Annotated in this window: 42 protein-coding genes, 2 tRNA genes and 1 pseudogene; 13 read left to right on the top strand and 32 right to left on the bottom strand. The window is 40.8% G+C overall.

Annotated features, from left to right (window positions below; translation table 11 throughout):
* The coding region (locus Q0037_RS09490; RefSeq protein ID WP_297517525.1) for a T9SS type A sorting domain-containing protein at window positions 1–1,009 on the top strand (1,009 nt) is incomplete at its 5' end.
* 52 nt (window positions 1,010–1,061) lie between these two features.
* Here the strand turns inward: Q0037_RS09490 and pth are convergent.
* From pth to Q0037_RS09475, 3 genes are all read right to left on the bottom strand, one after another.
* Window positions 1,062–1,685, bottom strand: coding sequence for an aminoacyl-tRNA hydrolase (gene pth / locus Q0037_RS09485; protein ID WP_297517523.1), 624 nt, complete (start codon window positions 1,683–1,685; stop codon window positions 1,062–1,064).
* 87 nt (window positions 1,686–1,772) lie between these two features.
* Window positions 1,773–2,381 carry a 50S ribosomal protein L25/general stress protein Ctc gene (locus tag Q0037_RS09480; protein WP_297517521.1) on the bottom strand — a complete coding sequence of 203 codons (609 nt, stop codon included), beginning with the start codon at window positions 2,379–2,381 and terminating at the stop codon, window positions 1,773–1,775.
* Between the two features lie 20 nt (window positions 2,382–2,401).
* The gene (locus tag Q0037_RS09475) at window positions 2,402–3,343 is read right to left on the bottom strand and encodes a ribose-phosphate pyrophosphokinase (RefSeq protein ID WP_297517519.1); all 942 of its coding nucleotides are present in this window, start codon (window positions 3,341–3,343) and stop codon (window positions 2,402–2,404) included.
* A gap of 157 nt (window positions 3,344–3,500) precedes the next feature.
* On the opposite strand from Q0037_RS09475, the gene Q0037_RS09470 reads away from it, so the two are divergent.
* Window positions 3,501–3,580, top strand: a tRNA-Leu gene (locus tag Q0037_RS09470).
* 80 nt (window positions 3,581–3,660) lie between these two features.
* Here the strand turns inward: Q0037_RS09470 and Q0037_RS09465 are convergent.
* The 19 genes from Q0037_RS09465 to aspS all read right to left on the bottom strand — a co-directional run bounded on the left by Q0037_RS09465 (window position 3,661) and on the right by aspS (window position 21,534).
* Window positions 3,661–4,506 carry an endonuclease/exonuclease/phosphatase family protein gene (locus tag Q0037_RS09465; protein ID WP_297517517.1) on the bottom strand — a complete coding sequence of 282 codons (846 nt, stop codon included), beginning with the start codon at window positions 4,504–4,506 and terminating at the stop codon, window positions 3,661–3,663.
* A gap of 10 nt (window positions 4,507–4,516) precedes the next feature.
* Complete coding sequence (locus Q0037_RS09460; protein WP_297517515.1) at window positions 4,517–4,954, bottom strand: LexA family transcriptional regulator; 438 nt, start codon at window positions 4,952–4,954, stop codon at window positions 4,517–4,519.
* Window positions 4,945–6,294 carry a Y-family DNA polymerase gene (locus Q0037_RS09455; RefSeq protein WP_367274090.1) on the bottom strand — a complete coding sequence of 450 codons (1,350 nt, stop codon included), beginning with the start codon at window positions 6,292–6,294 and terminating at the stop codon, window positions 4,945–4,947. The genes Q0037_RS09460 and Q0037_RS09455 overlap by 10 nt, the downstream gene beginning before the upstream one ends.
* Window positions 6,295–6,331: 37 nt before the next feature.
* The gene (locus Q0037_RS09450; RefSeq protein WP_297517513.1) at window positions 6,332–7,702 is read right to left on the bottom strand and encodes an NADH-quinone oxidoreductase subunit N; all 1,371 of its coding nucleotides are present in this window, start codon (window positions 7,700–7,702) and stop codon (window positions 6,332–6,334) included.
* Between the two features lie 13 nt (window positions 7,703–7,715).
* On the bottom strand, window positions 7,716–9,155 hold the full coding sequence (locus Q0037_RS09445; RefSeq protein WP_297517511.1) for a NuoM family protein: 1,440 nt from the start codon (window positions 9,153–9,155) through the stop codon (window positions 7,716–7,718).
* A gap of 12 nt (window positions 9,156–9,167) precedes the next feature.
* On the bottom strand, window positions 9,168–11,045 hold the full coding sequence (gene nuoL, locus Q0037_RS09440) for an NADH-quinone oxidoreductase subunit L (protein WP_297517509.1): 1,878 nt from the start codon (window positions 11,043–11,045) through the stop codon (window positions 9,168–9,170).
* 6 nt (window positions 11,046–11,051) lie between these two features.
* Complete coding sequence (gene nuoK, locus Q0037_RS09435; protein WP_297517507.1) at window positions 11,052–11,372, bottom strand: NADH-quinone oxidoreductase subunit NuoK; 321 nt, start codon at window positions 11,370–11,372, stop codon at window positions 11,052–11,054.
* 3 nt (window positions 11,373–11,375) lie between these two features.
* Complete coding sequence (locus Q0037_RS09430; protein ID WP_073360733.1) at window positions 11,376–11,888, bottom strand: NADH-quinone oxidoreductase subunit J; 513 nt, start codon at window positions 11,886–11,888, stop codon at window positions 11,376–11,378.
* A gap of 2 nt (window positions 11,889–11,890) precedes the next feature.
* Entirely contained in the window at window positions 11,891–12,436 is a 546-nt protein-coding gene (locus tag Q0037_RS09425) for an NADH-quinone oxidoreductase subunit I (protein ID WP_073360736.1), read from the bottom strand.
* An 11-nt stretch (window positions 12,437–12,447) separates the two neighbouring features.
* Window positions 12,448–13,479, bottom strand: a complete 1,032-nt coding sequence (gene nuoH / locus Q0037_RS09420) for an NADH-quinone oxidoreductase subunit NuoH (protein ID WP_297517502.1) — start codon at window positions 13,477–13,479, stop codon at window positions 12,448–12,450.
* Window position 13,480: 1 nt separating this feature from the next.
* Window positions 13,481–14,524: a 2Fe-2S iron-sulfur cluster-binding protein gene (locus Q0037_RS09415; RefSeq protein ID WP_297517500.1), complete on the bottom strand. Its 1,044-nt coding sequence runs from the start codon at window positions 14,522–14,524 to the stop codon at window positions 13,481–13,483.
* A gap of 52 nt (window positions 14,525–14,576) precedes the next feature.
* Complete coding sequence (nuoF, locus tag Q0037_RS09410) at window positions 14,577–15,941, bottom strand: NADH-quinone oxidoreductase subunit NuoF (RefSeq protein WP_297517498.1); 1,365 nt, start codon at window positions 15,939–15,941, stop codon at window positions 14,577–14,579.
* Window positions 15,942–15,945: 4 nt separating this feature from the next.
* Complete coding sequence (locus tag Q0037_RS09405) at window positions 15,946–16,476, bottom strand: NAD(P)H-dependent oxidoreductase subunit E (protein WP_297517496.1); 531 nt, start codon at window positions 16,474–16,476, stop codon at window positions 15,946–15,948.
* Window positions 16,477–16,480: 4 nt separating this feature from the next.
* The gene (locus Q0037_RS09400) at window positions 16,481–17,716 is read right to left on the bottom strand and encodes an NADH-quinone oxidoreductase subunit D (protein ID WP_297517494.1); all 1,236 of its coding nucleotides are present in this window, start codon (window positions 17,714–17,716) and stop codon (window positions 16,481–16,483) included.
* Between the two features lie 18 nt (window positions 17,717–17,734).
* On the bottom strand, window positions 17,735–18,253 hold the full coding sequence (locus tag Q0037_RS09395; RefSeq protein ID WP_297517492.1) for an NADH-quinone oxidoreductase subunit C: 519 nt from the start codon (window positions 18,251–18,253) through the stop codon (window positions 17,735–17,737).
* Window positions 18,254–18,255: 2 nt separating this feature from the next.
* Window positions 18,256–18,801: an NADH-quinone oxidoreductase subunit B gene (locus Q0037_RS09390; protein WP_297517490.1), complete on the bottom strand. Its 546-nt coding sequence runs from the start codon at window positions 18,799–18,801 to the stop codon at window positions 18,256–18,258.
* Window positions 18,802–18,813: 12 nt separating this feature from the next.
* Window positions 18,814–19,179: an NADH-quinone oxidoreductase subunit A gene (locus Q0037_RS09385; RefSeq protein ID WP_297517488.1), complete on the bottom strand. Its 366-nt coding sequence runs from the start codon at window positions 19,177–19,179 to the stop codon at window positions 18,814–18,816.
* A 191-nt stretch (window positions 19,180–19,370) separates the two neighbouring features.
* A complete protein-coding gene (locus tag Q0037_RS09380) occupies window positions 19,371–19,571 on the bottom strand; it encodes a cold-shock protein (protein ID WP_073361190.1) in 201 nt (66 codons plus the stop codon).
* A gap of 217 nt (window positions 19,572–19,788) precedes the next feature.
* Complete coding sequence (gene aspS / locus Q0037_RS09375) at window positions 19,789–21,534, bottom strand: aspartate--tRNA ligase (RefSeq protein ID WP_297517485.1); 1,746 nt, start codon at window positions 21,532–21,534, stop codon at window positions 19,789–19,791.
* Between the two features lie 200 nt (window positions 21,535–21,734).
* Here aspS and Q0037_RS09370 point away from each other — a divergent pair, with 200 nt between their 5' ends.
* Both Q0037_RS09370 and Q0037_RS09365 read left to right on the top strand, forming a co-directional pair.
* Window positions 21,735–22,727, top strand: coding sequence for a TlpA disulfide reductase family protein (locus Q0037_RS09370; protein ID WP_297517483.1), 993 nt, complete (start codon window positions 21,735–21,737; stop codon window positions 22,725–22,727).
* A 176-nt stretch (window positions 22,728–22,903) separates the two neighbouring features.
* Window positions 22,904–23,251, top strand: a complete 348-nt coding sequence (locus tag Q0037_RS09365) for a membrane-binding protein (RefSeq protein WP_297517480.1) — start codon at window positions 22,904–22,906, stop codon at window positions 23,249–23,251.
* A 50-nt stretch (window positions 23,252–23,301) separates the two neighbouring features.
* Here the strand turns inward: Q0037_RS09365 and Q0037_RS09360 are convergent, their stop codons facing one another.
* From Q0037_RS09360 to Q0037_RS09335, 6 genes are all read right to left on the bottom strand, one after another.
* Window positions 23,302–26,769, bottom strand: coding sequence for an efflux RND transporter permease subunit (locus Q0037_RS09360; RefSeq protein WP_297517478.1), 3,468 nt, complete (start codon window positions 26,767–26,769; stop codon window positions 23,302–23,304).
* 30 nt (window positions 26,770–26,799) lie between these two features.
* Window positions 26,800–27,945, bottom strand: coding sequence for an efflux RND transporter periplasmic adaptor subunit (locus tag Q0037_RS09355; RefSeq protein ID WP_297517476.1), 1,146 nt, complete (start codon window positions 27,943–27,945; stop codon window positions 26,800–26,802).
* A gap of 15 nt (window positions 27,946–27,960) precedes the next feature.
* Window positions 27,961–29,301 (bottom strand): TolC family protein, encoded by a 1,341-nt coding sequence (locus Q0037_RS09350; protein WP_297517474.1) that lies wholly within the window; start codon window positions 29,299–29,301, stop codon window positions 27,961–27,963.
* An 11-nt stretch (window positions 29,302–29,312) separates the two neighbouring features.
* On the bottom strand, window positions 29,313–29,906 hold the full coding sequence (locus Q0037_RS09345) for a TetR/AcrR family transcriptional regulator (RefSeq protein WP_297517472.1): 594 nt from the start codon (window positions 29,904–29,906) through the stop codon (window positions 29,313–29,315).
* Between the two features lie 9 nt (window positions 29,907–29,915).
* Window positions 29,916–30,422 carry a YceI family protein gene (locus Q0037_RS09340; protein WP_297517470.1) on the bottom strand — a complete coding sequence of 169 codons (507 nt, stop codon included), beginning with the start codon at window positions 30,420–30,422 and terminating at the stop codon, window positions 29,916–29,918.
* An 85-nt stretch (window positions 30,423–30,507) separates the two neighbouring features.
* Window positions 30,508–31,782 (bottom strand): NAD(P)/FAD-dependent oxidoreductase, encoded by a 1,275-nt coding sequence (locus Q0037_RS09335; RefSeq protein ID WP_297517468.1) that lies wholly within the window; start codon window positions 31,780–31,782, stop codon window positions 30,508–30,510.
* 161 nt (window positions 31,783–31,943) lie between these two features.
* Between Q0037_RS09335 and Q0037_RS09330 the strand changes: the two genes are divergently transcribed.
* A complete protein-coding gene (locus Q0037_RS09330; RefSeq protein ID WP_297517466.1) occupies window positions 31,944–32,918 on the top strand; it encodes a polyprenyl synthetase family protein in 975 nt (324 codons plus the stop codon).
* 3 nt (window positions 32,919–32,921) lie between these two features.
* Window positions 32,922–33,275 carry a hypothetical protein gene (locus Q0037_RS09325; RefSeq protein ID WP_297517464.1) on the top strand — a complete coding sequence of 118 codons (354 nt, stop codon included), beginning with the start codon at window positions 32,922–32,924 and terminating at the stop codon, window positions 33,273–33,275.
* Here the strand turns inward: Q0037_RS09325 and Q0037_RS09320 are convergent.
* A complete protein-coding gene (locus Q0037_RS09320; protein WP_297517461.1) occupies window positions 33,272–33,799 on the bottom strand; it encodes a hypothetical protein in 528 nt (175 codons plus the stop codon). The genes Q0037_RS09325 and Q0037_RS09320 overlap by 4 nt on opposite strands.
* 117 nt (window positions 33,800–33,916) lie before the next feature.
* Between Q0037_RS09320 and Q0037_RS09315 the strand changes: the two genes are divergently transcribed.
* From Q0037_RS09315 to Q0037_RS09305, 3 genes are all read left to right on the top strand, one after another.
* Entirely contained in the window at window positions 33,917–36,694 is a 2,778-nt protein-coding gene (locus Q0037_RS09315; RefSeq protein ID WP_297517459.1) for a 2-oxoglutarate dehydrogenase E1 component, read from the top strand.
* A 154-nt stretch (window positions 36,695–36,848) separates the two neighbouring features.
* Complete coding sequence (gene odhB / locus Q0037_RS09310; protein ID WP_297517457.1) at window positions 36,849–38,075, top strand: 2-oxoglutarate dehydrogenase complex dihydrolipoyllysine-residue succinyltransferase; 1,227 nt, start codon at window positions 36,849–36,851, stop codon at window positions 38,073–38,075.
* A gap of 225 nt (window positions 38,076–38,300) precedes the next feature.
* Complete coding sequence (locus Q0037_RS09305) at window positions 38,301–39,566, top strand: TCR/Tet family MFS transporter (RefSeq protein ID WP_297517455.1); 1,266 nt, start codon at window positions 38,301–38,303, stop codon at window positions 39,564–39,566.
* Here Q0037_RS09305 and Q0037_RS09300 read toward each other — a convergent pair.
* A complete protein-coding gene (locus Q0037_RS09300) occupies window positions 39,563–40,000 on the bottom strand; it encodes a retropepsin-like aspartic protease (protein ID WP_297517453.1) in 438 nt (145 codons plus the stop codon). The genes Q0037_RS09305 and Q0037_RS09300 overlap by 4 nt on opposite strands.
* A 77-nt stretch (window positions 40,001–40,077) precedes the next feature.
* On the opposite strand from Q0037_RS09300, the gene Q0037_RS09295 reads away from it, so the two are divergent.
* From Q0037_RS09295 to Q0037_RS09280, 4 genes are all read left to right on the top strand, one after another.
* Entirely contained in the window at window positions 40,078–40,848 is a 771-nt protein-coding gene (locus tag Q0037_RS09295; RefSeq protein WP_297517451.1) for a TatD family hydrolase, read from the top strand.
* Window positions 40,849–40,912: 64 nt separating this feature from the next.
* A complete protein-coding gene (locus Q0037_RS09290; RefSeq protein WP_297517449.1) occupies window positions 40,913–42,055 on the top strand; it encodes a 1-acyl-sn-glycerol-3-phosphate acyltransferase in 1,143 nt (380 codons plus the stop codon).
* Complete coding sequence (locus Q0037_RS09285) at window positions 42,039–43,067, top strand: asparaginase (protein ID WP_297517447.1); 1,029 nt, start codon at window positions 42,039–42,041, stop codon at window positions 43,065–43,067. Before Q0037_RS09290 ends, Q0037_RS09285 begins: the two co-directional genes overlap by 17 nt.
* Window positions 43,068–43,114: 47 nt before the next feature.
* Window positions 43,115–43,201, top strand: a tRNA-Ser gene (locus tag Q0037_RS09280).
* Window positions 43,202–43,688: 487 nt separating this feature from the next.
* Here Q0037_RS09280 and Q0037_RS09275 read toward each other — a convergent pair.
* Both Q0037_RS09275 and Q0037_RS09270 read right to left on the bottom strand, forming a co-directional pair.
* Complete coding sequence (locus Q0037_RS09275; protein ID WP_297517445.1) at window positions 43,689–45,026, bottom strand: tetratricopeptide repeat protein; 1,338 nt, start codon at window positions 45,024–45,026, stop codon at window positions 43,689–43,691.
* 51 nt (window positions 45,027–45,077) lie between these two features.
* A pseudogene (locus tag Q0037_RS09270) lies at window positions 45,078–46,337 on the bottom strand (hypothetical protein); the annotation flags it as partial.

Below are 46,337 nucleotides of genomic sequence, written 5' to 3'. Positions count from 1 at the left end.
TGTAACATCACAAAATACAGCTGATATTTCCTATACTTTGGGATCTACACAATCAGTAACTTGGACCGTGAATAACACCAATACAATTACTGGTGGAGCCAACGTTGATATTTTGATTACAACGGATAATGGGGCCACTTGGACTACATTATTAGCGGGTACGACCAATGATGGTGCAGCAGATGTGATTATGCCCTCAACTCCCGCTTTAAGTTGCCGTTTAATGGTAAAAGCAAGCAACAATATTTTCTTTAATGTGAACAGTAATAATTTTTCTGTTGGATTTAGTGTTACTACTACTTGTAATACCTATACAGGAACCTCTTTACCTATTGTAACTGCTGCTGGTTTTCCAGCGAATCAAATAGGAACCGTTAATGTACCGATTACAGGTTCAATTAGTAGTGTGAATGTATTTAATAATATAACTCACACTTATTTGTCCGATGTAATCACAGACATTAGTAGTCCCGCAAACCCAACTACTTTTGTAAAAATGTTTAACAGAAGTTGTGGAAATACAAACGGTTCTTTGAATTTAAAATTTACTAATGGAGGTGCTGCTATAAACTGTACGGCTGGAGGAACTACCCTTCAAAATGTGGCGCCAGGAGAAAGTTTAACAGCATTTAATGGTCAAAATCCGCAAGGAACATGGACATTCCGTGTGTATGATACATTTACGGGTGATAATGGAACTTTGAACTCGTGGTCTATCGAAATCTGTACACAACAAGTTACGTTACTTACGGAAAGTTTTGGATTGGATTCGTTTACTATAGCGCCAAATCCAAACAATGGGGTTTTCAATGTAAACTTCAATCCTACGGTTAATGATGTTGAAATTAGTGTGTATGATATGCAAGGAAGATCCGTTTTCCAACGTCAATATACTGCTAATGGTGCATTTAATGAAACAGTTGATTTAGGCACTGTGCAAACAGGGGTATATTTAGTTACTGTGATGAATGGATCCAATAAAGAAGTACGTAAAATCGTAATTCGATAATTTATTTTCTTTAAAATATGAAAAGCTCCCTCGGGAGCTTTTTTTTATGGATTTACTTTCCGTTAAATGTATTCATCGTGGTGGCCAATCCTGCGAGTACAAAAGAGGCAATCGCCTCTCGGCAAAGCGCCAATCGTTCGGGTAGGGCTTCATTTTCACTTTCATCCCATTCGCCCAACACATAATTCACTTGTTGTCCTTTTTTAAATTGATCGCTGATGCCAAATCGAAACCGTGGGTATTCAGTGGTTGAAAGAACGGCTTGAATGTTTTTTAAACCATTATGGCCACCATCACTTCCTTTGGCTTTAATTCGTACGGTTCCAAAAGGCAAATTCAAATCATCGGTAATAATCAATACATTTTCAGCGGGAATATTTTCTTTATCCATCCAATACTTAACGGCTTTACCGCTCAAATTCATATAGGTATTGGGCTTCAACAAAAACACAGTTTTCCCTTTGATTTTACACTCGGCCAGGTCTCCTAATTTTACGGTTTGAAAAGACTCGTTTTCTTGTTTTGCGAAAAAATCCACTACTTTAAATCCAATGTTGTGTCGGGTATTCACGTAATCAGCGCCAATATTGCCTAAGCCTACTATTAGATATTTCTTCATAGGTGTTGTATTTTCAGAATTTGGTGTTTTACGAAATAGGGAAAGAAACCGAACCATGAGTGCAAAAGTACTTCAAATGCCGTAGGTCTTCAAAAAAAAAGCACCGGAATTGTCCGATGCTTTTGGTAATCCTTATGGAAAAGATTATTTTTTCTTTCCTTTGGCTGCTGCTTTTTCGGCTTTTGCTGCTTCTTGAGCTGCTTTCATCGCCGCACGTGAAATCTTCACTTGACAAACAACCGTATTGTCTGGGTGCATTAATTTGTAATTGTCACTTCCTAATTTGGTTACATACAATTTGTTCCCCATTTGCAATTCAGAAATATCTGCATACACATAATCAGGAAGGTTTTTTGGTAATGCTTTTACTTTTAAACGACGTAGGTTTAAGTTCAAAACACCTCCTAATAATACCCCGGGTGAAGTACCTGTGATTTTTACAGGAACCTCCATGATGATTTCTTTGTCTTCATTTAATTGATAAAAATCAATGTGTAAGATAGCATCAGAAACTGGGTGGAATTGAATATCCTGTAGGATAGCGTTATACACCTTACCTCCTAAATCAATCGCAACAGTGTGCGCATCTGGAGTGTAAACTAAACTTTTGAAAGCTTTGCTTTCTGCTTGAAAGTGTACTGGTTGTTCTCCTCCGTAGATTACGCAAGGAACCATTCCAGCATCACGTACGGCCTTAGTTGCCTTTTTGCCTACGCTTTCTCTTTCAGATCCTTTGATTGAAATTGACTTCATTATTTAGATTTATTAATTATTTACATTAAAAATTTTCCGCTAATGGAGTTGTTGTGTTGCACCATCTGCATTACTTCGGCAAACAGTGGCGCACAACTGACCACTTTAATTTTTGGCGATCCCTTTTTCAGCGGAATGGAATCGGTAACGATGAGCTCGCTAAGCTGTGATTTTTCAATTTTTTCATACGCATCTCCCGATAGTATTGCATGGGTACAAATAGCTCGAACACTTAAAGCGCCTCGTTCAATCATCAAGTCGGCCGCTTTTGCTAAGGTTCCTCCTGTGTCAATCATGTCGTCTACAAGAATCACATTGCGCCCTTTTACTTCACCAATCAGTTCCATCGTTTCAATAACATTGGCCGCTTTTCGTTGTTTGTAACAAACCACTACGTCGGAGGTCAAGAACTTGGAATAGGCATACGCTCGTTTTGAACCTCCCATATCAGGCGATGCAATGGTAAGATTTTCTAGATTCAAACTTTTCACGTAGGGCAAGAAAATCGTAGAGGCAAACAAGTGATCTACTGGTTTTTCAAAAAATCCTTGAATTTGATCCGCGTGCAAGTCCATGGTCATAATCCGCGTCGCCCCAGCAGTTTCCAATAATTTAGCAATCAATTTGGCTCCGATGGGAACACGAGGTTTGTCTTTACGATCTTGACGTGCATACCCAAAATAAGGGATTACAGGGGTAATGTGTCGGGCTGAAGCGCGCTTGGCAGCATCAATCATCAACAGCAATTCCATTAAATTATCGGCCGAAGGAAATGTCGAACAGACAATGAAAACCCGTAATCCACGAATGGATTCTTCAAAGGACGGCTGAAATTCACCATCACTAAATTTTGAGAACGTAACTTTACCCAGCGGCACCCCGTAATGTTTGGCGATTTGCTCGGCAAGGTGGACACTTTGGGAACACGCAAATATCTTTGCTTCCGGTTCTTGATGTGACATTTTAATCGGTTGTTTAGTAGTGAGTTAGTGTGTGTTGTGTTTATTGAGGTGCAAATTTAGAAATAAAATCTGACTGAAGGCCTATATTTTTCAGTATTTTTTTCTTGTTTATTTCAATTTTTATGTACATTTGCACCCACAAAAACACTAAATCCATGCCCGGATGGCGGAATTGGTAGACGCGCACGACTCAAACTCGTGTTCTTAGGAGTGTGGGTTCGATTCCCACTCCGGGTACAAAGCTTCAAACCTTCGTTTGGAGCTTTTTTATTTTAGCGAAAAAAGCGGTGAAAGATTTGTGATCTACCCCATTTAGACTATAGTTTTATTTCAACAATACTTACTACAGGATAATGGTCAGATAGCCATTGATGATTAGGTTTTTCTGATAGAATTTGACTAGAATGGATTTTAAAATATTGGCGAGAAACCCAAATGTAATCAATGTAGTTGTTTTCGGGTTTGTCAGTATGAAATCCATTGAATGTCCCTAGCTTACTATCGGGATTCATAGCGGTATAACTATTTACCCAATCCTCTTTTAGCAACTTCAAACGAGGATGTTCAGGAGTGGTATTAAAATCGCCCATAAGGATTACGGGTTCATTCTTGGGATTTCGAACGGCAATTTGTGCTAAGATAAGTACTAAGCTTTCTGTTCGTGCTTGTTCTCCAACATGATCCCAATGCGTATTGAATACCCAGCATTTTTTTCCAGTCAAGCGGTCTTCAAGATGCACAAAGCTACAGACGCGATTGCAAGCGGCATCCCAACCGCGTGAAATTTTTTCAGGGGTACTCGATAACCAGAACGTCCCGCTATCTTTAATCATAAAACGACTGGTTTTTATGAATACACAACTGGCTTCTCCTGTTTGATTTTCTTCCCTACCTACGCCCACTTTTTGATAATCGGGCATGCCTTTTTGCAATTCTATCACTTGATGGGGAAGTGCTTCTTGTACGCCCAACACATCGGGATGTATGGTGTTGATTTGATGCAAAAGTGGGATTTTTCGATTGTCCCATCGGTTTACACCATCAGAGGCTACATCGAGTCGGATGTTGTAAGTCATCACCGAAAATTTCTCGGATTGTGCCCATCCTTTTGCAAGCATAAGTAACGCAAGAATGCCTACATAGAAGTTACTTTTTTTCCACATCCTACTCTTTTTACACACTTTTAATGACATAGGTTACTATACCCCAAATAATCAGTTCATTTTCTTCTGTGATTAAAATGGGAGGATAGTGGGGATTTTCAGGCATTAAATACACGGCATTTTTTTCTTTTCGAATGCGTTTTACCGTAAATTCCCCGTCAATACAGCATACGGCAATTTTGTTATGAACGGGTTCCAAACTACGGTCAATGACCATGATATCGCCATCGTCTATTCCGGCACCAATCATTGAATTTCCAGAAGCTTTCGCGTAGAAGGTTGCCTCGCGGTTGCGCACTAATACGTTGTCCAAACTGATTTTTGCTTCATCAAAGTCGGCCGCCGGTGAAGGAAACCCCGCTTTGATTCCGCCTGAGAAATAGGGGAGTCCTTCCTTCGGACTTAAATCGGGGATGAAAAAAGTGAGTTTAGCGTTTTCTAGCGACATTGTACCGTAATGATATCGTTAATATTGGTGGTGAATTTGGGCGACAAATGGTTTTGCTTCATCTTCCACGTACGATTCAAATCGTGCATTCCCAAGCGGATTTTTCGCTCTCCCGTTTTTTTGAAATAGGCATCCATTACTCTCATCAGCGCTTCGTGTTTTGGATTTTCATCTTGAAACAAATTGAACTGCTTTTGGTTTTGTGGGGTAATTGATGATACAATCACGCCTGTTTTTTTGTATTCTTCACCTTCGCGAAACAGCTGTGCAATCATACGGGTAGCGGTTTGACTGAGCGTAATACTCGAATGGGTAGGAAACGGTAAGGTTTCTTGTGCATAAAAATTATACCGTCCGTTATCGGGATTATGAAATTTATCTTTGCGCAAATACACGGTAACTACTTGGCAGTCGGATTGTTGTTTTCGTAACTTTTCACCACAAATCGACGCAAAAGTCGATACTCGCTCTTTCAATTCGTCGAGGCTACTGATGCGGCCTTCAAAACTTCGGGTTACAGCGATGTGTTTTTTATCTTTAGGCTCTTCGAGTTCCAGCACCGACTGACCCAACAATTCCAAACGCAAACGGTTCCCAACCACACCCATTTCTTTTTGAATGTAGGACTCATGTTGTGGCAGTGTGAAATCGTAAGCCGTATGAATCTGGCGTGCTTTCATTTTTTTTGTCAATCGAAAACCGATGCCCCAAACGTCCTCTATGGCCGTCCATTTTAACGCTTTGATTCGTTTTTCTTCGCTGTCGATGACATACGAGCCTTGGGTGTGTTCAGGGAATTTTTTGGCAATTTTATTAGCAATTTTAGCCAAGGCTTTAGAGGGCGCAAAGCCAACAGAAATGGGAATACTCAACCATTTCAAGACGCGCTTTCGCATTTGAATTCCATAATCCTGCCAGTTGATAGCGTGCATGCCGTCAAAATTCAGGAAGGCTTCGTCGATACTGTAGACTTCAACATGAGGTGTAAACCCCTCTAAAATTTTCATTACGCGACTACTCATGTCTCCATACAGTGCATAATTGGATGAAAAGACATGGATGCCGTGTTTTCTGATCAGTGGGCGGCATTCAAATTCGGGCGCACCCATGGGAATTCCCAAGTCTTTTGCTTCATAACTCCGCGCAATGACACAACCGTCATTGTTGGACAGCACCACAATGGGTTTTCCTACCAATTGCGGTTGGAACACCCGTTCACAGGAGGCATAAAAATTATTGCAATCGACTAACGCATACATGGTATAAAAGTAGCGAATCGGATGAAAATGACGGGAAAGAACAAGCGTTAAAATTCGCCATTGTTCATAAAAAAAGGCCATCCGTTGGGACAGCCTTTAGGTATTGAAAATCGTCTGATTATTTCAATAAATCCATCATACAACTCGGGTAAATTCCCATACCGATATTGAGTGCAATAGCTACAATAGCGACCAAGGTATATACCCAAGATATGGATGTTGCTTCGTCATCGGCTTCTTTATTGTACATGGCTAAAATTAGTTTAAAATAGTAGCCAATACTAATGATTGAATTCACTACTCCTACAATAACGGCAATTAAATAACCCGCTTCAATAGTTTGGGTGAACAGGGAGAATTTTGCAAAAAAGCCCGCAAAAATTGGAATCCCCGCCATAGATAATAAGGCCATGGTGAGAATTGCAGCGAGGATCGGGTGGCGTTTTCCCAACCCATTGAAATCAGCAACGTTCTGCGTCTCTTTATTTTTGGTAACGGCAGTTATAACAGCAAAGGCAGCAATACCCGCCAAAGCATACGCTGCAGTATAATAGAAAAGGGTACCGGCAGCGGTGGTTAAACTTAACAAAGCCAAAAGCATAAATCCGGCATGTGAAATACCTGAAAAAGCCATCATTCGTTTTACATTCTCTTGACGTAAAGCCAAAAGGTTCCCTACAAACATGGTTAAAATGGCAACAGCTAAAAGCGCTATTTCAAAGGAGTAGGGCATTTCTTTGTTCAAGCCCGTAACCAATTTGTATAACGTAGCCACGGCCACAACTTTAGCCAAAGTGCTCATGGTAGCGGTCACCAAAGTGGGAGAACCCTCATACACATCAGGTGCCCAAAAATGGAACGGTGCTGCAGCAATTTTGAACAACATTCCAATAAGCATCATGGTAATTCCAAAATAGAACCAAATAGGAAGTCCGGCCCCTTGTGACAATTCATAGATTTCGGCTACATCAAAGTAACCCGTAGCGCCGTAAACCAAACAAATTCCGAAAAGAATAAATCCAGAAGCGAAAGAGCCCAACAAGAAGTATTTCATACCCGCTTCATTGCTCAGTAGGCTTAAGCGTTCACTCCCTGCAAGGATATACAACGCGATAGAAAGAATTTCAATACCGATGAAAAACATCGATAAATTTCCAAACGAAACCATGGCGATGGCTCCAGCCAACAAAAAGATTTTTATAGCAATAAAATCGGAGAATTTGGATGGTTTGTCTTTGTAATAATCCCCGCTCATCAGAATTAGAAAAACGGTCAAAACGATAAATAAGCTAGAAAAGGCCACCGAAAAATTAGATACCACAATCATGTTATAGTACCATGAAGAAGGATGGTTAAATTCGGAAATCGTAAGTCCAAGGATCGCTAACAAAGCAACCACGGAAACCGGTACAATGGCTTTTCTCAGATTGATAATTTCAGCTAAAAGACAGAAGATGCCTAAACCTGATACAGCGATTAGTGTATTCATTCGTATGACAGAATTAAGAACGGTTGATTAATGTAAAGATTTCTTGTAGCGATGGATTGACCAAGTCCAATAAAGGTTTAGGATACAACCCAAAGAACAATAAGAAGGCAATGAGCACTACCATTACAAAGGTTTCACCGAGAGTTACTTCGGCAAAAAGTTTGGCATTGGCTTCACCCAACATTACATTTTGAAACATCTTCAACATGTAATAAGCCCCTAAAATGATTGTAGTTCCACCAAGAACCGCATACCACACATTGATTTGCGATAAACTATACAGCACGGTAAACTCCCCTACAAAGTTATACGTGCCGGGCAAGGCTACAGAGGCCAAAACCAAAATCATAAATAAGGAAGTGAATTTTGGGGTTTGAACGCGAATTCCGCCCATAGCCTCAATATTTCGTGTTTCCAAACGGCGGTAAATGATTTCAGCGGCGTAAAACAACCCGACAATCACAAAACCGTGTGCAATCATTTGCGATACGGCACCACTTAAACCATCGAAAGTGAGACTATAACAGCCCGCTGCAATTAAACCTACGTGGGCTAACGAGGAGTAAGCCAATAATCGTTTGATATCTTTTTGACGTAAAGCGGCGATAGATCCATAAATGACACCCGCGATACTAAGTCCTAAAAGGATGGGCATGTACGTTTTTGCTGCCAAAGGGGCAATAGGGAGTTGCCAACGGATTACACTGTACAATCCCATTTTTAACATGACTCCCGAGAGCAACATAGTACCTACTGTTGGTGCTTTTTGATACACATCAGCCTGCCAGGTATGGAAAGGAACTACAGGAATTTTAATCGCATACGCTAAAAAGAAGGCCAAGAAAATCCACGTTTGCTCCTCAGTGCTAAGTTGTAAAGCATACAAATCGCTGAGTAAGAAACTTCCTGCTTTTTGGTATAAATAGGCGAAAGCAACCAACATGAATAAGGATCCACCTAAGGTATAAATGAAAAACTTAAGTACGGCTTTTTTGCGTGTTTCAATGGCATCATTCCCCCACAACAACGCGATAAAGTAGATGGGGATTAAAGCTAATTCCCAGAAAATATAATAAAGAAGTCCGTCGGCGGCCAAAAATGTACCCGCCATAGCAAACGCCATGAAGAGAATTAACGCATATATGCTTTTGGCATTTTTAAATGCATTAGCAAAGGAACTAAGCAGGATAAGCGGCGTTAATACGGTGGTGAGTAAAACCATCGCCAATGCTAAGCCATCAACCTTTAAGGCAAAAAATGCTTTGGGTGAAGAAATCCAAGGTAAAGAAACATTAAGTGTACTGAAATCACTTACGGTTGCCAAAAGAAATAAGGTAATTCCCATGGCAGCGGTACTAAAAAGTAAAGCCACTTTGGAAGCCAGTTTATCGCCAGCCAAATAGGTACATACAGCACCGATAAGTAATAAAAGTAATAGAGTAGTTACGTCCATCAGGATAATTTTTTAAGCTAAAAACAAATAGATGAAAAGGACACTAAATCCAATTACAAAAGCAAATAGATACAATCCGATACTTCCGTTTTGAACACGTGCACCTAAGTTTCCTATACCGTTGGCTAATGTGCCCAAACTGAAAACCAATTGGGATAAAGCAGGTTCAAGTGTATCCCGGAAAAAGCGTGCTAAGCCATTAATGGGTTTTACAATCAAAGCCATATAGCCTTCATCTACATAATATTTGTGGTAAATTGTTTTGGCCAATCCGGTCATTTCATCATCCTCTTTCGGAACAGCACCACCTTTTAAGAACTTCGCATACGCCATCCCAATTCCAATCAATCCACCGGCAACAGCTACGGCCATTAAAATATATTCAGTAGTTCCTAAATGATGTTCTGCATGACTTTCACTAAATAAAGGCGCTAGGTAGTGATTTAACCAACTGCCTCCAAAAGGCAAGCTGATTACCCCACCAACCAACGACAAAATGGCTAATACTATTAAGGGTAACGTCATAAAACTAGGACTCTCGTGCAAATGATGTTTTTGTTCCTCTGTGCCACGGAAGTCGCGATAAAATGTGAGATACATCAATCGGAACATGTAGAAAGCCGTCATGATGGACGCCAAAGATGCAATGATCCATAGAGGGATATTGGCATGGAAAGCGGTCAGAAGAATTTCATCCTTCGAGAAAAATCCAGAAAACGGAGGAATCCCTGAAATCGCCAACGTTGCAATCATCATTGTGGCAAAAGTGATGGGCATGATTTTACGTAACCCACCCATGCGGCGCATATCTTGTTCGTGGTGCATGGCATGAATCACTGATCCCGAACCTAAGAACAAACACGCTTTGAAGAAGGCATGTGTGATTACATGGAAAACGGCCACGTTATATGCTCCAAGTCCTAAAGCTAAAAACATAAGTCCCAATTGCGATACTGTTGAATACGCCAATACTTTTTTGATGTCATTTTGGAAAAGACCGATGGAAGCAGCAACTAAAGCTGTCACAGCACCGACAATCGCAATAATATTTTGAACAAGTGGAGTTAGGTCGAATATGAAATTTAAACGCGTAATCATAAAAATTCCCGCTGTAACCATTGTCGCCGCGTGAATCAATGCCGATACGGGTGTTGGACCTGCCATCGCATCGGGCAACCAAGTATACAAAGGTAATTGAGCTGATTTCCCCATAGCTCCGATGAATAAACACAAGGCCGCTACAGTTAGTTTGGCCGTATCCACATTTCCAGCGGTGATGGCAGCTTTCAACTGCGCGTAATCCAAGGTAGAAAACATAGAGCCTAAAATGAAAATTCCGATTAAGAATCCTAAATCCCCAATGCGGTTCATGATGAATGCTTTTTTGGCAGCATCATTATACTCTTGGTTTTTGTACCAGAAGCCAATGAGTAAGTAAGAACACAATCCAACGCCTTCCCATCCGATAAACATGATAAGGATATTACTTCCGACCACCAACGTAATCATGAAAAACACGAATAGATTGAGGTACGAAAAGAATTTATGCATGTTTTCATCCTCATGCATATAACTGATGGAATATAAATGAATCAACGACCCAATACCCGTTACAAACAGCAACCATAGTAATGACAATTGATCCAATAGAATACCGATATCCAATTTGAAATTACTTACTGCAATCCAATCAAATAAGGTAACCGAAATGGGTTTTCCCGTTTGGTTGACCTGCAAAAAGAAATAGACACTGATGGCAAACGAAATAGCCACTGCTACAGTTCCTAAAGTGCCAGCGAATCCTTTTCCCGCTTTTTTACCAAAGAACACATTCCCTAAGAACCCGATAAAAGGGGCAAGTAAAACTATTAAAACTAAATTCTTCTCCATTGCACCTTACCCTTTTAAATTTTTCAAATTAGCAATATCAATCGAACCGATATTTCGGAAAATAGCAACTAGAATAGCCAATCCTACAGCCACTTCAGCAGCGGCTACGGCCATTGAGAAAAATACGAACACCTGACCTTCGGCATCTTGATGATAGGTTGAGAAAGCGACAAACAATAAGTTTACAGCATTCAGCATGATTTCGATGGACATGAAAACAATGATTGCATTTCTTCGGTACAGCACCCCGAAAACCCCAATACAAAAAAGGATTGCGGATAGAAATAGGTAATTTTCAATGCCGATATGATTTAAAATATTCTCCATAGTTTATCGTGTCGATTTTTCTTTTTTAGACAAAAGTACTACACCCAACATCGCTGTGAGTAGTAATATGGATACAAACTCAAAAGGAACCATATATTCATTTAACAAAACTTTACCCAACACTTTGATGGATTGAAAATCTTGTCCGGTAACGTCGTATTCTCCCATGATGGGTTTGGTATCTACAAATACATAGGTCAATACCCCACACAAAAGAATAAAGATGATTACTGCAGCATAACGTGTCATGCGTGGCTTGTGTACTTCATCTTCTTTGTTGAGGTTCATCAACATGATGGTAAAAAGGAACAATACCATGATGGCACCCGCATATACAATGAGTTGAACTAGCGCTAAGAACTGGGCATTAAATAACAGATAATGTCCCATAATCGAAACCATACAAAGTACTAAGTAAATAGCACTGTGAATTGGGTTTTTACTGTAAATCGTCAAAAAGGCAGTGGCAAGGGTAAATGCCGACAGAATGTAGAAAATTAGTAATACTGTTGACATAATTAGTTTAGGTTTTTGGTGTTAGCCATGGCTACTTCAAGTGGCATTACTAATTTATCTTTTCCGTAAATAAAATCTTCACGATCGTATTGTGCAGGCACTAATTCTTTTGAAATCGTCATGTAAATAGCATCTTTAGGACAAGCCTCTTCACATAAACCACAGAAAATACAACGCAACATGTTGATTTCATAGATTTCAGCATATTTTTCCTCACGGTACAAATGTTCTTCACCGGGTTTACGCTCTGCCGCTTTCATGGTAATGGCTTCTGCGGGGCAAGTAAGTGCACATAACCCACAAGCGGTACAGTTTTCACGTCCTTGTTCATCGCGTTTCAAGGTATGCTTTCCGCGGTAAACGGGACTGAATTCACGGACTTGTTCAGGGTAGTGAATGGTTGCTTTTCTTCGGAAAAAGTGTTTAATGGTAATCAACAACCCTTTAATGATTGCGACCAAGTAAAGACGCTCCCAAAACGTCATTTCCTTGTGGGAAACTTGTTTTTTCTTGCCAGAGAGCGAAATGTTCTGAATTGATGTTGCCATAGAACAGGTTCTTATTTAAAAGCCAGAATACAAATTCCGGTGATCATAATATTAATAATTGAAAGTGGAATCAAAATTTTCCAACCCAAATTCATCAATTGGTCATAACGGAAGCGTGGAATCGTCCAACGCACCCACATATAAAAGAAGATGAAGGCGCAGATTTTTACAAATAAAACGGCAATTCCGATAAGGGTTGCAATATTCGTTCCCAAATGAATGCCTGCCCAGTCCATACCGGGATAATTATACCCACCAAAATATAAGACTGCCAAAATAGTAGATGAGATAAACATATTGGCATATTCAGCAAACAGATAGAAGCCCATTTTCATGGATGAATATTCGGTATGGTACCCCCCGATCAATTCACTTTCGCATTCGGCTAAGTCAAAAGGAGTTCGGTTGGTTTCGGCAAAAGCACAAATTAAAAAGATTAAAAATCCAACGGGTTGATAAAATACATTCCAATCCATACCGTGTTGTTGCTCAGTAATGGCACGCAAACTAAGTGATCCACTCATCATTAACAATGCGATAATAGAAAGACCCATAGCTACTTCATACGACACCATTTGCGAAGCCGCACGAACAGCTCCCATCAATGAGAATTTATTGTTGGAAGCCCAACCACCAATCATAATGCCATAAACGCCCACAGAGATTACACCAAAAATGTACAATAACGAAACGTCAATGTCGGTAGCTTGTAGGATAACCGTACGTCCAAAAATTTCTAATTTATCGCCCCATGGAATCACCGCACTAGTAATTAACGCTGTAGCCATAGCGACACCTGGACCTACAAAAAACAAAAACTTGTTGGGGGTGTTAGGTTCAAATTCTTCTTTCGCAAAAAGTTTCAACCCGTCTGCTAAAGGTTGTAATAAACCACCCCATCCCGCTCGGTTGGGTCCTACACGATCTTGAAGAAATGCAGCTACTTTTCTTTCTGCCCAAGTAGAATACATGGCCATGAGCATTGTGACCGCAAAAATGACTACGATGAAAATACTTTTTTCAATAATTAATGCACTATCCATATTATTGTTTTACTTCGGTTCCGTCAATTTTTTTGTTGTAGTCAATGTCCGCCATACTGATTTTCTTACGATCTTCATCACGGCCCATTAAGATACCGCGTTCGGTGTTGATAATCACTTTCTCAAGTTTTCGACTGTAGTTGTTGACATTGATTACCGAGTCTTTTTCAAACTTACGTGGGCCTTCAATAGTCCAATCGGAAACTTCTTTTTTGTCATAACGACAGGTGTTGCAAATGAAATCTTCGACTTCATGGTATTCATCTTTACGAGCTGTAACCCGTTGAATTTCATTTCCAAACATCCAAACGGTTACTTTACCGCAACAGCCCGGTGTAGTACATTCACGGTGTGCATTGAACGGTTTGTTGAACCAAACACGCGATTTGAATCGGAATGTTTTATCGGTAAGTGCTCCAACAGGACATACATCAATCATATTTCCTGAGAATTCATTTTCAATAGCGGCCGAAACCATGGTAGAAATTTGCGCATGATCTCCACGATTCAAAACGCCATGGACACGGTAGTCGGTTAATTGTTCAGCTACTTGTACGCAACGTTGACAAAGAATGCAACGATTCATGTGCAATTGAATTTTATCACCGATATTTTCGGGTTCAAACGTGCGTTTTTCCTCAATAAATCGGGTATTGGCATGACCGTGTTCAAAACTCAAATTTTGCAAATCACATTCTCCTGCTTGGTCACAAACGGGACAGTCCAAAGGGTGATTGATCAACAAAAATTCAGTTACTGCTTTACGGGCTTCCGTTACGCGGTCAGACGTTTTACTTTTAACTTCCATACCGTCCATACAACCGGTAACGCAAGAGGCTACTAGTTTTGGCATTGGGGTAGGATTGGCGTCGCTTCCTTTGGTTACTTCAACCAAACAACAACGGCATTTTCCTCCAGAACCCTTAAGTTTGGAGTAGTAACACATCGCTGGAGGAACTACATCCCCTCCAATCATTCGTGCTGCTTGTAAGATGGTGGTTCCAGCTTCAACCTCGATTTCGTGTCCGTCAATTGTTACTTTCATCTTCTTGTAGGTTATCTAGTGCGTAAGCAAACGACTTAACGCAGTTATTGATTTAAACAGTTTGTGGAGCCACTAGGTGACGAACTTTTTCGAAAGGTTCGTGTGTGAAATGGTCTCGATTTTTAATTTTTTCAGGGAAACGAACATGGTATTCAAATTCCTCTCTAAAGTGACGAATAGCAGCTGCTACAGGCCATGATGCGGCATCGCCCAAAGGACAAATTGTATTTCCTTCAATTTTAGATTGAATGCTCCACAACAATTCGATATCTTCTTCACGGCCTTCCCCGTTTTCGATGCGCCACAATACTTTTTCTAACCAACCCGTTCCTTCCCGGCAAGGGGTACATTGTCCACAGCTTTCATGGTGGTAAAAACGGGCAAAATTCCAAGTATTTCGCACGATACAGGCTCGGTCATCGTAAACAATAAATCCGCCTGAACCCAACATAGAACCTGTGGCAAAACCACCGTCTGATAAACTTTCATAGGTCATCAAGCGGTCGTCTCCGTTGGCTGTTTTATAAATTAAATGAGCGGGTAAAATAGGTACAGAACTACCTCCAGGCACCAAGGCTTTCAAAGGTCGATCAGTTTCCATACCGCCACAATATTCGTCTGAATTAATAAATTCTTCTACCGAAATACCCAACTCAATTTCGTAAACCCCAGGTTTTTTGATATTTCCTGAAGCAGAAATTAATTTGGTTCCTGTAGAACGTCCAATTCCTATCGCTGCATAATCGGCTCCCGAATTATTGATAATCCATGGCACCGCAGCAATAGATTCTACATTATTCACTACGGTTGGATTAGCCCACAATCCACTGATAGCCGGGAAAGGCGGTTTCAAACGCGGGTTTCCTCGTTTTCCTTCTAACGATTCAATCAATGCGGTCTCTTCACCGCAAATGTAGGCACCGGCACCACAATGTACGTATAAGTCCAAATCAAATCCTGACCCTTGAATGTTTTTACCCAACCAACCCGCAGCGTAAGCTTCTTGAATCGCGCGCTCGAGTATTTTATAGACCCACATATATTCCCCGCGAATATAAATATAGGAGAGGTTGGCCTCTAACGCGATACTCGAAGTAATCATTCCTTCAATCAATAAATGCGGAATGTATTCCATCAAGTAACGGTCTTTAAAAGTCCCCGGTTCCGATTCGTCTGCATTGCATACGAGGTGTCTCGGTTTACCTGATTTTTTGTCGATAAAACTCCATTTCATTCCCACGGGAAATCCTGCTCCACCACGGCCGCGCAATCCAGAAGCTTTTACTTCTTCAATGATGGCTTCGGGAGTCATTTTTAACGCTTTTTCGACGGAAGCATAACCGCCCTCACGACGATATACTTCATACGATTTAATTCCAGGGACATTAATTTTGTCCAGTAATATCTTTCTTCCCATGATACTATTTGTCGTAAAAAGTTATATTACCCGCTTTGCAGTCGTCAATGAGCTGATCAATTTTTTCTTTGGTCAAATGTTCATGGTAGTAATCGCCCAATTGCAACATCGGGGCATACCCACAGGCTCCTAAACATTCTACACCTCGCACTTCAAAAAGTCCGTCAGTAGTTGGTTGCGCAATTCCTACATTGAGTTTTTGACAGGTATATTCCATCAAATCTTCTACACCGCGTTGGCAGCAGGGTGAAGTTTGACAAAATTCCAACATATATTTTCCAACGGGTCTCTGGTTAAACATGGTATAAAACGTCACCACTTCATAGACCTCAATAGGTTTTAATTCCAAAATTTCGGCTACTTTGTTTTGGAGTTCAATGCTCAACCAGTTTTCGTGAGCATCTTGGACTTCATGCAAAACAGGGAGCAATGCCGACTTCTTTTTGTCAGCAGGATAATGGCTCACCAACTCGTTAATACGGGCCATCAAAGCATCCGTAATATTTATTTCTTGGGTGTAATGGTGTTTTTCCATAAGATTAAGCGTCTAATTCGCCTGCAATTACATTTAAACTGGATAAGATCACAATAGCATCCGAGAGCATGGCTCCTTTAATCATTTCAGGGTAAGCTTGGTAATAAATGTAACAAGGTCTTCTAAATTTCAAACGATAAGGAGTACGACTACCGTCAGCAATTAAATAAAAACCTAATTCACCATTACCTCCTTCAACTGCGTGGTAGATTTCTTCCACAGGAACAGGGACTTCTCCCATTACAATTTTGAAATGGTAAATTAAGCTTTCCATGTTGTTGTACACCTCTTCTTTAGGTGGAAGATAGTAGTCAGGAACATCAGCATGATGAGGTCCTTCAGGGAGTTTGGCAAGGGCTTGGCGAATGATAGACAAACTTCCCCAAACTTCTGCATTACGGACGCAAAAACGGTCATAAGTATCTCCTGATTGTCCTACAGGAATTTCAAAGTCGAAATCGTCATACGAAGAATACGGTGCGGCTTTACGTACATCGTAGTCAATTCCCGCCGCGCGGAGATTAGGACCCGTAAATCCATATTCCATGGCGCGTTCTGCGGTAATTGGACCTACATTTACCGTGCGATCGATGAAAATTCGGTTGCGTTCGAATAAGTTTTCAAACTCTTTCCAAGCCACTGGAAATTCTTCTAAGAAGGCATTGAGTTTGCGGAACGCTTCCTCCGACCAATCGCGTTCAAAACCGCCAATACGACCCATGTTGGTCGTTAATCGTGCCCCACAAATTTCTTCGTAGATCTCATATATTTTTTCGCGGAATTGGAATACATAGAGGAATCCTGTATAGGCTCCTGTATCCACACCGAGAATGGAATTACAGATGATATGGTCAGCAATACGTGCCAATTCCATCACAATAACGCGAAGGTATTGCGCCCGTTTTGGAACGTCAATTTTCAATAGTTTTTCGACCGTCATCCACCACGCCATATTATTGATGGGGGAGGAACAGTAATTCATTCGGTCGGTCAATACATTGATTTGATAGAAAGCGCGATTTTCGGCAATTTTCTCAAACGCACGATGGATATAGCCTACAGTAGGTTCGGCATCCAAAATGCGTTCCCCATCCATTAAAAGAATGTTTTGGAAAATACCATGCGTGGCGGGGTGTGTTGGTCCCAAATTGAGAATCGAAAGTTCGCTACCGTCTTCGTTGCGACGACTTTCAATAATCTTGGCATATCGATGTTCCGGAGGTAAGAGTAAATCGGACATGTATGAGTATGAATTACATTAACAATTAGCGGGAGTTCTCCCAAAGAATCGGTCGTCTTTATCGGTGCGCCCACTGTCTTCCATTGGGAATTCTTTACGCATCGGAAACGACACCATTTCATCCATATTTAAGATGCGTTTCAATTGCGGGTGGCCTTGGAATTGTATGCCATAAAAGTCATACGCCTCTCGTTCCATCCAATTGGCACATAAAAATAAATCAGTAATTGTAGCCACTTCAGGTTCTTGATTTAGATAGGTTCGTACACGAATGCGTGTATTTTCGACCCAATTGTGAAGTTGGTAAACTACTGCAAACTGATGATCATCGTCGTTATCTGGGTAATGTACTCCTGCTAAATCAGTTAGAAAATGGAAGTTTAATTCTTCGTCTTCTTTTAAAAAACGAATAACCTCGTGTATAATTGAAGCATCTGCTTCAAACGAAAAAATGTCACGTTGCATTTCGAAGGAGCGTACCTGCTCACCAAATTGACTCGTGACTTTTTCCTGAATATGAACGGTTTCTATAGCCATAATTACAGGTTGTAGGAAGCTAATAATTCTTTGTATTCTGGGGAGTTTCTACGACGTACCGATTCGTTTTTCACTAAGTCCTGCAATTGCATTACACCTTGAACAATTTGTTCGGGGCGTGGAGGACACCCAGGCACATATACGTCTACTGGAATTACCTTGTCAATACCTTGTAATACAGAATACGTGTCAAAAACACCTCCCGATGAGGCACAAGCTCCAACAGCAATGACCCAGCGAGGCTCACTCATTTGCTCGTATACCTGACGTAAAATCGGCGCCATTTTTTTGGAAATCGTTCCCATCACCAACAACATATCCGCTTGTCGCGGAGAGAAACTTACACGCTCCGATCCGAAACGCGCTAAATCGTAATGCGATGCCATGGTAGCCATAAATTCAATACCACAACAAGAAGTGGCAAAAGGCAACGGCCAAAGTGAATTAGCTCGTGCTAAACCGACTACATCGCTTAATTTGGTTGCGAAAAATCCTTCGCCTGTGACTCCTTCTGGTGGAGCTGCCATTTTGGGTGTATTATTTTCCATAGCAAAGAAGTTTTATTCCCATTCCAAGGCTTTCTTTTTAATGATATAAAAGAAGCCAACCAGTAGAAGGGACATGAAAATAATCATTTTTATCATACCATCGTAGCCCAATTCTTTGAAGTTCACCGCCCAAGGATAAAGAAAAATCACTTCAACGTCAAACAACACAAATAGGATAGCTACCAAGAAATATTTTACAGAAAACGGGATACGGGCATTACCAATCGATTCAATTCCACATTCGAAGTTTTTGTCTTTGTTTTGCGAATGTCTTTTTGGGCCTAAAAAGTCGGAACCAATAATCGTCAAAGCCACAAAAGATACAGCGATGCCAACCTGTATTAAAATCGGTAAAAAGTCAGTTTGTGTAGACTGCATACGACTCGTTTTTTTAAAATAGCCACAAATATACGCCTCAATATTGAAAACACAAAGATGTTAACCCCCCTTTATGAATTATTCAAGCGAAAATGTTTATTTAAATTTATTCTAAATAATTCAGTTCCCAAGTCAAAAAAAAACACTCCGTTTCGGGAGTGTTTTCATTCGGTAATCTGAAATCTATATATTTAGTTTTCAATAATTACTACGTCAATGGCTAATTTTCCTTTGCGACCGTCTTCTTCAACGTAAGACACATGGTCACCTTCTTTTAAGCCTTCTGATTTTAAACCGGTAGCATGAACAAAAATGTCCTTCCCAGTTTCGTCATTTACGATGAATCCAAATCCCTTAGACTCATTGAAAAATTTCACTTTTCCTGTTTGCATTGTAATGGGTAATAAATTAATTCGGCTAAAGGTAAACTTAAAATTTGATACCGCAAATTTTTAATGTTAAAATAATAAAAACTTTACAAAAAAATATTTTTAACACTGAAGAATGTGTTTATGAAATGCTTTAAATTGTGTGAAAATGACAAAAAAATACCGCAAGTGTTGCCAAAAAACCACACTTGCGATATGTTGAATGGGAATCTCCTAAAAATTAGGCGAGTCGAATATGAAGTTCACTTAATTGCGCATCATCAATCGGTGAAGGGGCATCAATCATCACGTCTCTTCCTGAATTATTTTTCGGGAAAGCAATGAAATCGCGTATCGTTTCTTGTCCCCCTAAAATCGCCACCAATCGGTCCAAACCAAAGGCTAAACCACCATGTGGAGGTGCGCCAAATTGGAAGGCATTCATCAAGAAGCCAAATTGTGCCTCGGCTTGTTCTTTGGTAAATCCTAACAACGAGAACATTTCGGCTTGCAAGGCTTTGTCGTGAATTCGAATCGATCCTCCTCCAATTTCATTTCCGTTTAACACCATATCATACGCATTGGCTCGAACTTTTCCTGGGTCGGTTTGTAAAAGGGCTTTGTCCTCGGGCTTGGGGGAAGTAAAGGGATGGTGCATCGCATGATAACGACCACTTTCTTCATCCCATTCCAATAGCGGGAAATCAACTACCCACAACGGCGCAAATTCATCGGATTTACGCAACCCTAAGCGTGTGGCCATTTCCATGCGCAAAGCCGATAATTGCGAACGCGTTTTATGCGCTGCACCCGACAATACCAAAATCAAATCACCGGGTTGAGCATGAGTCGCTTCTGCCCATTTTTTCAAATCGGTTTGATCATAAAATTTATCGACAGACGATTTTAATGTGCCGTCGGTTTCGTATTTGACATAGACCATTCCTTGTGCTCCAATTTGGGGTCGTTTTACCCAATCAATCAGCGCATCAATTTCTTTTCGGGAATAGCCTGCACAACCGGGTATGGCAATACCTACCACCAGTTCGGCGGCATTGAAAACTCCAAAATCTTTATGTTGCGCTACCGCATTGAGTTCGCCAAATTTCATATCAAAACGAATATCAGGCTTGTCATTTCCATACGTTTTCATGGCATATTCATACGTCATGCGCGGAAATTCGGCCACCTCTATTCCTTTTAAGGTTTTTAGCAAATGACGGGTCAATCCTTCAAATACATTTAAAATATCTTCTTGTTCCACAAAGGCCATTTCACAGTCGATCTGCGTAAACTCAGGCTGACGGTCGGCACGCAAATCCTCATCGCGAAAGCATTTTACAATTTGAAAATACTTATCCATACCGCCCACCATCAACAATTGCTTGAACGTTTGTGGCGATTGCGGTAAGGCATAAAATTGTCCTTCGTTCATACGACTAGGGACCACAAAATCGCGCGCGCCTTCGGGGGTGGATTTAATTAAATAAGGGGTTTCAATTTCACAAAAATCCAAATTAGATAGGTAGTTTCGAACTTCCATGGCAACCTTATGGCGAAACAACAACGCATTTTTTACAGGATTTCGACGAATATCTAAATAGCGGTATTTCATGCGTAAATCTTCCCCTCCATCCGTTTCATCTTCAATGGTAAAAGGTGGAAGTTGCGCTTCATTTAAAATTGTAAGTTCTGAAACCAAGATTTCGATATCTCCTGTAGGCATGTTTGGGTTTTTGGATTCCCGTTCAATCACGGTTCCTTTTACTTGAATCACATATTCGCGTCCCAACGATTTGGCTTGTTGAAATACATGTCCCAGGGTACGTTGCTCATCAAAAATTAGTTGTGTAACCCCATAGCGATCGCGTAAATCGGCCCAAATCAAAAATCCTTTGTCACGGGTTTTTTGTACCCATCCTGCCAAAGTAACTTCTTGTCCTACGTGCGCTGCATTTAAGGCGCCACAAGTATGTGTTCTATACATGTTTCCTGCTATTTGATTGTAATCGTTGTTTTGCATTCAAAATTCGATTGCAAAAATAACGAAAAGCCACGACAACTGCATGGGAAATTACAACTTTAGCGCGTCAGGGTTTACCCTAAACTGAACCGATGTTAAAATCGACACGCTCTCATTTTTTTCGTTACCTTTGATTGATGTAAATGAAGATAACTATTTTTTGTATGAAAAAAATGCTAGGCTTAATGGCCGTTTTATTTAGTGCGATGGTTTGGGCGCAAGATCAAGTGGCGTTGAAAATTGAAATTACCAATCGTATCGGCGATGTGGTGTACATCAAGAACAGTATGGGTAAAGATGTACAACAAATTAATGTCAATGACAAAGGATTCTTTGAAGCGCGTTTTGGCGTAGCTGAGGGGATGTACTTTTTGTTTGATGGCGCCGAATACGCTCGTTTGTTTTTGAAAAATGGGTTTGATTTAACCGCTCAGTTGGATGCAAAAGCGTTTGATGCTACTTTAAAATTTAGCGGGAAAGGTGCTCCTGAAAATAATTTCTTGGCCGACAAGACCCGTCAAGATGCTACCGTGGAAGCTGAATTTATGAAGTTAGAAACCGATGAAGCCGTCAATCAATTTTGTGAGCAACAAAAAAATGCCGTCTATCAAAAATTGGAAGCGGGCACGTTTGATCCCAAATTTGTGTCCAATGTAAAGTTGATGGCGGTGCAAGAGTTGATGCAAATGAAGACATATTTTAAAGAGTCGAAAGCCAAGTCCAAAATGAATGGAACCAAAGCGCCTAACTTTGAATATGTTGATGTGACAGGAAAAAAAGTCAAGTTGGAAGATTTCAAAGGGCAGTACGTATATATTGACATTTGGGCTACGTGGTGCGGTCCTTGTCGTGCGGAAATTCCAGCGTTGAAGCAAACCGAAGCCAAATATCATGGGAAAAAAATTGCTTTTGTAAGTATTTCCGTTGATGTGGATAAGGATTTTGAAAAATGGAAAAAATTTGTGGCCGAAAAGGAATTGGGGGGTACACAATTATTTGCTGATAAAAATTGGGAGTCCGATTTTATGAAGCATTTTGGGGTAACGTCAATTCCGCGATTTTTACTCATCGACCCTCAAGGAAATGTGGTAAATGCTGATGCCAATCGCCCTTCTGATCCAAAATTGACCGCTATTTTAGATAAATTGCCCTTGTAGACTTTTTTACCAATATACTTCTGAAACGCCCGTAAATACTACTACGGGCGTTTTTTTTGCTCATTAGCCAATGTTAAATTTTTCCCTAATGTTACCAAATTGTTAAGCGAATGTTTGGTTTGTGTAAAATAGTTCGATACATTTGTATATCAATAATTTGAAAAACCTACTAGAAAATGAAAAAGTATATCGTAATGGCAGCTGTGTTAATCGGTGGATTGGCTACTGCGCAGCAAAAGCAACCGGTGTTGGAGGAAGTGAATGGTATGGTAAAAGCTACCTATTATTATGAAGATGGAAAAGTACAACAAGAAGGATACTTCAAAGACGGGAAATTAGAAGGGAAATGGATTTCTTTCGACCAAACGGGAAATAAAATTGCTATTGCGGAATATACCAATGGTGAGAAAACTGGTAAATGGTTCTTCTGGAATGAGCGTAATCTTTCGGAAGTAGATTATACACAAGGCGCAATTGCTGAAGTGAAAGTCTGGAGTCGTGAGGCCGTAGCCGACAAAAATTAATAAAGGATATTGATTCAAAAAAAGGGACGTTCAATTGAACGTCCCTTTTTTTATGCTTCCGCTTCCAAGCGTGCTTTTTTTCGATCACGCAAACGGTACTTGATGCGTTTTACTAAGAAGAACATCACGGGTACAATTACTAAGGTAAGAATGGTCGCGTACGTAAGTCCAAAGATGATGGTCCACGCCAAGGGGCTCCAGAAAATAACGTTATCACCTCCTATAAATATGTGCGGATTCAACTCGGTAATCAACGTAAAGAAATTGAAGTTCAGTCCGATCGCTAAGGGAATCAATCCCAAAACAGCGGTCAGTGCCGTCAACAATACGGGACGAAGACGTGATTTGCCCGATTCCACGATGACTTCCTTGATTTCGTCTAAGGTCAAATCATCATGACTTTCCACTCCTTTTTCTTCTACTTTTCGATCCATCAACAAAACGAAGAAGTCCATAAGTACAATACCATTTTTCACCACAATACCTGCCAGCGAAATGATTCCCATCATGGTCATTAGGATAACGAAATCCATATTGGCAATTACATAGCCATAGAATACACCACTAAAACTGAGCAATACGGTGAACAAGATGACCATTGTTTTTGAGATGGAGTTGAACTGTAAAACAATGATCAACGTGATTCCAGCAATAGCCAATAAAAATGCAATATTCAAAAACGCTTGGTTTTTTCCTTGCTCTTCTTGTACACCCGAGAAGCCATAATTAATGTCCTTTGGAAAAGGATAGCCTTCCAATTGTTTGGCAATGTCTTTGGTGATAGCATCGGCATTGTATCCGGTCAACACGTTGGAATAAATAGTCATGACGCGCTTGTGATTTTTGCGCTTGATCATGTTGAAGGTATTTGTTTTCTTGGTGTCTGAAACTGCCGAAATTGGCACCTGCATGATTTGACCGTTATTCGGATTGCGGAAGGTCAACGATTGATTGAATAAAATATTTTCATTTTTTCGTTGGTCTTCTTGCATACGCATCACAATATTGTAGTCATCGTCGCCATCTTTGTAGGTTGAAATTTCCTGGCCGTACACCGAACGACGTAAGGTAAATCCGAGTTGACCGGTTGAAATACCCAAACTCCCTGCATTGGCGCGATCGACGGTCACTTCAAGTTCGGGACTGTCTTTGTTGATGTCGACTTGAAGTTTTTCAATTCCTTCAATATTTTTGGCATTGAGATAGGCAATAATTTTTTGCGCTTCGGCAAGCATGGCTTCATAATCTTCTCCTCGAAGTTCCAAACTGATAGGGTACCCCGCTGGTGGTCCGTTGGAATCTTTTTCAACCGTTACCGTTGCTCCAGGAATTCCTTTTACTGATTGACGAATTTCTTCCAATAAATCGGCGGTATTGATGCCCCGACGAAATTTAAACTCTCTGAAATTTACCGTTACTTTTCCTTTGTAAGGCGTTTCATTAGCAGAACCCGCATCTATATTCGGATTTCCAGCACCGACACCCACTTGCGAAACAATGGATTCGGCCAAGAAGTTTTTATTTTCTTGGGTATCCACGTATTTGCTAAGAATTCCGATGATTTGTTTTTCCACAAAAAGGGTTGCTTTATTGGTTTTTTCAATGTCAGTTCCTTGTGGATATTCAATATACGTAATGACTTGATTTGGAATATTATCGGGGAAGAACAATACTTTTCGCGGAAAAATTCCCAACAAAACAAACGAGAGTACCAGCATACCAATGATTCCGAAAAAGGCATACCAAGCCCGTCTTCCGGTGAGGATTTTTGCCAAAAACACTTTGTATTTTTCTTCCATTCTAGGAAAGAAGCTGTGCTGAAAATCTTGGGTCCATTGGTAAATTTTCAAATGGTAAGCCCACATCATACCCAAAACCAAAACAGCAATATGCCCCATTGATTTCAAGAAAACACTTCCTGTGGTATAGCCCGCTATGAGGAAAATTACAGCGCCCAATCCGATAAAGATCGAATTGCGTTTCAACCCTTTTCGTTTGATATTTCGGTCTTCAATATCCATCGAACCTCCTGTCATCGCTGCATTGACAACCATCGCTACAAATAACGAGGCGCCTAAGGTTACTGATAGTGTAAGCGGGAAGTAAATCATAAATTTACCCATCGTGCCGGGCCATAAAGCAAAGGGTAAAAACGCCATAAGAGTGGTCGCTGTTGAAGAGATTACCGGCCAAGCAATTTCACCAATACCCAATTTGGACGCTTGAATGCGCGACATTCCTTTTTTCATATTGGCAAATACGTTGTCTACCACCACGATTCCGTCATCTACGAGCATCCCGAGTCCCATGACCAAACCGAAAAGCACCATCGTATTTAAGGTTTTCCCCATAGAAGCCAACAAGGCAAAGGCAATAAACATGGAGAGCGGAATGGCAGCCCCTACGAAAAGTGAGTTGCGTAAGCCCATAGTAAACATCAATACGAGCATTACCAAGATGATCCCAAAAATGATGTGGTTGGACAATTCGTCTACCTGGTGTTCAACGCGTGACGATTGGTCGCTGGTTAATTCAATGGTTAAATTTTTCGGCAAATAATTGGCTTGCGCTTCACTTACTTTTTCACGTGCTTGTTCAATGGCCGAAATCATATTTTCACCCGAACGTTTTTTCACATTAAGCATCACCACTTCTTTCCCTTTTTCTCGGGCATAAGTCGTGCGTTCTTTTTCTTTAAAGCGAATGGTCGCAATGTCTTTGAGGTAAACGGAACCACCAAATGATTTTACAATAATATCATTCAGTTCGGCGGGATCTTTCATTTCTCCGATGATGCGAATGTTGTTGCGCGATCCTTGTGAAATTAAGTTTCCTCCCGAAAGTGTCATGTTTTCATTGCGAACGGTACTTTGAATATCGTCAAAGCTCACTTGCGCTGCCGTCATTTTGAAAATGTCAACAGCAATCTCCACTTCTTTATCGTCAACCCCTAAAATTTCTACCTTTTTTACCTCGGGCACTTCTTCAATAGCATCTTGTAGTTTTTCCCCAAACTTTTTCAATTGTTGCGCGGTATAATCTCCTTTGAGGTTGATATTTAAAATAGGTACTTCTTCCGAAATGTTCAATTCAAAAACATTCGGTTCCACTTTACTTCCGTTGTCTAGATTGGGCCAATCGGTATCGGCTTTGGCATTGTCTGCTTTGTCTTTGATTTTCTGTTTGGCCAATTCAATGCCAATTTTATCATCAAATTCGACAATAATCATTCCATAATCTTGAAAAGAGCTTGAGGTAATTTTGGTTACCCCACTGATGTTTTTAAACTCTTTCTCCAAGGGTTTGATAACCAATTTTTCCACATCTTCGGCCGAGTTCCCGGGGAAAACCGATGAAATATAAACCTTGTTTTCAATGATTTCTGGAAAATCCTCTCGTGGCATGGTGATGTACGAGTAGATACCAGCCACCACGATGATGAAGGTGAGAATGTAAACCGTAACGCGATTATCTACCGCCCAACTGGATATGCTAAATTCTTTGTTATGTTTGCTCATGTTTGTTGTTATGAGATGGTTTTATTTTTATTAAAAATTCAACTTCATTCCCTCTGAAATCGTGTTTACGCCATCGGTGACAATCACATCATCAGCGCTAACGCCTTCCAAAATTTCGGTCAAATTATCGGAAGATTGTCCTGTTTTCACTAGGGTCTTCTTGGCTTTACCTGTTTTTCCATCCCGATCGATCACCGTATAGACATAGCTGTTTCCTTCGGCATCTTTTTGAATCACGTTGGAAGGAACAACCACCGCATTTTTGTTGGTATAATCAATGATGCGCAATTTAGCAACCTGATTCGGACGCAATAATCCTTGGGGGTTGGGCACACTCACCTCAATACCAAAGCTACGGTTGCTAGGGTTGATAAATTTACCCACTTGACGCACTTTACCTTTGTACATTTTCCCAATAGAGGTTAGTAATACATCCACATCAGTACCCACTTTTAATTTACCTACATACGTTTCAGGTACAGTCGTCGACACATACATGTTGCTAACATTGACAATACGCATCAATCCTTGTGGTGAACCCGGACCTACCACTTGTCCTTTTTCAACATACACTTCATCAATAGTTCCCGAGAACGGAGCGCGAATGATGGTTTTGGCCAATTGTGCTTTCAATTGCGCTACTCCTTTTTGGGCAGTTACCATGTTGGTTTGCGCTTGTAAGTATTGCATTTCAGAACCAATTTTCTTGTCCCATAAGTTTTTCTGACGGTCGAAATTGGTTTTGGCCAAAGCGTATTGGTTTTCCAAACTCGCCAATTGCTGACTTAATCCAGCATCGTCCACGCGGCCCAAGATTTGTCCTTTGCTCACTGGCTGCCCCGCTTTAACATTCAAGGCGATTAAGGTTCCGCTGAATTCAGGTTGAATAAGAATGTTTTCTTTCGTATCCACATTTCCTTGTACTTCAAGATAATGGTTGAAAAGCGTGTCTTTTACCGTAGCAATGCCTACTAACGCTTCATCCACTTTAACATTCAAGGCACTTAGGGCAGCGTCAATTTTATTGATATCGGCTTGTAGTTGCGATTTTTTTGCTTGTAATTCGGTTACTTTTTTGCCTTCAATCAAGGCGTCAATCGAAGCGGATGATGCTTCTTTTTGGCCACAAGAAATCAAAAGGGCTGTGGTCAGAACGAGGGTGATATATTTTTTCATGTGAGGAAAGTTTATTTAGTTTTTACTGAGTAATTTTTCTAAAGCTGCGCGTTTGGTGATCACATCAACCATCGCTTGTAAATACGATTGTTGTGCGCTGTACAATTGACGCTGGGCATCGGTCAAATCAAAGCTTGAGGTTAATCCTTCTTTGAATTTGATTTGATTTTTGGATTCAATGCGCTCTGCCAAATTCATGCTGTTTTTGGAGGTGCCCAATTGTTCCAAAGAGAATTCATAATCGCTTTTGGCTTTTTCAAATTGAAGTTTTAAGGTTTGCTCCAACTCGGTCAAACGGGTTTTCGATTGTTCTACGGCAATTTTGGCTTGTTGCGTGCGAGCACTTCGTCCCAAGCTACTAAAAATAGGCACGGTTAATCCCAATCCTACATTGGAATAATTAAACCATAATTGGTCGCTGTTGAACATGGTAAAGCGGTTGCCAAACGTATTGGCTCCAAAGTTGACTTGCGCGCCCAAAGAAGGCAAGGCTTTGCTTTTTTCGAGTTTTAACAACAATTCCGAGCTGGTCAAGGTGTTTAGTCCAATTTGATAATCGATGTTATTTTTGACTTCGAATTGTTCTTTCAAAATGGCCAAATCCATATTAGTTTGGGTCAAAAATTCAAGTTTTTCTTTCAGCGTCAATTGGTCTTCAAGGTTGATGCCCAAAACGAGTTTCAACATGTCCAAAGCAATTCGTTTCTGCCGCTTTACATTTTCTAAAGCACTGTTTACAGAGGCCAAAGTAATTTGTAGTTGCTCGACACTTTCCTCTTCGGCAAAACCGTTTTTGTAGATTTCACGGGTGTCTGAAAGGGTTTTTTCTAAAGCCGCTTTGTTGCGTTCGAAAATAAGAATACTTTCATCAGCCAAAAGCACATTTCCGTAGGTTGTCGTAACGATTTCTCGCAATTCGCGATTGGTTTTGACTTTGGCATTTTCGGATATTTTCAAATAGGTTTTCGCCGATTGTAATCCCACTAGGTAGGAACCGTCAAAAATCAATTGTGATAAAGTCACCACGGCATTCATATTGTGTTTTGTGCCAAAGGCCACCGGAATAAATTCGCCGGGTTGTCCTCCAAAAAATTCAGCAGGAATCAAGGATTGTTGGAGGCGAAAGTTATCTTGGTAACTTACATTTCCACTGATTTGAGGTAATCCTATGGTAGTGGTTTCCCATTTTTTCTTTTTTGCCGCTTCTACATCGCGATTGGCATTGATGGCCGAATAGTTGTATTGAATGGCGTGATCTATCGCCTCCTTGAGCGTAAAGGCATACGCTTGAGGCTTTTCTTGTGCCTTCAGCAGCACAGGGAGCAGCAGTAAGACTGCAAAGATTCTGATTTTCATTGGATTGATGATTAAGTATGTAGGGTTAATTGTCGTTCTAGTTCTTCCAAACCAGCGGGTGTTGCAATGGCTCGGGTATGGTATTCAAGGGCTTTGGCTTCCAATTCAGAGGCCTCCTTTTCAAACAAGGTATTTTCATTAATAGAAAAAATTAGCGTGTAATAAAATTGTACTGCTGCTGCAATGTCTACTTCAGGGCGATACAATCCTTCGCCGATTCCTTTTTCAATGTTTTGGGTAAAAAGTTGACTGCAATCTTCAATTTCGTTGGCCATCATCTTTTCATAGATTTCAGGGTAATGTTTTTTCAATTGATAGGCAGGAGAATGGTCAAAAGACTGAAACATTTCCTTAAACATTTTCCGGATTTCAAAGTTTTCAGCGATCGCATTGTAGTTTTGAGCGACCACTTCATCCATTAGCATATGAATTTTTTGATGCACTACTTCAGTACCTTCCTCGATCAATTTCTCTTTGTTGCTGAAATACTTGTAAATCGTTTTTTTCGAAATACACATTTCACAGGCAATGTCATCCATCGTTACGCTTTTGAAGCCCAACTTCAAAAACATTTCGGTTGCTTTTTTGATGATTTTCTCTTTCATACTATTCGATTAAGCGACAGCATAGTGTTTAAATTCAATATGGGCCGTTAAAGTTAAATTTTGTCCCAAAGGATAGCCATCGATAAGGATAGGGCCGTTGTCATTCCATCCAAATTCACGTTTATTCAAGATGCCATAAATTTCAAAGGACGCTTTCTCCCCATCGTTTTCTTGCGTCAAATCGGTACGCACTAATTCCAATTCCACAATACGACTCACGTTGTTTAGGGTGAGGATTCCTTTGATAAAGTTGATATTTGGATTTATTTTTTGGAACGACAAAGATTTAAAACTGATACGCGATGGTGTATGTGTGGTTATGGTTCCCAAGGAAGATCTAGCAGTGAGGGCCAAATCAAATTCGAGTTGCGCATCGGTTATTTCGTTGGCATTCAAAACAATAGAGCCTGTTCCCGATTGTAAGGTGCTGTTGATGTACCGACGCACACGACGGGAGGGTTTCAACACAATGGCAGAAGCTTCTGGGTCAAGGGTCCAATTGGTATTCGGAAGCATAGTAGGTAATTTTTTACGGGCAAAAGTAAAAGGAAACTTTTTATACTAAAATAGTTTCCGTGTTCTTAACTGAAATTTAACACTATCATGGTGTTTTCGTTCGATCTGGGCGAATGATCATACGCAAAGAGGAATTGCGACTGAAATAGGCCAATGCCCAATGGTATAACGTATTTACTTTGTTCCGCGGCATGGATAGCGACATCAAATGCACCAACAACCAGGTGAGCCAAGCCAAGAATCCACTGAAATGCCAGTTGGGCCGCACCAAATCGACCACCGCCTTATTACGTCCAATGATGGCCATCGAGCCTTTATCGTTATAATGAAAAGGAACTCGAGGTTGGTTTTTGAGTTCGCGCACGATATTTTTTGCAAAATTGCTCCCTTGTTGCATGGCGACTTGAGCCACTTGAGGATGGCCGTTGGGAAAATCTGAATCGGTTTCCATCAAAGCGGTATCGCCTAGCGCATAGACATTGGTGGTACCCTCCACAATATGATAGGCATTCACGCGCAAACGATTGCCCCGACCGTAACTCTTTTCATCCAACCCTTCAAATCGACGTGCAGTGACTCCCGCGGCCCAAATCAGGTTTCGCGCCCGAATTTTACTTCTATCGCGCAAGGTTACCGTTTCCCCATCATAATCCACTACATGGCTGTTTAAGCGTACTTCAACTCCCAATGCTTGGATGGCTTGTAAGGTGGCTTTTTGGGCATGAGGACTCATCGGAGAAAGTAATTCCGAACCGCCATCGATGAGGTGAATTTTGGAAGGGGTTAAATGCGCCAATTCGGGATACTCTTGTGCGATGATGGTTTTACTCATTTCAGCAAACATACCCGACAATTCCACACCGGTTGGACCCCCGCCGGTGACCACAATCGTCATCAATTCTTGTTGTTCTTGTGGGTCGAGACTGTTGGCGGCTTTTTCAACTCGTTGTAACATCAAATTACGCATGTTTAAGGCTTCTTCCAAAGTTTTCATGGGAATGGCATGGCGCTGCACATTTTCCATTCCAAAAAAATTGGTTGTGGTTCCTGTAGCCAAAACCAAGTAATCGTAGGATAGACTTCCGTTGTGTAAGACGATGGTATTTTTCTCCAAATCAATCGACTGCAATTCGCCCATCCAAAATTTCAAATTCCGTGTGCCTGCAAACATTTTTCGGAAAGGATAACTGATGGACGATATTTCCAAAAATCCAGTGGCCACTTGGTATAAAAGGGGTGGAAAAAAATTGTAATTGTTTTTATCAACGAGGGTAATGTCAAGGTACGGATGGTTGGCCAATTGGCGGGCAACGTTCATTCCCGCAAATCCTCCGCCCACAATAACCACATGCTTTTTCATGGGTAGGCGATTTAAAATTTGGTACAAAAATAGAGAGGAAACTTTAAATACTAAAATAGTTTCCAAGTTCTTAACGCTAATTTAACATGCTCGAAATTGGGAGAGGGTAGAAGGAATCGCATTGAAATTCATTAGCTTTGTCGGGAGTAATTTAACATTCTATGCAGCCGCTCGCTTCTTACCAACAATTGATAGCCGATTATTTTGAATCGCTTGCCGTAATCAAAGAACCTCGCAATTTATACGAACCCATTCAATACATTTTATCCTTAGGCGGAAAACGCATGCGACCCGTACTTACCTTGATGGCCACGGATGTGTTTGATGGCGATTGTAAAAAAGCGTTGGCAGCAGCTACTGCGGTTGAGGTTTTTCATAATTTTTCGCTTGTTCACGATGACATTATGGATGACGCTCCGTTGCGTCGTGGGAATGAAACAGTGCATGAAAAATGGAATGTCAACACCGGAATTTTGTCCGGTGATGCGATGTTGATTCTTGCCTACCAGCATTTTGAAGCCTACGAACCTGAGATTTTCCGTGAGTTGGCCAAATTATTCAGCAAAACAGCTATTGAAGTGTGCGAAGGTCAGCAATACGATGTTGATTTTGAAACCCGCGATGATGTCACCTTGGAGGAATATTTGAAAATGATTGAATACAAAACCGCGGTATTGGTGGGCGCAGCCCTTAAAATGGGGGCTATCGTGGCGGGAACTTCTGCCGAAAACGCCAATTTGATTTATGATTTTGGGCGAAATTTAGGCATCGCGTTTCAATTGCAAGACGATTATTTGGATGCTTTTGGGGATCCCGCCACCTTCGGAAAACAAGTAGGAGGGGACATTATTGAAAATAAAAAAACCTACCTTTATTTGAAAGCCCTTGAGTTTGCTTCGCCCAGCGAACGGGAACAATTGGCACATCTTTTTTCGATTCAACCCGCGGATAATACCGATAAAATTCATTCCGTGAAAGAATTGTTTATAAGTACAGGGGCTGCTGCGGCCACACAAAAAGCCATTAAAAATTTTACTTTCAAATCTTTTGAAACCCTTGACCAAATGGATATTTACCAGGACAAGAAAGCCATGTTGCAAGCTTTTGGTGAAAAATTGATGAATCGAAAAGTGTAACGTATGACCTTTCAAGCTCCAACCACTACGGATCAATTGCTGCATGAAGCAGCATCTATTCAACTGTATGAGAAGTTGCTGGAGCAAATCAACAAGGATTTTAATTTTGCCAACGAACCCGTGGATTTTCATCCTTCAACGTCTCCTAAGGAGCTGAAAATCCAATTGTACGAAAAGATCTATCGACTCCTTCAACACAAATATGCCGAACTCCTCAATTTGTTGTACATCATTGACGTTCCTGAAGATAATGTCAAACAGTTAGACGGTACCGATACCGTAGCTTTGGCTGAACAAATTGCCTATTTGATTTTACGTCGCGAATGGATGAAAGTCTGGTTTCGGGCGCACTACTAAAAAAACGCCCTTACAAAGGGCATAAAGGCATCCCCATACACGCCTTGATCGGCGCGAAATAACACATTATAACGAAATCCGATGGTCACTCCATCCACACGGTACCCAGCCCCCAAAAACAAACCCGTATTCCAAAAGTTATCGGAAAGGTTGTTAAAATCGGACTTTAAATTCACCCGTAATTGTTCCAATTCTAGGGAAACTTGTACCTCTTCTATGGGGTTGACTAAGCCGATCCAAGTGACGCCATACATTTGAGAAGAAAAGTTATTTCTTTCCCGCAAACTACTGTACTGAAGTCCGACGCCCGTTGCTAAATAATTGTTAAAGTTATACAACGCTGTCGGGGCCACCGAAAAGCTCGAAAATCCACTTCCAATCGCCAATCCAAATCCGCCGCCAAACTGCAAATTATCCCAGAATTTAGGAGGTGTTTTATCTTGTGCAAAACCTGAAACAGTTAGGGTTAAAAATAGCAGTATTTGTAAAGGTTTTGTTAAAAATTTAGCAACTTTATTTCGCATGTTTTGGCATATATTTGTTTAGCGACATAAATGTAGTAAAAACATTGAAAGATTGTTATAAATGTCATACTTTTGCCCTAATTTTTCACATAATAAGTCTACATACCCAACTATAGCATGGATCGGTTTTCCTTTTTAAATGCAGCACACACGCAATTTTTTGCAGATTTATACGAACAATACCTCGTTAGTCCCGACAGCATAGAGCCCAGTTGGCGCGCTTTTTTTCAAGGATTTGACTTTGCCTTGGAACATTACAGCGATGCTGATAATGCGGGAGAACAATTGGTCGTTTATGCCAACAGTGATGCTGGAACTTCAGCAACCTCTGAGAAGTTGCAAAAAGAGTTTAATGTTTTAAAACTTATCGATGCCTATCGCACTCGCGGCCACTTGTTTACCGAGACCAATCCGGTGCGGGAACGTCGCGTTTACAGTCCCAATCTTGACATCGAAAATTTTGGGTTATCCACTTCAGATTTAGATACCGTTTTTGACGCAGCCCGCGCTTTAGGTCACCAACCCACTACTTTAAAAGCGATTTTGGTACATTTAAAAAATGTGTATTGTCAACACATCGGCATTGAGTACATGTACATGCGTACACCCGAAGTGATTCAGTGGATTCAAGACCGTCTTAATATCAACGATAATTTGCCCAACTTTAATGCTGATGAGAAAAAGTACATCTTGGGTAAATTGAACGAAGCGGTAGCTTTTGAAAACTTTTTACACACCAAATATGTGGGTCAAAAACGCTTTTCTCTCGAAGGAGGAGAAAGTTTAATACCTGGTTTGGATGCTGTCATTGATGCGGCCGCCGAAAAAGGCGTTGAGCAGTTTGTTATGGGGATGGCGCACCGCGGTCGTTTGAACGTATTGGCCAATATCTTTGGCAAACCCACCCAAGATATTTTCTCTGAATTTGACGGAAAAGATTACGACAAAGAATACTTCGATGGTGATGTAAAATACCATTTGGGGTTGACCGCTGAACGCAAAACCAAATCGGGTAAAAAAATCAACATCAATTTAGCACCGAATCCTTCGCACCTTGAAACCGTAGGAGCTGTGATTGAGGGAATTACGCGTGCCAAACAAGATAAATATTATGCTGATGATTTCTCCAAAGTGTTGCCTATCGCCGTGCACGGAGATGCCGCGGTAGCCGGTCAAGGAATTGTTTATGAGATCATTCAAATGTCGCAACTCGACGGGTATAAAACGGGGGGAACGATTCACATTGTGATCAATAATCAGGTGGGATTCACCACGAATTACCTCGATGCCCGTTCTTCAACCTATTGCACCGATGTCGCCAAAGTAACGCTTTCGCCTGTATTACACGTGAATGCCGACGATACCGAAGCCGTGGTACACGCGATGTTGTTTGCGCTCGATTTCCGTATGCAGTTTAAGCGCGACGTGTTCATCGATTTATTAGGGTACCGTAAATACGGACATAACGAAGGGGATGAACCTCGTTTTACCCAACCAGTGTTGTACAAAATCATCGCCCGTCACAAGAATCCACGGGACATCTATGCCGAGAAATTGATTACGCAAGGAATTGTTGATGCGGCGTATTTGACCAAAATTGAAAACGATTACAAAGCGAAATTGGATGAAAATCTCCAAGCTTCGCGTAAAAAAGATAAAACCATCATCACTCCATTCATGCAAGACGAATGGAAAGGCTTTGTGCAAGTGTCTGATGATGAAATGTTGAAAAGTGTAGATACCAAATTCGACCGTAAGAAATTGGATCAAATCATCGAAACGGTTGCTACCTTGCCTTCTGATAAAAAGTTCATCAGCAAAATCCAAAAAATTGTTTCCGATCGTAAAACCATGTACGATAATAATGCCTTAGATTGGGGAACGGCCGAAACCTTGGCGTACGGAACTTTGTTGCTCGAAGGGTATGATGTGCGTATTTCAGGTCAGGATGTGGAGCGCGGAACCTTCTCGCACCGTCATGCAGTAGTGAAAGTAGAAGACAGCGAAGAACAAGTTGTTTTATTAGATACACTGAAAGGAAAAAAAGGGAAATTCCATATTTTCAATTCTTTCCTTTCTGAATACGGCGTTTTAGGTTTTGACTACGGGTATGCCTTAGCCAATCCAAATGCCTTAACGATTTGGGAAGCGCAGTTCGGGGATTTCTCCAACGGTGCCCAAATCATGATCGACCAATACATTTCGTGTGGCGAAGACAAATGGAACAACCAAAACGGTATCGTCCTCTTATTGCCACACGGCTATGAAGGACAAGGGGCCGAACACTCCTCTGCACGTATGGAGCGCTATTTACAATTGTGCGCGCGCCATAACATGTATGTAGCGGATTGTACGACACCTGCCAACTTCTTCCACTTGTTGCGTCGTCAAATGAAAACGAAATTCCGCAAACCCTTGGTGGTATTCTCACCCAAAAGTTTGTTGCGTCACCCGTTGTGTGTTTCTTCAGTAGATGAATTGGCTAATGGCCATTTCCAAGAAACCATCGACGATACCAGCGTAGATAAGAAAAAAGTAAAAACCGTAGTATTCTGTACCGGTAAGTTCTATTACGACATCTTGGCCGAGCGCGAAAACTTAGGCCGTACGGATGTTGCATTAGTGCGTATCGAACAGTTGTTCCCACTTCCGGTAGACCAATTAAAAGCAATTATCGCTTCCTATCCGAATGCCGATGATTATGTTTGGGCACAAGAAGAACCAAAGAACATGGGAGCTTACGGCTATATGTTGATGAATTTTGATTTAGTACCTTGGCGTTTGGCTTCCTTGAAAGCTTATGCCGCACCAGCAGCCGGTAGTCATACCCGTGACCGTCGTCGTCACGCCGATGCGATCCGCATGGTATTTGATAAAAATTTATTCCGTTCCTAATTTTTTTAGGAGCTATTTCCCGCTTTCCGCAGTATCTTCCCACCTTACAGGATGGCAAGGATACTTGCTTCAGTCGGGGCTAGGGCAACCTGCAATGAATAACGTTCCATTAAAGAACAACACATACAAGACAAAACTTTTAAACTAAAGGATTATGATTTTAGAAATGAAAGTGCCTTCTCCGGGCGAATCGATTAAAGAAGTGGAAATCGCTACCTGGTTAGTCCAAGACGGTGATTATGTTGAGAAAGATCAAGCGATTGCTGAGGTAGACTCGGACAAAGCCACTTTGGAATTACCGGCAGAAGCCAGTGGAATTATCACATTAAAAGCATCAGAAGGTGATGCTGTAGCCGTAGGCGCTGTCGTATGTCTTATTGATACCGCAGCTGCAAAACCTGAAGGTGGCACTCCTGCATCGGTTAAAGAAGAAGCAAAACCGGTTGCTGAAGCGCCAAAAGCGGTTCCCGCACCTGCCCCTGTTCCCGCACCTGCTCCCACGTATGCCGCACAAACACCTTCGCCTGCGGCGCGTAAAATTTTAGATGAAAAAAATATACAACCTTCGGATATCGTAGGTACCGGTAAAGGTGGACGCATCACCAAAGAAGATGCGATCAACGCTGCGCCTTCGATGGGTACACCAACGGGTAGTAACCGTGGTTCGGAACGTACAAAATTGTCCATGTTACGTCGTAAAGTAGCAGAGCGTTTGGTGTCTGCGAAAAACGAAACCGCCATGTTGACCACTTTCAACGAAGTGGATATGACCAATATTTATGCGTTGCGTGACCAATACAAAGATGAATTCAAAAGCAAACACGGTCTAGGCTTAGGCTTTATGTCATTCTTCACCAAAGCGGTAACCCGTGCATTACAATTATATCCGGATGTCAATTCCATGATCGATGGTCAAGAGAAAGTTTCTTTTGATTTTTGTGATATCTCTGTGGCCGTTTCAGGGCCAAAAGGTTTGATGGTTCCTGTAGTGCGCAATGCCGAAGCCTTATCGTTTCGTGGGGTAGAGGCTGAAATCAAGCGTTTGGCGATTCGTGCCCGTGACGGACAAATCACGGTAGACGAAATGACAGGAGGAACCTTTACCATTTCAAACGGTGGTGTTTTCGGAAGTATGTTGAGTACCCCGATTATCAATCCTCCGCAATCTGGTATTTTAGGAATGCACAATGTAGTGGATCGTCCTATCGTTCGTAACGGTCAAATCGTGATTGCTCCCGTAATGTATGTCGCTTTATCGTATGACCACCGTATTATCGACGGACGCGAGTCGGTTGGATTCTTGGTGGCGGTGAAAGAAGCGTTAGAAAATCCAGTGGAAATATTAATGAATAACAACCCTAAGAAAGCCTTAGAGCTTTAGGGTTTCTTCCGCCTCCGATGAGGCGCCTCTATATGTAAAAATCCCAAACTCCAAAGGTTTGGGATTTTTTTATGGTGTTGCTTCTTTGGGGAAAGCAACTTCGAGGCCACAGTAATTTATCGCACAGAATTGCTTTTCTTTGCAGCTGCGTGAGCGATAGAAGCGAGTATCCTGCCGGACGAATGGGAGGCAGATACTGCGGATAGCGCGACCCCGCCCCGTGAATTGAAATGGGAAAATAAAAGTAAATGGCGGGGACACGCCCAAACCAACAGAACGATGCAAAAAAACAAGTCAGCCGCCATCGGATTTATTTTTATCACGATGCTTATCGATATTACGGGGTGGGGCATTATTATTCCGGTGATCCCGAAATTAATTCAAGAATTGATTCAAGGTGATGTGAGTGAAGCTTCTAAAATTGGGGGTTGGCTGACGTTTGCCTATGCGATTACGCAGTTTGTTTGCGCCCCTTTGGTAGGGAATTTGAGTGACAAATTTGGACGACGTCCGATCATTTTGCTCTCGCTTTTGGCGTTTTCGATGGATTATTTGTTGTTGGCTTTTGCGCCTACGATTACGTGGTTGTTTATTGGGCGCATCATTGCAGGGCTCACGGGCGCGAGTATTACCACGGCGTCGGCGTACATTGCCGATGTGAGTACCCCTGAAAATCGGGCGAAGAATTTTGGAATGATTGGAGCTGCTTTTGGATTGGGCTTTATCATCGGTCCCGTATTGGGCGGCTTGTTGGGTCAATATGGAGCGCGGGTTCCGTTTTATGCGGCAGCGGTGTTGTGTTTGTTGAACTTTTTATATGGCTACTTTATTTTACCCGAGTCGTTGGCGCCCGACAACCGACGTAATTTTAGTTTAAAACGCGCGAATCCGATTGGTGCTTTTCTTAATTTACGCAAGTATCCCGTGTTGATTCCGTTGGTGATTTCTATCTTTTTGTTGTACGTTGCTTCCCATGCGGTGCATAGTAATTGGAGCTTTTTTACCATGTATAAGTTTGGGTGGCAAGAGCGGATGATTGGGATTTCGTTGGGGGTTATCGGACTATTAGTGGGCTTGGTGCAAGGCGGCTTGATTCGCTGGATTAACCCAAAACTCGGCAACGAGAAAAGTATATATGTGGGAAATGCGCTGTATACTATTGGGATGTTTTTGTTTGCTTTTGCCACGGAGGGTTGGATGCTATTTGTTTTTTTGATTCCCTACTGTTTGGGAGGAATTGCGGGTCCGGCGATGCAATCGGTTATTTCGGGAAAAGTACCTGCCAATGAACAAGGGGAAATTCAAGGCACGCTTTCGAGTTTGATGAGCGCTTCGGCTATCGTAGGGCCACCGTTAATGACGTCGTTATTTTACTTTTTCACCCACGACCAAGCCCCGTTTCAATTTGCAGGGGCTCCTTTTGTGTTAGGAGGCGTTTTGATGTTGGTGAGTACGGTGATTTCGTTTATCACTTTACGCCATAAGGCTTAAAGTAAGTACAGTTTTCGCGCTTTATAATCGATTAGCGCATGTCCTTCGAGCAAAACATCGCCCCCTATGATTCCATCAACGGGTTTGACGTTATAGTGTTGCAATGCCATGTTTACATGCGTTAAGTCCAAAACAATGAGCGGAAAATAGCGGTTTTTCCATCGGCCAAGTTGCAGTATATTGCTCACCGATTGTTCGGTATGGAGCCCCGTAGCTCCTGCCCCTGCAGCTTTGGTAGCGGAGTGTTGCGTTTGCAAATGAAATTTTTCCACGGCTTCAAAGCCCAAACAACTGTTGCTGGCTCCGGTGTCTAAAATGAACCGTCCACGAACGCCATTGATTTTTGCATAAAGAACCAAATGTTGCGTTTTGGTCACGCGAAAGGGAATGGATTTGTAGCCTTGCTGGTGTAAAATGTCGGGGATTTGATTCATGGGTCAAAGGTAGGAATATCTCAGAATACTAGCTTACGATTCGCTTTCCTTTGTACCTTTGCCGCAAAAATTTGGCTATGCTTTTCACTGATACCCACACCCATTTGTATTCGGAAGAATTTAGAGACGACCGAGGGGCGATGATGCATCGTGCCTTGGAGGCGGGAGTGCGCCGTTTGTTTGTGCCTTCTATCGATGCTTCGTATACCCAAAAAATGTGGGATTTGCAGGAACACTATCCCGATAATGTTTTTTTAATGATGGGCTTGCATCCATGTTATGTCAAACCGGAAACGTATGAGCGGGAATTGGCGTGGGTGTTGCAACAGCTAGAAACCCAAAAGTATTGTGCGGTGGGGGAAATCGGTATTGACTTGTATTGGGATAAAACGACGTTGGCCCTACAACAGGAAGCTTTTCAACAGCAAATTCGATGGGCGAAAGCGATGAAATTACCCATAAACATTCATTGCCGTGACGCTTTTGAGGAAGTTTTTGAGGTATTAGAAAGCGAACGGTCTTCTGAATTATTTGGCATTTTCCATTGTTTCACCGGCGATTTTGATCAGGCCCAACGCGCAATTGGGTTGGGCATGAAGTTGGGTATTGGCGGTGTGGTGACGTTTAAAAATGGCAAGATCGATCAGTTTTTGAATCAAATTGATATTGAACATATTGTTTTGGAAACCGATGCGCCGTATTTGGCTCCTGTGCCTTATCGTGGCAAACGGAATGAAAGTAGTTATGCCGTGTTGGTTGCTCAAAAATTAGCCGAGATTTATGGTGTTACGCTAACAGAAATCGCTGAAATAACGACCAAAAACGCACAAAACGTGTTCGGAATATAACACCAATTTGACCAAAAAGTCATTATTTTTTTGTTCTTTTGTTATCCTAATCAAACAAAAACCCATGCAAAAGTTCGATGCCATTCGTCCGTTTTACGATGCAGAAGTCAATGCGGCGCTTCAGGCGGTGGCCAACCATCCGATGATGAAAGCGTTGATGAATTTTGCCTATCCACAAGTGGAAGAAGAGGTATGGAAAGCTCAACTATTGCGTACCCATTCCATTCGTGATTTTCAAATCAATTTTGCCTACCAAGCGGTTCAAAAAGTGTTGGAAAAAAGCTCTGATGGGTTGTCAACTTCTGGGTTTGAAACGTTGGAACCCAATACGTCCTATTTGTTTATTTCCAATCACCGTGATATTATTTTGGACACGTCCATTTTGAACGTGTGTCTTTTTGATCACGGGTTGGTGATGACGGCCTCAGCGATTGGCGATAATTTGGTGAAGAAAGATTTTTTAAAAACCTTGTCCAAGTTGAACCGTAATTTTGTGGTGCAACGCGGGTTACCGCCACGAGAATTGTTGGAAAGCTCCAAACTCATGTCCGAATACATTGCGCAATTGTTGCTCCGCGAAAATCGTTCAGTGTGGATTGCCCAACGCGAAGGGCGCACGAAAGATGGTAATGATGCCACCCATAGTGGCGTGTTGAAAATGTTGGCCATGGGATCGGATGAGAAAAACATCTTGGATTACTTTAAAAAGATAAAAATTGTTCCTGTTTCCATTTCTTATGAATACGACCCGACCGATGCTTTAAAAATGCCTCAATTAATGGCGGAAGCACGAGAAGAGATTTATATCAAAGAAAAAAATGAAGATTTTATTACGTTATTAAGTGGCATCATCGGTCAGAAGAAGCGTATCCATTTGCATGTGGGAAAAGTTTTGGACACCGAATTGGATCAGATTCAAGCCGAAAACGACAATACCAACAAACAAATTCAATCCTTGGCGCAAGTGATTGACGATTCCATTTTACAATCGTATAAACTGTGGCCAACGAACTATATTGCTTACGATTTATTGCACCATACCGATATGTATACCGCTGAGTATACCGAAGCTGAGAAATCGCTTTTTGAACGGCGTTTGGAAATGCGTATTGATGGCAACAATGAAGTAATGCGTGAAGGATTCTTGGCCATGTATGCCAATCCGGTGATCAATCAATCGAAGTACCGTCATGCAAGTCAAGCCTAATATACTATTGGTGTACACGGGAGGCACCATCGGGATGATGAAAGATTTCAAAACCGGTGCGCTCAAAGCCTTCAATTTTGCCAAGCTGCTTCAAAAAATCCCCGAGATCAAGCAATTGGATTGCCATATCGATACGGTTTCTTTTTCACATCCAATTGATTCTTCCAATATGAATCCCCAGCGTTGGGAGGAAATCGCGACGCTTATAGAATCCCATTACGAGGCGTACGATGGATTTGTCGTTTTACACGGTTCCGATACCATGTCCTATTCGGCTTCGGCCTTAAGTTTTATGCTCGAAAACTTAGCCAAACCGGTGGTCTTTACAGGCTCGCAGTTACCGATTGGCGACTTGCGTACCGATGCAAAAGAAAATTTAATTACCGCTATACAAATTGCCTCGTTACAGCTAAAGGGGAGACCCTTGATTCAGGAGGTTTGTTTGTATTTTGAATACAAGTTATACCGAGGGAATCGCACGACCAAAATCAATGCTGAACATTTTAATGCTTTTACATCGCCCAATTATCCTGCTTTAGCCGAGTCGGGAGTGCATTTGAATGTAAATACGGCAGCGTTGTTACCACCCTCCAAAAAAGGATTGACCGTTCACAAAATGATGGATGCTCACGTGGTGGTTTTAAAAATGTTTCCGGGTATTACCGCTGCGGTTTTAGAGGCTGTAGTGGGTATACCCAATTTGCATGGGTTGATTTTAGAGACCTATGGATCGGGGAATGCTCCTACTGAGGAGTGGTTTATTTCCATTTTAGAGAAAGCGATTCAACAAGGACTCCCGATTGTGAATGTGACGCAATGTTCGGGGGGAAGTGTGAGTATGGGACAGTATGAAACAAGTACGCAGTTGAAGCAAATTGGAGTCATTTCAGGAAAAGATATAACGACCGAAGCAGCCGTTACTAAACTCATGTATTTGCTTGGTCAACAGGTCGCTTCCAAGGTGTTTAAGACCCTATTTGAAACCCCTTTACGGGGCGAAATGATTTCGTAAAACATTTTGATTATTGCGAAAAATACATCAAATTTGCAATCCAAATTAGAGAGGTGTCCGAGTGGTTGAAGGAGCAAGCCTGGAAAGTTTGTATGTGGGTAACTGCATCGAGGGTTCGAATCCCTTCCTCTCTGCAAGACAAGGGCAGGCCGGTGGCCTGCCCTTTTTGCATCCGAAAACCCCAAAAGCTTTGCTTTTGAAGGGTTGTAGGATGCAAAAAGGGCATAGTGCGTAGCGCTGCCCTTGGGTTGTACCGGAGTCCACATTGGGGATCACGTGAGTAATCCCTTGGAGTCTTTAGTCATTGGACTTTAGATGTTAGTCCGATTTGAAGGATGCAAAAAGGGCACAGTGCGTAGCGCTGCCCTTGGGTTGTACCGGAATCCCGTTTTGGGATCACGGTAGTAATCCCTTGGAGTCGTTAGTCATTGGACTTTAGACGTTAGTCCGATTTGAAGGATGCAAAAAGGGCCACAGTGTGTAGCGCTGCCCTTGTGTTGTACTGGAATCCTGTTTTGGGATCAAAGTAGAAATCCCTTTGTTGCTTTTCAAGGGAAGGAAATACTTATAAGTTGATGTGTCTAACTTTTATTAATTTGTTTAGATATTTAGCTTTATATATCATTTATTTTCCCACTCTTTAGCTATTTTTTTGTCTTTAGGAACGCCAAGTCCATTTTTATAAATATTCGAAATAGCATATTTGGTATTGGTATTTCCATTGTTAAATGCAATAATATAGGCCTCTAATGCTTTAATGTATTGTTGGTCTTTAAAATAAGCATCAGCTAAAACTCTATTGTCATTGATATTATAACCCCTCGAAATAGCAGCTTCCATATATTTAATAGCTAATTTAGCATTGTTAAGTGTTTCTAAAAAGAACTTTCCAATTTCAAATTGGTCTTCTTTATTTGCATTGTCCCCCGCTTTTTTTATCCAAAATTCTCCCTCGGCATAATTTTCAGTTACACCAAGACCACCATAATATAAATTTGCTAATCCAACCATAGCACTAGGATCACCTGCGTCAGCACCTTGTTTATACCAATTAAATGCCTCTGTTAAATTTTTATTGACTCCATAACCTTCTAAAAAACAAGTCCCTAACTTTGCATAACTATAAATATATCCATTTTCAGCAGCTTTTTTATGCCATAAAAATGCTTCATTATAATTTTGAGAAGTACCGACACCCATAAAGGCCATCTCAGCAATATTATACTTTGATGCATTTTCTCCAGACTCTGCTGCTTTTAAATACCATTTATAAGCTTCTTGATCGTTTTTATTAAAATCTTTAAACCCTGAATAATATAAATCACCAATGTATTGGTAACAAAGTGAGTGTCCATTTTCAATAGCTTTATTATACCATTCTAAGGCTGTGAAATAATTTTTTTCAACACCATATCCATATCTGTAAAGATAGCCAATAGCTTCCATAGAAAGGCCATTGCCTTTATCTACAGCTTTTTTAAAATATTTAAACGCTAAATTATATTCTCCATTTTTGAAAGCTTTTCTTCCTTCAATGTTTTCCTCCATCTTAAACCATTCATCTATTTTCCTTTTATTATCTTTTATATTTTTTGAATTTTTAATCTTTTCTTCAATACTATATACTTGACGAAATTTATCAGTATCAACTTTATTACTGTTATTATCGGCATAAGCCATATACAATTGCACTTCTTTATTGAGATTTTCTATTGATTGATCCCAATCATTATAATTTACTATGGCATCAAAACACATTATTTTCATATAACTTATTTTGTGATTCCATGAACCAATAAGTTTTTGTGCATTATTTAAATGGTTTAGTGCCTCATTATAGTTTGATTCGCTAAAATATTTTTCTGCATCTTCAAATTCAATTCGTGCTTTAATTTCATTGCTTTGAGAGAAAAGGAATTGGGTTGATAAAATGGTCAATAGGTAAAGAATATTTTTCATACTAATAAATTTATACTTAACATCTATGTTTTATCTTTTTGAAATTGCTTTTTATTTATTTTCCCACTCTCGTGCTAACTCTTTATTTTTTGGAACGCCCAACCCATTTCTATAAATCTTAGCTATCCTCCATTTATTGTTCTTAAAGCCAATGTTATATTCTTCAATGAGAGCTTCTAATGCTTTAGCATAGTCTTTTTTGTCCCAGTAAGCCTCTGATTTCTTAATATCATGACTTTCAATTTTATATCCTTTAGCAATAGCCTTATCCCACCATGTTATTGCTTCATCATATCTTTTTGCAAAATACAACTGTTCACCATATCTGTATTCATAATTTCTCCAACCATATTCTGCTGCTAACTTATAATACTCCAAAGCTTTAACTTTGTTTAATGTAACTCCCCAACCATTATGATAAAATTCTGCCAGTTTGTAAAAAGCATCATCATCTTTTAAGTTTGCGGCATCTTCATAGAATTTAATTGCTAAGTTTATTTCATTTCTTTTTCTGTGAAAATCACCCAAATTAACCATAGCATCACTATTGTTAAGTGCGGCGGCTTTTTTAAACCAATCTAATGCCTCTGTTGGGTTTTCATTTACAATTAATTCACCATAAGAATTCATCGCGTTGGGATCTCCTAGTGAAGCAGCTTTTTTATAATATATTTTTGCTTCGTCTAGATTTTTATTAACTCCCCAACCATATCGAAAAAAATCACCTAACCTGTTTATTGCGTTTCTAAAATTAGTTTCAGCAGCTTTAAGATACCATTTGTAAGCCTCTTGGTCATTTTCTTTAAAATCATTAAATCCGGTATCATATAAATTTCCAATAAGAGTAGAACAATCTAAAAATCCACTTTGAAATGCCTTTTTATACCACTCTAAGGCAGTAAAATAATTTTTTTCAACACCATATCCTTCTCTGTAAAGAAATCCAATAGCCTCCATAGAGCAGCCATTGCCTTTATCTGCAGCTTTTTTAAAATATTTAAAGGCTAAATTATAATCTCCATTATTTAATGCTTTTCTACCTTCAATATCTTCCGACATTTTTTTCCATTCATCTGTTTTCCTGTTATTATCTTTTATATTTTTTGAATTTTTAATCTTTTCTTCAATACTATATATTTGACGAAATTTATCGGCATCAACTTTATTACTGTTATTATCGGCATAAGCCATATACAATTGCACTTCTTTATTTAGATTTTCTATTGATTGATCCCAATCATTATAATTTACAATGGCATCAAAACACATTATTTTCATATAACTTATTTTGTGATTCCATGAACCAATAAG

The organism is Flavobacterium sp., from assembly GCF_027482425.1.
GTDB lineage: Bacteria > Bacteroidota > Bacteroidia > Flavobacteriales > Flavobacteriaceae > Flavobacterium.
The sequence above is the reverse complement of the archived record's forward strand: the minus strand, read 5'-3'. Positions and strand labels throughout refer to the sequence as shown.

Bases quoted from the DNA above. Each gene is read 5' to 3' on its own strand.
- pth (WP_297517523.1), bottom strand. From the start codon at position 1,685: ATGGTTCGGTTTCTTTCCCTATTTCGTAAAACACCAAATTCTGAAAAT.
- Q0037_RS09480 (WP_297517521.1), bottom strand. From the start codon at position 2,381: ATGAAGTCAATTTCAATCAAAGGATCTGAAAGAGAAAGCGTAGGCAAA.
- Q0037_RS09475 (WP_297517519.1), bottom strand. From the start codon at position 3,343: ATGTCACATCAAGAACCGGAAGCAAAGATATTTGCGTGTTCCCAAAGT.
- Q0037_RS09465 (WP_297517517.1), bottom strand. From the start codon at position 4,506: ATGTGGAAAAAAAGTAACTTCTATGTAGGCATTCTTGCGTTACTTATG.
- Q0037_RS09460 (WP_297517515.1), bottom strand. From the start codon at position 4,954: ATGTCGCTAGAAAACGCTAAACTCACTTTTTTCATCCCCGATTTAAGT.
- Q0037_RS09455 (WP_367274090.1), bottom strand. From the start codon at position 6,294: ATGGCCTTTTTTTATGAACAATGGCGAATTTTAACGCTTGTTCTTTCC.
- Q0037_RS09450 (WP_297517513.1), bottom strand. From the start codon at position 7,702: ATGAATACACTAATCGCTGTATCAGGTTTAGGCATCTTCTGTCTTTTA.
- Q0037_RS09445 (WP_297517511.1), bottom strand. From the start codon at position 9,155: ATGGACGTAACTACTCTATTACTTTTATTACTTATCGGTGCTGTATGT.
- nuoL (WP_297517509.1), bottom strand. From the start codon at position 11,045: ATGGAGAAGAATTTAGTTTTAATAGTTTTACTTGCCCCTTTTATCGGG.
- nuoK (WP_297517507.1), bottom strand. From the start codon at position 11,372: ATGGAGAATATTTTAAATCATATCGGCATTGAAAATTACCTATTTCTA.
- Q0037_RS09430 (WP_073360733.1), bottom strand. From the start codon at position 11,888: ATGTCAACAGTATTACTAATTTTCTACATTCTGTCGGCATTTACCCTT.
- Q0037_RS09425 (WP_073360736.1), bottom strand. From the start codon at position 12,436: ATGGCAACATCAATTCAGAACATTTCGCTCTCTGGCAAGAAAAAACAA.
- nuoH (WP_297517502.1), bottom strand. From the start codon at position 13,479: ATGGATAGTGCATTAATTATTGAAAAAAGTATTTTCATCGTAGTCATT.
- Q0037_RS09415 (WP_297517500.1), bottom strand. From the start codon at position 14,524: ATGAAAGTAACAATTGACGGACACGAAATCGAGGTTGAAGCTGGAACC.
- nuoF (WP_297517498.1), bottom strand. From the start codon at position 15,941: ATGGGAAGAAAGATATTACTGGACAAAATTAATGTCCCTGGAATTAAA.
- Q0037_RS09405 (WP_297517496.1), bottom strand. From the start codon at position 16,476: ATGGAAAAACACCATTACACCCAAGAAATAAATATTACGGATGCTTTG.
- Q0037_RS09400 (WP_297517494.1), bottom strand. From the start codon at position 17,716: ATGTCCGATTTACTCTTACCTCCGGAACATCGATATGCCAAGATTATT.
- Q0037_RS09395 (WP_297517492.1), bottom strand. From the start codon at position 18,253: ATGGCTATAGAAACCGTTCATATTCAGGAAAAAGTCACGAGTCAATTT.
- Q0037_RS09390 (WP_297517490.1), bottom strand. From the start codon at position 18,801: ATGGAAAATAATACACCCAAAATGGCAGCTCCACCAGAAGGAGTCACA.
- Q0037_RS09385 (WP_297517488.1), bottom strand. From the start codon at position 19,179: ATGCAGTCTACACAAACTGACTTTTTACCGATTTTAATACAGGTTGGC.
- Q0037_RS09380 (WP_073361190.1), bottom strand. From the start codon at position 19,571: ATGCAAACAGGAAAAGTGAAATTTTTCAATGAGTCTAAGGGATTTGGA.
- aspS (WP_297517485.1), bottom strand. From the start codon at position 21,534: ATGTATAGAACACATACTTGTGGCGCCTTAAATGCAGCGCACGTAGGA.
- Q0037_RS09370 (WP_297517483.1), top strand. From the start codon at position 21,735: ATGAAAAAAATGCTAGGCTTAATGGCCGTTTTATTTAGTGCGATGGTT.
- Q0037_RS09365 (WP_297517480.1), top strand. From the start codon at position 22,904: ATGAAAAAGTATATCGTAATGGCAGCTGTGTTAATCGGTGGATTGGCT.
- Q0037_RS09360 (WP_297517478.1), bottom strand. From the start codon at position 26,769: ATGAGCAAACATAACAAAGAATTTAGCATATCCAGTTGGGCGGTAGAT.
- Q0037_RS09355 (WP_297517476.1), bottom strand. From the start codon at position 27,945: ATGAAAAAATATATCACCCTCGTTCTGACCACAGCCCTTTTGATTTCT.
- Q0037_RS09350 (WP_297517474.1), bottom strand. From the start codon at position 29,301: ATGAAAATCAGAATCTTTGCAGTCTTACTGCTGCTCCCTGTGCTGCTG.
- Q0037_RS09345 (WP_297517472.1), bottom strand. From the start codon at position 29,906: ATGAAAGAGAAAATCATCAAAAAAGCAACCGAAATGTTTTTGAAGTTG.
- Q0037_RS09340 (WP_297517470.1), bottom strand. From the start codon at position 30,422: ATGCTTCCGAATACCAATTGGACCCTTGACCCAGAAGCTTCTGCCATT.
- Q0037_RS09335 (WP_297517468.1), bottom strand. From the start codon at position 31,782: ATGAAAAAGCATGTGGTTATTGTGGGCGGAGGATTTGCGGGAATGAAC.
- Q0037_RS09330 (WP_297517466.1), top strand. From the start codon at position 31,944: ATGCAGCCGCTCGCTTCTTACCAACAATTGATAGCCGATTATTTTGAA.
- Q0037_RS09325 (WP_297517464.1), top strand. From the start codon at position 32,922: ATGACCTTTCAAGCTCCAACCACTACGGATCAATTGCTGCATGAAGCA.
- Q0037_RS09320 (WP_297517461.1), bottom strand. From the start codon at position 33,799: ATGCGAAATAAAGTTGCTAAATTTTTAACAAAACCTTTACAAATACTG.
- Q0037_RS09315 (WP_297517459.1), top strand. From the start codon at position 33,917: ATGGATCGGTTTTCCTTTTTAAATGCAGCACACACGCAATTTTTTGCA.
- odhB (WP_297517457.1), top strand. From the start codon at position 36,849: ATGATTTTAGAAATGAAAGTGCCTTCTCCGGGCGAATCGATTAAAGAA.
- Q0037_RS09300 (WP_297517453.1), bottom strand. From the start codon at position 40,000: ATGAATCAAATCCCCGACATTTTACACCAGCAAGGCTACAAATCCATT.
- Q0037_RS09295 (WP_297517451.1), top strand. From the start codon at position 40,078: ATGCTTTTCACTGATACCCACACCCATTTGTATTCGGAAGAATTTAGA.
- Q0037_RS09290 (WP_297517449.1), top strand. From the start codon at position 40,913: ATGCAAAAGTTCGATGCCATTCGTCCGTTTTACGATGCAGAAGTCAAT.
- Q0037_RS09285 (WP_297517447.1), top strand. From the start codon at position 42,039: ATGCAAGTCAAGCCTAATATACTATTGGTGTACACGGGAGGCACCATC.
- Q0037_RS09275 (WP_297517445.1), bottom strand. From the start codon at position 45,026: ATGAAAAATATTCTTTACCTATTGACCATTTTATCAACCCAATTCCTT.